63 protein-coding genes, 2 tRNA genes and 1 other annotated feature (1 of these 66 only partly in view) are annotated in these 50,092 nt (G+C 34.2%); of the genes, 64 read left to right on the top strand and 1 reads right to left on the bottom strand.

Annotated elements, in window-relative coordinates; all coding sequences use genetic code 11:
• The first annotated feature begins 220 nt into the window (after positions 1 to 220).
• The 8 genes from fusA (N4T77_RS08040) (at position 221) to disA (ending at position 10,168) form a co-directional block, all read left to right on the top strand.
• Entirely contained in the window at positions 221 to 2,314 is a 2,094-nt protein-coding gene (gene fusA, locus N4T77_RS08040) for an elongation factor G (RefSeq protein WP_261671241.1), read from the top strand.
• Positions 2,315 to 2,439: 125 nt separating this feature from the next.
• Positions 2,440 to 2,682, top strand: coding sequence for a hypothetical protein (locus tag N4T77_RS08035; RefSeq protein ID WP_261671240.1), 243 nt, complete (start codon positions 2,440 to 2,442; stop codon positions 2,680 to 2,682).
• Positions 2,683 to 2,977: 295 nt separating this feature from the next.
• Entirely contained in the window at positions 2,978 to 3,442 is a 465-nt protein-coding gene (locus N4T77_RS08030) for a CtsR family transcriptional regulator (protein WP_261671239.1), read from the top strand.
• Between the two features lie 111 nt (positions 3,443 to 3,553).
• Positions 3,554 to 4,072 carry a UvrB/UvrC motif-containing protein gene (locus N4T77_RS08025; RefSeq protein ID WP_261671238.1) on the top strand — a complete coding sequence of 173 codons (519 nt, stop codon included), beginning with the start codon at positions 3,554 to 3,556 and terminating at the stop codon, positions 4,070 to 4,072.
• Between the two features lie 10 nt (positions 4,073 to 4,082).
• Complete coding sequence (locus N4T77_RS08020) at positions 4,083 to 5,111, top strand: protein arginine kinase (protein WP_261671237.1); 1,029 nt, start codon at positions 4,083 to 4,085, stop codon at positions 5,109 to 5,111.
• Positions 5,112 to 5,140: 29 nt separating this feature from the next.
• Entirely contained in the window at positions 5,141 to 7,579 is a 2,439-nt protein-coding gene (locus tag N4T77_RS08015) for an ATP-dependent Clp protease ATP-binding subunit (RefSeq protein ID WP_261671235.1), read from the top strand.
• Positions 7,580 to 7,723: 144 nt separating this feature from the next.
• Entirely contained in the window at positions 7,724 to 9,079 is a 1,356-nt protein-coding gene (gene radA, locus N4T77_RS08010; RefSeq protein WP_261671234.1) for a DNA repair protein RadA, read from the top strand.
• A gap of 15 nt (positions 9,080 to 9,094) precedes the next feature.
• Complete coding sequence (disA, locus tag N4T77_RS08005; protein WP_261671233.1) at positions 9,095 to 10,168, top strand: DNA integrity scanning diadenylate cyclase DisA; 1,074 nt, start codon at positions 9,095 to 9,097, stop codon at positions 10,166 to 10,168.
• A gap of 25 nt (positions 10,169 to 10,193) precedes the next feature.
• On the opposite strand, the gene N4T77_RS08000 is transcribed toward disA, so the two are convergent.
• The gene (locus N4T77_RS08000) at positions 10,194 to 10,598 is read right to left on the bottom strand and encodes a DUF1573 domain-containing protein (protein ID WP_261671232.1); all 405 of its coding nucleotides are present in this window, start codon (positions 10,596 to 10,598) and stop codon (positions 10,194 to 10,196) included.
• A gap of 146 nt (positions 10,599 to 10,744) precedes the next feature.
• Here N4T77_RS08000 and N4T77_RS07995 point away from each other — a divergent pair, with 146 nt between their 5' ends.
• The 56 genes from N4T77_RS07995 to rpsD all read left to right on the top strand — a co-directional run.
• Positions 10,745 to 11,215 carry a CarD family transcriptional regulator gene (locus N4T77_RS07995; protein ID WP_261671231.1) on the top strand — a complete coding sequence of 157 codons (471 nt, stop codon included), beginning with the start codon at positions 10,745 to 10,747 and terminating at the stop codon, positions 11,213 to 11,215.
• A gap of 116 nt (positions 11,216 to 11,331) precedes the next feature.
• On the top strand, positions 11,332 to 12,435 hold the full coding sequence (locus N4T77_RS07990; protein ID WP_261671230.1) for a PIN/TRAM domain-containing protein: 1,104 nt from the start codon (positions 11,332 to 11,334) through the stop codon (positions 12,433 to 12,435).
• A gap of 1 nt (position 12,436) precedes the next feature.
• Positions 12,437 to 13,123, top strand: a complete 687-nt coding sequence (gene ispD, locus N4T77_RS07985) for a 2-C-methyl-D-erythritol 4-phosphate cytidylyltransferase (protein WP_261671229.1) — start codon at positions 12,437 to 12,439, stop codon at positions 13,121 to 13,123.
• A gap of 279 nt (positions 13,124 to 13,402) precedes the next feature.
• Positions 13,403 to 14,800: a cysteine--tRNA ligase gene (gene cysS / locus N4T77_RS07980; protein WP_261671228.1), complete on the top strand. Its 1,398-nt coding sequence runs from the start codon at positions 13,403 to 13,405 to the stop codon at positions 14,798 to 14,800.
• A 30-nt stretch (positions 14,801 to 14,830) separates the two neighbouring features.
• A complete protein-coding gene (locus tag N4T77_RS07975) occupies positions 14,831 to 15,256 on the top strand; it encodes a Mini-ribonuclease 3 (RefSeq protein ID WP_261671227.1) in 426 nt (141 codons plus the stop codon).
• Complete coding sequence (gene thyX, locus N4T77_RS07970; RefSeq protein WP_261671226.1) at positions 15,257 to 15,991, top strand: FAD-dependent thymidylate synthase; 735 nt, start codon at positions 15,257 to 15,259, stop codon at positions 15,989 to 15,991. It begins immediately after the preceding gene.
• Positions 15,992 to 16,106: 115 nt separating this feature from the next.
• Complete coding sequence (gene rlmB / locus N4T77_RS07965) at positions 16,107 to 16,907, top strand: 23S rRNA (guanosine(2251)-2'-O)-methyltransferase RlmB (protein WP_261671250.1); 801 nt, start codon at positions 16,107 to 16,109, stop codon at positions 16,905 to 16,907.
• Positions 16,904 to 17,416 (top strand): NYN domain-containing protein, encoded by a 513-nt coding sequence (locus N4T77_RS07960; RefSeq protein WP_261671225.1) that lies wholly within the window; start codon positions 16,904 to 16,906, stop codon positions 17,414 to 17,416. The genes rlmB and N4T77_RS07960 overlap by 4 nt, the downstream gene beginning before the upstream one ends.
• A 73-nt stretch (positions 17,417 to 17,489) precedes the next feature.
• The gene (sigH, locus tag N4T77_RS07955) at positions 17,490 to 18,128 is read left to right on the top strand and encodes an RNA polymerase sporulation sigma factor SigH (RefSeq protein ID WP_261671224.1); all 639 of its coding nucleotides are present in this window, start codon (positions 17,490 to 17,492) and stop codon (positions 18,126 to 18,128) included.
• Positions 18,129 to 18,210: 82 nt separating this feature from the next.
• Positions 18,211 to 18,285 (top strand) — tRNA-Gly (locus N4T77_RS07950).
• An 11-nt stretch (positions 18,286 to 18,296) separates the two neighbouring features.
• A tRNA-Thr gene (locus N4T77_RS07945) sits at positions 18,297 to 18,372 on the top strand.
• 77 nt (positions 18,373 to 18,449) lie between these two features.
• Positions 18,450 to 19,643, top strand: a complete 1,194-nt coding sequence (gene tuf, locus N4T77_RS07940) for an elongation factor Tu (RefSeq protein ID WP_261671211.1) — start codon at positions 18,450 to 18,452, stop codon at positions 19,641 to 19,643.
• A 202-nt stretch (positions 19,644 to 19,845) separates the two neighbouring features.
• Complete coding sequence (gene rpmG, locus N4T77_RS07935) at positions 19,846 to 19,995, top strand: 50S ribosomal protein L33 (protein WP_261671249.1); 150 nt, start codon at positions 19,846 to 19,848, stop codon at positions 19,993 to 19,995.
• Positions 19,996 to 20,039: 44 nt separating this feature from the next.
• Positions 20,040 to 20,270 carry a preprotein translocase subunit SecE gene (gene secE, locus N4T77_RS07930; protein WP_261671223.1) on the top strand — a complete coding sequence of 77 codons (231 nt, stop codon included), beginning with the start codon at positions 20,040 to 20,042 and terminating at the stop codon, positions 20,268 to 20,270.
• Between the two features lie 47 nt (positions 20,271 to 20,317).
• Positions 20,318 to 20,839: a transcription termination/antitermination protein NusG gene (nusG, locus tag N4T77_RS07925; RefSeq protein WP_261671222.1), complete on the top strand. Its 522-nt coding sequence runs from the start codon at positions 20,318 to 20,320 to the stop codon at positions 20,837 to 20,839.
• 72 nt (positions 20,840 to 20,911) lie between these two features.
• The gene (rplK, locus tag N4T77_RS07920) at positions 20,912 to 21,337 is read left to right on the top strand and encodes a 50S ribosomal protein L11 (protein WP_261671221.1); all 426 of its coding nucleotides are present in this window, start codon (positions 20,912 to 20,914) and stop codon (positions 21,335 to 21,337) included.
• Positions 21,338 to 21,391: 54 nt separating this feature from the next.
• Positions 21,392 to 22,081 carry a 50S ribosomal protein L1 gene (gene rplA, locus N4T77_RS07915; protein ID WP_261671220.1) on the top strand — a complete coding sequence of 230 codons (690 nt, stop codon included), beginning with the start codon at positions 21,392 to 21,394 and terminating at the stop codon, positions 22,079 to 22,081.
• 37 nt (positions 22,082 to 22,118) lie between these two features.
• Positions 22,119 to 22,250: a sequence feature (ribosomal protein L10 leader region), on the top strand.
• A 34-nt stretch (positions 22,251 to 22,284) separates the two neighbouring features.
• Positions 22,285 to 22,785: a 50S ribosomal protein L10 gene (gene rplJ / locus N4T77_RS07910; protein WP_261671219.1), complete on the top strand. Its 501-nt coding sequence runs from the start codon at positions 22,285 to 22,287 to the stop codon at positions 22,783 to 22,785.
• 49 nt (positions 22,786 to 22,834) lie between these two features.
• Positions 22,835 to 23,200, top strand: coding sequence for a 50S ribosomal protein L7/L12 (gene rplL / locus N4T77_RS07905; protein ID WP_261671218.1), 366 nt, complete (start codon positions 22,835 to 22,837; stop codon positions 23,198 to 23,200).
• A 271-nt stretch (positions 23,201 to 23,471) separates the two neighbouring features.
• Entirely contained in the window at positions 23,472 to 27,170 is a 3,699-nt protein-coding gene (gene rpoB, locus N4T77_RS07900) for a DNA-directed RNA polymerase subunit beta (protein WP_261671217.1), read from the top strand.
• Between the two features lie 17 nt (positions 27,171 to 27,187).
• Complete coding sequence (gene rpoC, locus N4T77_RS07895; protein ID WP_261671216.1) at positions 27,188 to 30,718, top strand: DNA-directed RNA polymerase subunit beta'; 3,531 nt, start codon at positions 27,188 to 27,190, stop codon at positions 30,716 to 30,718.
• 118 nt (positions 30,719 to 30,836) lie between these two features.
• Positions 30,837 to 31,079, top strand: a complete 243-nt coding sequence (locus tag N4T77_RS07890) for a ribosomal L7Ae/L30e/S12e/Gadd45 family protein (protein WP_261671215.1) — start codon at positions 30,837 to 30,839, stop codon at positions 31,077 to 31,079.
• A 113-nt stretch (positions 31,080 to 31,192) separates the two neighbouring features.
• A complete protein-coding gene (rpsL, locus tag N4T77_RS07885; RefSeq protein WP_261671214.1) occupies positions 31,193 to 31,570 on the top strand; it encodes a 30S ribosomal protein S12 in 378 nt (125 codons plus the stop codon).
• A 175-nt stretch (positions 31,571 to 31,745) separates the two neighbouring features.
• Positions 31,746 to 32,216 carry a 30S ribosomal protein S7 gene (gene rpsG, locus N4T77_RS07880; RefSeq protein WP_261671213.1) on the top strand — a complete coding sequence of 157 codons (471 nt, stop codon included), beginning with the start codon at positions 31,746 to 31,748 and terminating at the stop codon, positions 32,214 to 32,216.
• A gap of 76 nt (positions 32,217 to 32,292) precedes the next feature.
• Positions 32,293 to 34,362: an elongation factor G gene (fusA, locus tag N4T77_RS07875; RefSeq protein WP_261671212.1), complete on the top strand. Its 2,070-nt coding sequence runs from the start codon at positions 32,293 to 32,295 to the stop codon at positions 34,360 to 34,362.
• Between the two features lie 40 nt (positions 34,363 to 34,402).
• Complete coding sequence (gene tuf / locus N4T77_RS07870) at positions 34,403 to 35,596, top strand: elongation factor Tu (protein WP_261671211.1); 1,194 nt, start codon at positions 34,403 to 34,405, stop codon at positions 35,594 to 35,596.
• A gap of 372 nt (positions 35,597 to 35,968) precedes the next feature.
• Entirely contained in the window at positions 35,969 to 36,277 is a 309-nt protein-coding gene (gene rpsJ, locus N4T77_RS07865; RefSeq protein WP_261671210.1) for a 30S ribosomal protein S10, read from the top strand.
• A gap of 74 nt (positions 36,278 to 36,351) precedes the next feature.
• Positions 36,352 to 36,981 carry a 50S ribosomal protein L3 gene (rplC, locus tag N4T77_RS07860; RefSeq protein ID WP_261671209.1) on the top strand — a complete coding sequence of 210 codons (630 nt, stop codon included), beginning with the start codon at positions 36,352 to 36,354 and terminating at the stop codon, positions 36,979 to 36,981.
• 25 nt (positions 36,982 to 37,006) lie between these two features.
• Positions 37,007 to 37,627: a 50S ribosomal protein L4 gene (gene rplD / locus N4T77_RS07855; protein WP_261671208.1), complete on the top strand. Its 621-nt coding sequence runs from the start codon at positions 37,007 to 37,009 to the stop codon at positions 37,625 to 37,627.
• Positions 37,627 to 37,920, top strand: coding sequence for a 50S ribosomal protein L23 (rplW, locus tag N4T77_RS07850; protein ID WP_261671207.1), 294 nt, complete (start codon positions 37,627 to 37,629; stop codon positions 37,918 to 37,920). The genes rplD and rplW overlap by 1 nt, the downstream gene beginning before the upstream one ends.
• A gap of 61 nt (positions 37,921 to 37,981) precedes the next feature.
• Positions 37,982 to 38,812 (top strand): 50S ribosomal protein L2, encoded by an 831-nt coding sequence (rplB, locus tag N4T77_RS07845; RefSeq protein WP_261671206.1) that lies wholly within the window; start codon positions 37,982 to 37,984, stop codon positions 38,810 to 38,812.
• Positions 38,813 to 38,879: 67 nt separating this feature from the next.
• Positions 38,880 to 39,164, top strand: a complete 285-nt coding sequence (rpsS, locus tag N4T77_RS07840; protein WP_261671205.1) for a 30S ribosomal protein S19 — start codon at positions 38,880 to 38,882, stop codon at positions 39,162 to 39,164.
• 22 nt (positions 39,165 to 39,186) lie between these two features.
• On the top strand, positions 39,187 to 39,522 hold the full coding sequence (gene rplV, locus N4T77_RS07835; RefSeq protein WP_261671204.1) for a 50S ribosomal protein L22: 336 nt from the start codon (positions 39,187 to 39,189) through the stop codon (positions 39,520 to 39,522).
• A 15-nt stretch (positions 39,523 to 39,537) separates the two neighbouring features.
• Positions 39,538 to 40,209 (top strand): 30S ribosomal protein S3, encoded by a 672-nt coding sequence (gene rpsC / locus N4T77_RS07830; RefSeq protein WP_261671203.1) that lies wholly within the window; start codon positions 39,538 to 39,540, stop codon positions 40,207 to 40,209.
• Positions 40,210 to 40,226: 17 nt separating this feature from the next.
• Complete coding sequence (rplP, locus tag N4T77_RS07825) at positions 40,227 to 40,670, top strand: 50S ribosomal protein L16 (protein WP_261671202.1); 444 nt, start codon at positions 40,227 to 40,229, stop codon at positions 40,668 to 40,670.
• Positions 40,660 to 40,872: a 50S ribosomal protein L29 gene (gene rpmC / locus N4T77_RS07820; protein WP_261671201.1), complete on the top strand. Its 213-nt coding sequence runs from the start codon at positions 40,660 to 40,662 to the stop codon at positions 40,870 to 40,872. Before rplP ends, rpmC begins: the two co-directional genes overlap by 11 nt.
• 20 nt (positions 40,873 to 40,892) lie before the next feature.
• Positions 40,893 to 41,147 (top strand): 30S ribosomal protein S17, encoded by a 255-nt coding sequence (gene rpsQ, locus N4T77_RS07815; RefSeq protein ID WP_261671200.1) that lies wholly within the window; start codon positions 40,893 to 40,895, stop codon positions 41,145 to 41,147.
• A 29-nt stretch (positions 41,148 to 41,176) separates the two neighbouring features.
• Entirely contained in the window at positions 41,177 to 41,545 is a 369-nt protein-coding gene (rplN, locus tag N4T77_RS07810; RefSeq protein ID WP_261671199.1) for a 50S ribosomal protein L14, read from the top strand.
• An 18-nt stretch (positions 41,546 to 41,563) separates the two neighbouring features.
• On the top strand, positions 41,564 to 41,887 hold the full coding sequence (rplX, locus tag N4T77_RS07805; protein WP_261671198.1) for a 50S ribosomal protein L24: 324 nt from the start codon (positions 41,564 to 41,566) through the stop codon (positions 41,885 to 41,887).
• Between the two features lie 21 nt (positions 41,888 to 41,908).
• Positions 41,909 to 42,454, top strand: a complete 546-nt coding sequence (gene rplE / locus N4T77_RS07800) for a 50S ribosomal protein L5 (protein WP_261671197.1) — start codon at positions 41,909 to 41,911, stop codon at positions 42,452 to 42,454.
• A 12-nt stretch (positions 42,455 to 42,466) separates the two neighbouring features.
• A complete protein-coding gene (locus N4T77_RS07795; RefSeq protein WP_261671196.1) occupies positions 42,467 to 42,652 on the top strand; it encodes a type Z 30S ribosomal protein S14 in 186 nt (61 codons plus the stop codon).
• 30 nt (positions 42,653 to 42,682) lie between these two features.
• Entirely contained in the window at positions 42,683 to 43,081 is a 399-nt protein-coding gene (gene rpsH / locus N4T77_RS07790) for a 30S ribosomal protein S8 (protein ID WP_261671195.1), read from the top strand.
• 69 nt (positions 43,082 to 43,150) lie between these two features.
• Complete coding sequence (gene rplF / locus N4T77_RS07785; RefSeq protein WP_261671194.1) at positions 43,151 to 43,693, top strand: 50S ribosomal protein L6; 543 nt, start codon at positions 43,151 to 43,153, stop codon at positions 43,691 to 43,693.
• 18 nt (positions 43,694 to 43,711) lie between these two features.
• Positions 43,712 to 44,071 (top strand): 50S ribosomal protein L18, encoded by a 360-nt coding sequence (rplR, locus tag N4T77_RS07780; RefSeq protein WP_261671193.1) that lies wholly within the window; start codon positions 43,712 to 43,714, stop codon positions 44,069 to 44,071.
• Positions 44,072 to 44,087: 16 nt separating this feature from the next.
• Positions 44,088 to 44,585 (top strand): 30S ribosomal protein S5, encoded by a 498-nt coding sequence (gene rpsE, locus N4T77_RS07775; protein WP_261671192.1) that lies wholly within the window; start codon positions 44,088 to 44,090, stop codon positions 44,583 to 44,585.
• A gap of 15 nt (positions 44,586 to 44,600) precedes the next feature.
• Positions 44,601 to 44,780: a 50S ribosomal protein L30 gene (gene rpmD, locus N4T77_RS07770; RefSeq protein WP_261671191.1), complete on the top strand. Its 180-nt coding sequence runs from the start codon at positions 44,601 to 44,603 to the stop codon at positions 44,778 to 44,780.
• 21 nt (positions 44,781 to 44,801) lie between these two features.
• Positions 44,802 to 45,242, top strand: a complete 441-nt coding sequence (rplO, locus tag N4T77_RS07765; protein WP_261671190.1) for a 50S ribosomal protein L15 — start codon at positions 44,802 to 44,804, stop codon at positions 45,240 to 45,242.
• Positions 45,243 to 46,523, top strand: a complete 1,281-nt coding sequence (gene secY, locus N4T77_RS07760) for a preprotein translocase subunit SecY (RefSeq protein WP_261671189.1) — start codon at positions 45,243 to 45,245, stop codon at positions 46,521 to 46,523.
• 24 nt (positions 46,524 to 46,547) lie between these two features.
• On the top strand, positions 46,548 to 47,195 hold the full coding sequence (locus tag N4T77_RS07755) for an adenylate kinase (protein ID WP_261671188.1): 648 nt from the start codon (positions 46,548 to 46,550) through the stop codon (positions 47,193 to 47,195).
• Position 47,196: 1 nt separating this feature from the next.
• Positions 47,197 to 47,946, top strand: coding sequence for a type I methionyl aminopeptidase (gene map, locus N4T77_RS07750; protein ID WP_261671248.1), 750 nt, complete (start codon positions 47,197 to 47,199; stop codon positions 47,944 to 47,946).
• Between the two features lie 5 nt (positions 47,947 to 47,951).
• Positions 47,952 to 48,245 (top strand): KOW domain-containing RNA-binding protein, encoded by a 294-nt coding sequence (locus N4T77_RS07745; RefSeq protein WP_261671187.1) that lies wholly within the window; start codon positions 47,952 to 47,954, stop codon positions 48,243 to 48,245.
• A 7-nt stretch (positions 48,246 to 48,252) separates the two neighbouring features.
• A complete protein-coding gene (gene infA, locus N4T77_RS07740; protein WP_261671186.1) occupies positions 48,253 to 48,471 on the top strand; it encodes a translation initiation factor IF-1 in 219 nt (72 codons plus the stop codon).
• Between the two features lie 15 nt (positions 48,472 to 48,486).
• Positions 48,487 to 48,600, top strand: coding sequence for a 50S ribosomal protein L36 (gene rpmJ / locus N4T77_RS07735; protein WP_003448032.1), 114 nt, complete (start codon positions 48,487 to 48,489; stop codon positions 48,598 to 48,600).
• A 166-nt stretch (positions 48,601 to 48,766) separates the two neighbouring features.
• Positions 48,767 to 49,138, top strand: a complete 372-nt coding sequence (gene rpsM, locus N4T77_RS07730; protein ID WP_261671185.1) for a 30S ribosomal protein S13 — start codon at positions 48,767 to 48,769, stop codon at positions 49,136 to 49,138.
• A gap of 20 nt (positions 49,139 to 49,158) precedes the next feature.
• Positions 49,159 to 49,557: a 30S ribosomal protein S11 gene (gene rpsK, locus N4T77_RS07725; RefSeq protein WP_261671184.1), complete on the top strand. Its 399-nt coding sequence runs from the start codon at positions 49,159 to 49,161 to the stop codon at positions 49,555 to 49,557.
• A 20-nt stretch (positions 49,558 to 49,577) separates the two neighbouring features.
• Positions 49,578 to 50,092 carry the 5' portion of a 30S ribosomal protein S4 gene (gene rpsD, locus N4T77_RS07720; RefSeq protein WP_261671183.1) on the top strand. 106 nt of this gene lie beyond the right edge of the window, so the window shows 515 of its 621 coding nt (coding positions 1-515); its start codon is at positions 49,578 to 49,580; its stop codon lies off the right edge, out of view.

Raw genomic sequence — 50,092 nt, 5'->3', positions numbered from 1 at the left:
TTAGTATATAGACACTAACTATTTTATAGTTAGTGTTTTTTTATTATGCAAAAACTCTGTAGAAAAAATTTTTAATAATTTCTATTATTACGAGCATAAAATATGGAATAAGTGGTAAATATATAATCGAACTATTTTGAAAATTTATTTAATTCTGAAAGGAATTTTTAAATTAAAGTAGAACTATATAATTAAGCCTAAAAGTAAGGGGGAATTGCTTATGAAAAACTACACAACTAAAAATCTAAGGAATGTAGGTATAATTGGACATAGCGGTTCAGGTAAAACCACTTTAGCAGAAGCAATACTTTATTATACCAAAACTACAGATAGGTTTGGAAAAGTCGAAGAAGGAAACACAGTTAGTGATTATGATTCTGAGGAAAAGAGAAGAAGAATATCTATATCAACTGCTATAACTCCATGTGAATGGGAAAATGTTAAAATAAATTTAGTTGATATGCCTGGATATTTTGATTTTGTTGGAGAGGTTTTTGAAGGTTTAAGAGCTTCGGATATAGCAATGATAGTTGTTTCTGGAGTATCTGGTATACAAGTAGGGACAGAAAAGTCCTGGGAATACGTAAATAAATATAAACTACCAAGATCACTCTACATTAACAAATTAGACAGAGAAAATTCCAGCTTTGACAAGGTTTTGACAGGATTAAAAGATAGCTTTGGTATATCAGTAGTTCCAGTACAATATCCTATAGGGACTGAAGAAAATTTTAAAGGTGTTATAAATGTAATTTCAAGAAAAGCTAGAATTTTTGATGCTAAAAGCAACAGTATGAAGGAAGCAGATATACCAGAAGAGCTTATAGATAAAGTTGATGAATGTAAAAATATGATTATTGAGGCTGTAGCTGAAACAGATGAAGCTTTACTAGATAAATATTTCAGTGACGGTACATTAACTGATGAAGAGATATATAATGGATTGATAAATGGGTGTGCTAGAGGCGAAATAACGCCTGTTATGTGTGGCTCAGCATTAAATGGCGTTGGAATTGAAACATTACTTGAAGACATAATCGAGTGTTTTCCATCACCTGAAGATTCAGAATTACTTAAAGCTAAAGACTTAAAAGGCGATTTAGAAACAAATATTAAAATTGATGAAAAGCTACCTTTCTCTGCTTTTGTATTTAAAACGATAGCGGATCCTTTTGTAGGAAAACTATCAATGTTCAAGGTTGTAACAGGAAAGATTAAGTCAGATTCATCTGTTTATAATGCAAACAAAGACAAGAATGAAAAAATAGGAACTATGTATTTCTTAAGAGGAAAACAGCAGATTCCTACAGCTGAAATTATTGCCGGCGATATAGGAGCAGTTGCTAAACTTCAATTTACCACTACAGGAGATACACTATGTGATGTATCAAATCCAGTAATTTTTGAAAAAATAGATTTTCCTAATCCAGTAATATCTATGGCTGTGTTGCCAAAGTCTAAGAATGATGAAGATAAAATATCTAATGGATTAAACAAATTGTTAGAAGAAGATCCTACCTTTAAGGTTTCTAGAGACGTAGAAAATGCTGAAACAATAGTCTCAGGATTAGGAGAAACTCATCTTGATGTAATAGCAAGTAAGTTAAAAAGTAAATTTGGAGCGGATGTTATACTTCAAACACCGAAGGTACCTTATAGAGAGACTATTAAAAAGGTGTCAGATATACAAGGTAAGCATAAAAAACAATCTGGTGGACATGGTCAGTATGGGGATGTAAAGATAAAATTTGAACCTAGAAATGATGGAGAAGATGATCTTCAGTTTGTAGATCAGGTTGTTGGAGGAGTTGTACCTAGACAGTATATTCCAGCAGTAGAGAAAGGACTTAAAGAGTGTATACAACATGGAGTATTAGCTGGATACCCTGTTATAAGATTAAAAGCAACCCTTCATGATGGATCATATCACCCTGTAGATTCATCAGAAATGGCTTTTAAAATAGCTGCATCTTTAGCGTATAAAAAGGGATTAATGGAAGCTCAGCCTATATTATTAGAACCAATTGTTCATGTAGAGGTAACAGTACCGGAGTACTATATGGGAGATATAATTGGCGATATAAATAAGAAAAGAGGTAGGGTTTTAGGTATGGAACCTTATGGAGATAAACAAATGATAATAGCTGAAGTACCACAGTCTGAAATGTTTAAGTATGCTACTGATTTAAGGTCTATGACCCAAGCAAGAGGAAACTTTACAATGAATTTTGAAAGATACGAGGAAGTTCCTTCTACTGAAGTAAATAAAATAATAGAAGAGGCTAAGAAATTAAAAATTAAAGAGGAAGTATAAGGTTAAAAACCCAATAGCTAATTGCTATTGGGTTTTTATTGGAATAATATCTTGCATATTTTAATAAAATATAAGAGAAAATAATGTAGTAGTATCTTTGTATTAATTCAATAAGGGGAGATTTTATGTCAGAATACCGTATGGATATAGTTGGAACAATAGAATTAGCTGATTATAGTAGTATTTATGATTATATAGCTATAGTTAATAATACTGATAATCTTACGATCTCTATAGAGGATGTAGAAAATGAGAGCATTAATATAATATGTAACATGTTAGAAAAAAGTAACTTTAAGATTGACTTAAATAAAGATTACGACACTAAAAAGTGTTTTATTAAAGCTTCTAGGGATATTAACACTTAGTAATAGCTGCCTTTAGCAAGATTATAAGGCAGTCATTTTTATTATGGATAAATATAAAAATAAAGAGGTTTTAAATTTATATATTAAGTTTAAAACCTCTGCTATTAGTAGATAAAAAATAATAAGTAACTATCGATTTGATAAAAAACATTTGAAATTAGGAGATAGAACTATGTAATTTTATCTTTTACTCATAAATGTTTATATTTCAAGTATTATTAAGATTGAATAAATAAAAAAATAATATTAATATTAAGTAAAGGTCAAAGAAAGTCAAAGTCGAGGGAGTATTATAATGACAAGATTATCGGATGTTATAGAAGAATTTATAAAAGAAATGTTAAAAAATAGTGATGGAAACCAGCTTCAAATTGTCAGAAACGAATTAGCTAATTATTTTAAATGTGCCCCATCACAGATAAACTATGTTTTAACAACAAGATTTACAGTAGATAGGGGATACTATATAGAAAGCAGAAGAGGCGGCGGTGGATGTATTTTAATAAAGCAGATTCAATTTTATAAAAATAAGTCTTTAGTTGAGATTTTAAATGAGAAGATTGGAGATAGTATAACCTATAGTACTGGCGTCAAGTTAATAGAAGGATTATTAGAATCGGGAATTATTAGTGAAGGTGAATTTAATATTTCAAAGGCAGCTATAAACGATAGAACATTAAGTAGCTCCTTAGAGAATAGAAATAAATTAAGAGCTGATATTTTGAAGTCTATTGTAATGGTAGTCCTGAATAAAGCTTAAATTATTGAGCAAATTGAAAGTTATGTTATAATATTATATGTAAAATATTTACATTAAAACCGGACGATTTAAATTCAAACATATTATTTTATATTTTATGGGAGTGATAAAATGTTGTGCGAGGTTTGCAAGAAAAATGATGCTAATGTTCACATAACTAAAATAGTGAATGGTACTAAGCATGAATTTAGTTTATGCGAGAAATGTGCAAAGGAAAAAGGTGAATTTAATTTCAGTAGTCAAATAGACTTATCATCACCTTTTACATTTCAAAATATATTGAGTGGAATAATGGATTATATAGGTCCTAATAACCAAACTGAAAATACCTTTGATATCTCATGTAGTAATTGTGGCAATACTTACAGTGAGTTTAAAAGGACAGGGTTATTAGGATGTAGTGAATGCTACAAAAGCTTTGCATCAACTTTAAAGCCTATTATTAGAAGAGTACAGGGAAACTGGGAGCATACAGGAAAACTTCCTAGAAAGGCTGGAGAAAGTATAATTAAGAGAAAAAAATTAATAGAGTTAAAGGAAAACCTCCAAAATGCAATAACCAATGAAGAATATGAAAAAGCGGCACAAATTAGAGATGAGATAAGGTCAATGCAAGAGAAAGAAAAATAGGAGGTTAAGTATGGAAAATTGGATAAAATCACAGGGAAGAAATGATGATTTAGTATTAAGTAGCAGAATAAGGTTAGCAAGAAATTTAAATAAAATACCATTTCCTCACAAGATGGATGAGGAAGGTGGAAAAAAACTAATAAAGGATGTAGAAAATGCTTTCTACACTTCTTCTCACACAGAGGATAAGTTTAAAACCATTCGCTTATGGGAAAATGATTTTATTGACAATGAAGTGTTTTTTGACAAACATCTTATAAGCAAAAATCTTTTAGATAATACTAGTAAAGCGGCATTTATTGTAGATGAAAATGAAACTGTAAGTATTATGATAAATGAAGAGGATCATATCAGAATTCAAGGTATAACATCAGGACTGGATTTAGAGGAAGTACAAGACTTATGCGGAAAGATAGATAACCTTTTAGAAGAAAAATTAGACTATGCCTTCGATGAGAACCTTGGATACTTAACAACTTGTCCTACTAATATAGGTACAGGACTTAGGGCATCGGTAATGATTCATTTACCATCCCTTACTATAACTAACAAGATGAATGGAGTGTTAAACGCAGTTACTCAAGTTGGTATGACTGTACGAGGGTTATACGGAGAAGGTTCAAAGGCAAGGGGTAATATTTATCAGGTATCCAATCAGATAACTTTAGGATTAAGTGAAGAAGAAATCATAAGTAATTTGAAAGCAGTTGTAAGTCAAATTATTAATGAGGAGAATTTATCAAGAGAAAACCTTATAAGAAAATATAAATATGAAACAGAGGATAGGATCTATAGAGCATTAGGAATATTAAAGTCAGCGGTGCTTTTAAATCCGGATGAATGTTTAAAACTTTTATCAGATGTAAGATTAGGTGTAGAAATGGGAATAATTAAAGATGTAAGTAAAGTAGTGCTAAACAATCTTTTAGTAGATACTCAAAATGCAGTTATACAGCAGCTCTATGATAAAAAGCTATCTAGTAAAGAAAGAGATCTTAGTAGAGCTAAATTGATTAGAGAAAGATTAGTAGAAAAGTAATATAATAAGGTGAGGTTGGTGAATTATTTATGATGTTTGGAAGATTTACAGAAAGAGCACAAAAAGTTCTTTTTTACGCTCAGGAGGAGGCACAATCTCTTAAGCATGGATATGTAGGAACCGAGCATATTCTGCTTGGGGTTTTAAGAGAAGATGGAATAGCTAAGAAATTGTTAAATAGCATGACTATTACTGTTGAAAATGTTAGGAATTTAGTAGAGGAATATGAGGGAAAGGGAGATATGGAACTTTATAAAAAGGAAATTCCCCTCACTCCAAGAACAAAAAGACTTTTAGAAATGAGCCTGCTTGAGGCAAGAACTTTAAATCATAATTATATAAGTCCTGAGCATATACTATTGGCCCTAATTAGAGAAGCAGAGGGAGTAGCTTTTACTATTCTTAACAACTTAGGAGCAGACTTTAACAAGCTCCGAAAAGAATTAGTAGATGCATTATCAGGAGAACAATCAACAAATTCTGTTGATACCAATAAGGGTAATGGAGAACCAACACCTACCTTAGACCAATTTGGCAGGGACTTGACTGAAATGGCTAGGGAAGGAAAATTAGATCCAGTTATAGGAAGAGATAAAGAAACCCAAAGGGTTCTTGAAATTCTATCAAGAAGAACAAAAAATAATCCATGTTTAATCGGAGATCCTGGTGTTGGTAAGACTGCTATAGCTGAGGGACTTGCGCAAAAAATAGTTTCTGCTAGCATACCTGAACTACTAAAAGATAAAAGAGTAGTTACATTAGATTTATCATCAATGATAGCGGGGTCTAAGTATAGAGGCGAATTTGAAGATAGATTAAAAAAGGTTATGGAAGAGCTACGAAAGGCTGGAAATGTAATTTTATTTATAGATGAAATTCATACTCTTATAGGTGCTGGAGCTGCAGAAGGAGCTATAGATGCCTCAAATATTTTAAAACCAGCCCTAGCAAGGGGAGAGATACAGTGTATAGGAGCTACTACTGTAGATGAGTATAGGAAACATATTGAAAAGGATGCAGCTCTAGAAAGAAGATTTCAGCCTATAATGGTAGGAGAACCTACTAAAGAGGAAGCTGTTCTTATACTGAAAGGATTGAGAGATAAATATGAAGCTCATCATAGAGTAAAAATTACTGATGATGCCATTGAAGCTGCAGTGGTTTTATCTGATAGATATATAACTGACAGGCATCTTCCAGATAAAGCAATAGACTTAATTGATGAGGCAGCTGCAAAGGTTAGAATCGAGAGCTTAACTACTCCACCAGATTTAAAGGAGTTAGAAGGAGAACTTGAAAAGATTACTAAGGAAAAAGAAGATTCTATAAGAGTTCAAGATTTCGAAAAGGCTGCAAGGCTAAGGGATAGAGAAAAAGAAATAAAGGATAGATTAGAGGGATTGAAAAATAACTGGAAGACTCAAAAGGAAGTTTCAACCCTTACTGTATCAGAACCTCAGATAGCTGCAGTTGTATCAAAGTGGACTAATATACCTATAGAAAAGCTAACTGAAAAAGAATCTGAAAGATTATTGAAACTTGAAGAAATACTTCATAAAAGAGTAATAGGACAGGGCGAAGCTGTAAAGTCTATATCACGAGCTGTAAGGAGAGCAAGGGTAGGACTTAAGGATCCTAAAAGACCAATTGGTTCATTTATATTCCTAGGACCAACAGGTGTAGGAAAGACTGAGTTATCGAAGGCATTAGCTGAAGCAATGTTTGGTGACGAAAGTAATATGATAAGAATTGATATGTCAGAGTACATGGAAAAACACACAGTATCAAGACTCATAGGTTCACCTCCAGGATATGTAGGGTATGATGAGGGAGGACAGCTAACAGAAAAAGTTAGAAGAAATCCTTATTCTGTTGTACTGTTTGATGAAATAGAAAAAGCACATCCAGAGGTTTTTAATATTTTACTTCAAATTCTTGAAGATGGAAGACTTACTGATGGTAAAGGTAAAACTGTAGACTTTAGAAACACTATAATAATAATGACGTCTAATGTAGGTGCTTCCACTATTAGAAAGCAAAAGTCTATGGGCTTTGCTTTAGACAGCGATGATGAAAAGCAGAATGAATATGAAAAAATGAAGGACAATGTAATGGATGAGTTAAAGCGTTCATTTAGACCAGAATTTTTAAATAGAATAGATGATATAATTGTATTCCACCAGCTTCAACAAGAGGACTTGAGACATATAGTTAGATTAATGTTAGGTTCTGTGTCAGAGAGGTTAAAAGATCAGAATATAGAAATTGAGTTTACCGATGAAGCAGAAGAATTGCTTGCCAAGGAAGGCTATGATATAACCTATGGTGCAAGACCTTTAAGAAGAGCGATTACAAAGGTAGTAGAAGATAAACTCTCAGAGGAAATGTTAAGAGGAAATGTTAAGAAGGGGAATAAAGTAACAGTCAGTGTAGAGAATAATGAGCTGGTATTTAATAAGGCTCATTAGAATGAAATTATTTATTTTGATAAAGCAATGTATAAATTGTATATGTTTATACATTGTTTTATTTTTAAAAATTTTTAATTATTATTAACACCATATTACTATAATACTGTATAATTATATTTTGTATAGAGGGAGGTGGTTTTAATGGCGAAGAATAAAACCACTTTTGTATGTCAAGAGTGTGGATATGAATCGTTAAAGTGGCTTGGAAAATGCCCCAGCTGTAATACATGGAATAGTTTAGTTGAAGAAGTGAAAGTTGAAAGTAATTCATCAAGAATATCTATAAGTTCAAATAGTGAACCGAAAAGTATAGTAAATATAAAATCTAGTGAATATGATAGATTTGATACAGGAATAATTGAGTTAAATAGAGTATTGGGAGGAGGAATAGTAAAGGGATCACTTACGCTAATATCTGGAGCACCAGGTATAGGAAAATCCACGTTGCTTCTGCAAACTGCTAATAATATTGCTAAAAGATATGGAAAGATATTATATATTTCTGGAGAAGAATCAGAAGAACAAATAAAAATGAGAGGGGATAGGCTAGAGGTTATATCTGAAAATTTGTATATAGTTTCCGAGACTAATTTGGATAAAATAGAAGAACATATTGAGAGTATTCAACCGGTATTTGTAATAATTGACTCTATACAAACACTTTTCAAACAATCTATCTCTTCGGCACCAGGAAGTGTGTCTCAAGTTCGTGAAAGTGCTAACGATATTATGCGTATGGGGAAAAGTAAAAATGTATCATTCTTTATAGTAGCACATGTTACTAAGCAGGGTGAACTTGCGGGGCCTAGGGTACTTGAGCACATGGTAGATACCGTACTATCCTTTGAAGGTGAAAGAACTGAAGAATTTAGAGTTCTAAGAACTATAAAAAATCGTTTTGGTACAACGAGTGAGATTGGTGTTTTTGAGATGAGGGAGAGTGGATTGGAGGAAGTACCAAACCCATCCGCTGTTTTTTTAGAGGAAGCAGGATTTCAAAAAGAGGGGTCTTTAGTTATAGGAATAATGGAAGGAACTAGACCAATTTTAGTGGAAATACAAGCCCTAGTTAGTGAAACTAAGGCTGTTATGCCAAGGCGTACTACTATTGGAGTAGAGAGTTCAAGGCTAAATCTAATTTTAGCAGTGTTGGAAAAAAAGTTAAGAGTTCCTTTTTATAATTGTGATGTATACGTAAATGTAGTAGGTGGGCTTAATATTGGAGGGACTTTTGGGGACTTAGGGGTTGCTTTAGCACTTGTTTCTAGTATAAAATCTAAAGAGATAAGTTTAGAAAAACTATTGGTAGTGGGAGAAATTGGACTTACTGGAGAGGTAAGACCTGTAGCTTTTTGTGATAGGCTTGTAAATGAAGCAGAAAAAATGGGATTTAAAAATATAATAATACCTTTCAGAAATAAGGAAAAAATAAAAAATAAAGATATAAACATAATTGCGGTATCTTCGCTAAAGGAAGCGGTAAACAAAGTTTTTTAGTATAGGGTGATTATTTTGAGATTAGAAAAAGATAAAGAACTTATGAATATACTTAAGTTGATGGCTCCAGGCACTCAGCTTAGAGATGGACTCGAAAATATATTAAGAGCCAAAACAGGAGGTCTACTTGTATTAGGGGACAATGAACAGATATTAAAGATAGTTGATGGAGGATTTACTATTAATTCTGAATATAGTCCTTCCTATGTTTACGAACTTGCTAAGATGGATGGCTCAATAGTACTAAGTAGCGATTTAAAGAGGATTATTTATGCTAATGCCCAGCTGATCCCGGACTCTAGCATTCCTACTTTTGAAACTGGCACTAGACATAGAACAGCAGATAGGGTAGCCAAACAGACAGGGGCGATAGTGGTAGCTATTTCTCAAAGAAGACATATAATAACGGTATATAAAGGCAGTATAAAATACGTATTAAGAGATAGTAGTGTAATACTTGGAAGAGCAAATCAGGCACTACAAACTTTAGAGAAGTATGTAGCGGTATTAGATAGAGTAGTAAGCAACTTAAACATACTAGAATTTCAGGATCTAGTAACTTTATTTGATGTTGTAACTGGAATCCAAAGAACCGAGATGGTAATGAGAATAGTATCAGAAATTGAAAGATATACATGTGAATTAGGTAATGAAGGTAGACTTATCTCTATGCAGCTTAATGAACTGGTAAAAAGTGTTGAGCAGGATGGAATATTGCTAATAAGAGATTATTGTCAGAATGATATGGATTATAATGATATATACAAACAAATGCAGACTATGGGATCTGAAGAGTTGCTAAACTTAGATTTCATTTCAAAGTTTTTGGGGTATGCGGGAGTACCATTAGTTGATACGCTTATATCGCCAAGAGGATATAGGATGCTAAATAAAATCCCAAGAATACCTACAAATGTAATAGAAAATTTAGTTAGAAACTTTAAAGAACTTAAGGGCGTAATGGAAGCATCTTACGAACAGTTAGATAAAGTTGAAGGCATAGGTGAAGCGAGAGCTAGGGCTATAAAAAATGGACTTAGAAGATTAAGGGAACAGATTATGATAGATAATAATTTTAGCACAAAATAATGTAACCATTATTTTGTGCTAATTTTTATCTAAAGGAATATTTACCTAATGTATTTATTTTGTCATATTCTTTAAGGAGTACATCATATAGATTTAAATCTAAAGTGTTACAAAGAGAAGCTAAATAGAAAAGATTATTTCCAAGTTCTCTTTCAATCACATCTCTACAATTATCACATAGTTTACCATCAATGTGGGTTGTAAAGGAATCCTTTAATGACTCTATATTTATAGCATCATCATCCTCTGGGAAATGTTGTTTTTTACCATTTACTTGGACACAGCCACAGTTTGTAATTGACTTTGCAACTGCCCTATTTACTCTCCCATTTGACTCCTGAAGTTTTGTCATTATATCTAAAATACTTTTATGTCTAATTAGAGAGTCATCTACTGCATTTTGAAAATCATCAAAAATTACATCTTTCATCAGGTTCAACTCCTTACATAGATTAAGTTAACATCTACAGATTAATTATAGTTTTTTTCAGACAATTTTGTCAATAAATATAGTACGAATTTTACTTTCCTTCTATATAATAAATCAAGAACGATTATATGAATAGGGGGATTAGCATGCCAAATAATGGACCAAAAGTCTTTGTACCAAAATATGGTGCTGGCATTATGTCAGAAGTAGAAGATAATGAATATGATAAAAGTAGAAAGTATATAAGCATTTGCTTATTACTTAATAATATAAATCTATATATGCCTGAAGATAATATACGAGAATATGAAGTAAGATCTGTTATTACTAAGGAAGAAATGGAAGAAGCATTAAATATAATAAAAAACAATCCAAATGAAATTGAAAAAAAGTGGGGTAAGAGATATCGAAACAATAATGATAAAATAAAAAGTGGCAATACTATAAAAATATGTGAGGTTATAAGAGATTTATATTATCTGAAACTTATGGGGAACTTGCCTCCAGGAGAAAGAAAAATACTATACAAGGCTGAAATTATGCTAGCTAGTGAAATTATGTTAATATTTGATATTTCTATGGAAGATGCTTTGAGTAAAATAAGAAATGTAAGGTGAACAATTTATTAAATAAACTAAGTTTTATTGAAAAAAATAGATTATTAATATATATTAGATATTAACAGGATTTAAAAATGCAAAATTTGTTAACAATTAAAGAGGAGGTGATACTATTGTTAAAAAAAATATTGAGGGGGCTTTTTACAATAATAGGCCTATTATTAGGCTATTTAGTAGGTGATGAAATAATTCATACTAAATATTTTACAAACTTAGGATATATCAGTACTAGTCCTATAAAAACGGTATTATTTTTAATTTTATCAACTGTATTTTTTGGAATTATATTATTTTTAATCTCGCCCTGGATTAATGCAGTTATTATGAAAATTATGGACTATATCGAAAAGAATATCCAAAAGCTATCTGCAACTGAAATTTTGTTTGGTACTTTAGGAAGTATCATTGGACTTGCAATCGCAGCACTATTTGTTGATTTACTAGCTCGAATACCTATAATAGGGGCTGTTTTGGCCGTAGTTGTAGCAGTAGTAATGGCAGCATTAGGTGGAAACATAGCTATAAGAAAGAGAGAAGAACTAATAGCTTTATTTTCTAATATAAGCATTAAAAAGGCGGGTTCCAGTAAGGATAAGAAAGCTAAAGCAGAGTATAAGGGGTATCCAAAGATATTAGATACATCTGTAATAATAGATGGAAGAATATTTGACATATGCCAAACTGGATTTGTAGAAGGAACTTTAATAATACCTAACTTTGTATTAGAAGAATTACGACACATAGCAGATTCTTCTGATGGATTAAAAAGAAATAGAGGTAGAAGAGGTTTAGATATTTTAAACAAGATACAGAACGAATTAAATGTAGAAGTTCAGATATATGAGAAGGACTTTCCAGAAATATCAGAAGTGGACAGCAAACTATTAAAACTTGCTCAAGTCTTAAATGGTAAAGTTGTGACTAATGATTACAATTTAAATAAGGTTGCAGAATTTCAAAGAGTACCTGTTCTAAATATAAATGAACTTGCTAATGCAGTTAAACCTGTAGTGCTTCCAGGTGAAGAGATGAGAATACAGATAATTAAGGATGGTAAAGAGTCAGGCCAAGGAGTTGCATACCTTGATGATGGAACTATGATAGTTGTAGAAGGCGGCAGAAAGCATATTGGAGAGATTAAGGATGTTATTGTTACGTCAGTACTTCAAACAGCAGCCGGCAGGATGATTTTTGCAAAGCAGAAAGAGGAAGTTTAATATGGGAAAAAATTATGCAATTATCGTAGCAGCGGGTAAAGGAAAAAGAATGGGGGCTAATGTAAATAAACAGTTCCTAAACATAAATAATAATCCTGTTTTATACTACTCGCTAAATACATTTTCTAAGAGTAAACTTATAGACGGAATAGTTGTTGTATGTGCAAAAGATGAGATAGAATATTGTAGAAAAGAAATAGTGGAAAGATATAAAATAGAGAAGGTATTAAAGGTTGTTGCCGGTGGAGAGGAAAGATATAACTCGGTATATAATGGCTTAAAGGAATTGCAGGATTGTGAAATTGTATTAATTCATGATGGGGCAAGACCTTTTGTAACTGAAAGGATTATAAGAGATGGCATAGAAAATGCTAAATTGTACGGTGCCTGTGCTTGTGGTGTAGTTCCTAAAGATACAATAAAAATTAGAGATGAAAATGGATTTTCATATAAAACTCCTGATAGGAACAAGTTGTTCTCTGTACAAACACCGCAATGTTTCAAGTATAGTCTAATTTTTGATTGCCATAGCAAATTGTCACAGAGTAATATTAATGTTACAGATGATACATCAGTAGCTGAGTTATATGGTAATAAGGCATACCTATACGAAGGAAGTTATGATAATATAAAAATCACCACACCAGGGGATATTTATATAGCTGAGAAGATAATTGAAAATTTTTAGATTAGTAACTAAGTCTCTTATTGCTTATGCGGTAAGAGACTTAGTTAAATATTTAGGTTTATTAATTACCTCAACATGGTTATACAAGGTTGTTTATACTATATTTTTAGATACTAATGGAAATACTAAAATAAGGGTTAAATAAGTTTTGATTATATGTTAAAATGTTTAGGTAATTAAATTTTTACTTTTGATGAAGTATTTAGACTATTTTGTTATTTTAAGGATAATATTAAAGATAAATGAAAAAATAAGCCTAATTAGGGGGTATAGATTAGTATGAAAGTATTTAATACAATGACAAGAAAAAAAGAAGAATTCGTTCCTCTAAAAGAGGGAGAAGTTAAGATGTATGTATGTGGGCCTACGGTCTATAATTTCTTTCATATAGGTAATGCAAGAACTTTTGTAGTTTTTGATACTGTAAGAAGATATTTCGAGTATAGAGGATATAAAGTTAGATTTATACAGAACTTTACAGACATTGATGATAAGATGATCAAGAGAGCTAATGAAGAAAGTATTACTGTTAAGGAATTAGGTGATAGATTTATAGAAGAGTACTATAAAGATGCAGATGCTTTAAATATAGAGAGAGCTACTGTAAATCCAAGAGCAACTCATTATATAGATCAAATAGTTGATTTTATAAAAGAATTAATAAATAGAGGCTACGCTTATGAGGTAAACGGAGACGTATACTTTAATACTAAAAAGTTTGAAGGATACGGAAAGTTGTCAGGTCAAAATCTTGAGGAGTTGCAATTAGGATCAAGAATAGATGTGGATGAAAGAAAAAAGGATCCAATGGATTTCGCAGTATGGAAAAGTCAAAAGCCAGGAGAGCCTGCTTGGGAAAGTCCATGGGGAATGGGAAGACCAGGTTGGCACATAGAGTGCTCATGTATGGCCCATGATTTGTTAGGAGAAACTATAGATATACATGCAGGAGGCTCAGACCTATCATTCCCACACCATGAAAATGAAATAGCACAAAGTGAAGGTAGAACAGGAAAAACTTTTGCAAGATACTGGATGCATTCTGCATTCGTAAATGTAAATAATCAAAAGATGTCAAAATCACTTAACAACTTCTTTACCGCAAGGGAAATACTAGAGAAATATGATTCAGATGTTGTAAGAATGTTTATGTTATCAGGGCATTATAGGACTCAGATAAACTTCAGCTTAGAGTTATTAGACTCTACTAAAGCAGCAGTAGATAGATTATATAATTCAATTGCAAATTTAGAAAATTTATTAGGTGAAGTTTCCTTAGATAATATGACTTCTACTGAGGAAGAGTATATTAAGAAGCTTAACTCATATAAAGAAAAATATATAGAAAAGATGGATGATGATTTTAATACTGCAGATGCTATATCTGTTATCTTTGATTTAGCAAGAGAGATTAATACAAATGTTGGAACAAGTTCATCAAAGGAATTAGTTGAGTATTCACTAGACTTGATAAGAGAACTTGGTGAACCTTTAGGAATATTACAAGTTTCAAAAAGAGGTAATTTAGAAGAGGAAATAGAGAGACTTATAGAGCAGAGACAGCAAGCAAGAAAAAATAAAGACTGGGCACTTTCAGATAAAATAAGAGATGATTTAAAGGCTCAAGGAATTATTCTCGAAGACACCCCACAAGGTGTGAGATGGAAAAGAATTTAGCATGATACAAATTTAGAATGGAGAATTCAAATGAATTTTAACTTAATAAAAGGTAAATTTACTATAGAGGATGCTAGACAAATAAATCCTTTAGTGCTGGCCTATGTAGGCGATTCTGTTTATGAAGTTTTTGTAAGAGCATATTTAGTAGAAAAGAATAGAGATATGTCCGTACATAAACTTCATAAAAAGGCTATAGAATTTGTTAAAGCACATGCACAGAGTGAGTTTATAAAGAAGCTAGAGGATAAACTGAATGAGGAAGAAATATATTTCTTCAAGAGAGGAAGAAATTCCAAATCAGCTACAACTCCTAAAAATGCAGATATTCAAGAATATAGATTTGCTACTGGTTTTGAATCCTTGATAGGATTTCTGTACATAACAGAACAATCTGAAAGACTAGAATATCTGCTTAACACTATTGTAGATTTACATGCAAATGGGGGAATATAGATGAAACTTAAAGTGAAGCTAATGGAATATACGCCTAATCCTGAGAAAGTTATAGCATCAGCGGCAAAGCTGTGTTACAGTGCTTCAGGAATAGATCAGATACAGGAGAATTTACAAGACGAACGAGCTGAAAAATTTCTTAATATGCTTATGTCATATGGGCATGAATCTCCAGTAGAGCATGTATCATTTACATTTGCTGTTGAGGGTGTATCAAGAAGTTTAACTCATCAGCTAGTAAGGCATAGAATAGCTTCATATTCACAACAGAGTCAAAGATATGTGAAGCTTGAGCAGTTCGAGTATATCATTCCTCCTGAAATTGAAAAAGATGGCGAGACAAAAGAGATTTTTATTAGTGCGATGCAAAATAGTCAGCAGGCTTATAGTCAGTTAACGGATAAATTAAAGGATAAATACCTGAAAAATGGCATAGAGCCTTTGGCGGCAGAAAAAATGGCAATTGAAGATGCCAGATATGTTTTTCCAAACGCATGTGAAACTAAAATTATTTTCACAATGAATGCTAGAAGTTTAATGAATTTCTTTAGGCACAGATGTTGTAACAGAGCTCAGTGGGAAATTAGAGAGTTAGCTAATGAAATGCTAATTCAAGTTAAGAAAGTTGCACCTGTTCTATTTAGTAAGTGTGGCCCTTCCTGTGTCACTGGGATGTGTCCAGAAGGAAAAATGACTTGTGGAAAAGCGGAAGAAGTAAGAAAAAGATATGTTTAATAGATGTGGTTAGAAGAAGTTATTAGGAGACTTTAATTTTGTCTACGTACTAAATCTATAAAGTGAAAGAGGTAATAGTGTGAAAGAAACTAGAAGAGGTTCAAAAGAAAAAACTATAAAATCAAAGGGAAAAGATAATAACTTCAACAAAGCCATAACTGTAGAAGCTAGAGAAGATATAATTGAAGGTAGAAATGCAGTTATTGAGGCTTTGCGTTCTGATAGAACTATTGAGCAGATATTAATTGCTAACGGTGATATCTCTGGATCAGTAAATGTAATATTAGGACTTGCAAAAGAAAAGAATGTTGTAGTTAAATATGTTGATAGAAGAAAATTAGACCAGATGTCTGAAACTGGAGCTCACCAAGGAGTAGTAGCTCAAGTTACACCTTACAAGTATTTTGAGGTAGAAGATATATTAAAATATGCGGAAGACAAAGGGGAAAATCCTTTTATAGTTATTCTTGATGAGATAGAAGATCCACATAACTTTGGTTCAATAATTAGAACTGCAGAAACCTGTGGAGCACATGGTATCATTATACCTAAAAGAAGAAATGTTGGCGTTACTCCTACTGTATATAAGACTTCAGCTGGAGCTATTGAATATATGAAAATAGCAAAGGTTACCAACTTAAATTCTACTATAGATAAGCTTAAGGAAAAAGGAATATGGGTGTATGGAGCAGACATGGCTGGAGAAGACTTCTGTTTTGAAGCTAATCTTTCTGGACCTGTAGCTCTCATTATAGGAAGTGAAGGAAAGGGTATTCTAAAGCTTACAAAGGAAAAATGTGACGCTCTTATAAAAATACCTATGGTAGGGAAAATATCATCTTTAAATGCTTCTGTGGCGGGAGGTATATTAATGTATGAAATTTTAAAACAAAAAATAAAATGTGATAAAAAGTGAAAAATATTTTTGTAGATGGATATAATGTAATAAATAGCTGGCCAGGATTGAAAGATGTGAAGGGATACAGCTTCGAATCGGCTAGACAGGAATTGATAGAGACTTTAAGTAACTATGCAGCATATAAAGGCCATAAGATCTTTATAGTTTTTGACGCTCATATGGTAAGCGGCAGTATAGAGAAAAGAGAAAAGATTAGTGATTATATTATAGTTATATTTACAAGAGAAGGAGAAACTGCAGATAATTTCATTGAGAGAGAAGTTAACAGAATAGGTCGAAAATCAGAGGTATGTGTCGTGACTTCAGACTCATTAGAACAGCAGATTGTCTTTCAAAGAGGGGCTGTCAGGATGTCATCTATAGAGTTTTATCATGAAATAAAATCTGTAGAATTAAAAATAAAAAGCAGAATAAGAAAAAAGTATTCTGAAAAGAGACATACATTACAAGACAGGGTTTCTGAGAATATATTGGAAGAACTTGAAAAAATTCGAAGAAGCAAGTGAAATCTATTGACTGTAAATTTAGGTTTAATGTATAATCAATTGTGTGGCCTATATTTGTTGTGGAGGGGATACCTTGGAGAAAAGGGGTTATATTGCTAAAAATTCCTCCTTTGAAGGTAAGTTAGATGAGGAAATTGTTATAGAAGCAAAAAAAGGGGATATTAGAGCTCAAGAGTACCTTATTAACAAATATGAAAACTTTGTTAAATCTAAAGCTAAGTCGTATTTTTTAATTGGTGCAGATAAAGAAGATATATACCAAGAGGGAATGATAGGTTTATATAAGGCCATTAGAGATTTTAAATCCGATAAGTTATCTTCTTTTAAGGCTTTTGCAGAATTGTGTGTTACAAGACAGATAATAACTGCCATAAAAACTGCTACTCGGCAAAAGCATATACCGTTAAATACGTATGTTTCCCTAAACAAACCTATATATGACGAAGAGTCAGATAGAACTTTGTTAGATGTGTTATCTGAGGCCAGAGTTGCAGACCCTGAGGAGCTTATTATAAGTAGGGAAGAGTTAAATCACATACAAAATGAAATTGGTGAAGTATTATCAAGCCTAGAGATGGAAGTATTAATGTCATATCTTGATGGTAAATCCTACCAGGAGATTGCATGTGACTTAGATAGGCACGCTAAATCAATAGATAATGCACTGCAGAGAGTTAAAAGAAAGTTAGAAAAATGTTTAAACGATAAATAGAAATACATATTGACAAAATCACTTAATTGTATTAAAATTGATAATCGGTATATAACTTTTACGATGATTTTGAAATAAGTGAGCGAGAGTAGTTCAGCGGTAGAACACCAGCTTCCCAAGCTGGCTGTCGCGGGTTCAATCCCCGTTTCTCGCTCCAGTGATAAAATTGCCCATGTAGCTCAGTCGGCAGAGCGTCACCTTGGTAAGGTGGAGGTCACCGGTTCAATCCCGGTCATGGGCTCCAATAATATTTAAAGTTCACAACACACCAGGGTGAGTTTACCTAAATAAAATGTTTATGAAACAAGGAGGAACAATAAAATGTCAAAAGCAAAATTTGAAAGAAACAAACCACACGTAAACATAGGAACAATAGGACACGTAGACCACGGTAAAACAACATTAACAGCAGCAATAACAACAGTATTATCAAAAAAGGGATTTGCAGAAGCATTTGATTATGCAGCAATAGATAAAGCACCAGAAGAAAGAGAAAGAGGAATCACAATCAACACAGCACACGTTGAATATGAAACAGAAAACAGACACTATGCACACGTTGATTGTCCAGGACACGCTGACTATGTTAAGAACATGATAACAGGAGCAGCACAGATGGATGGAGCTATCTTAGTTGTAAGTGCAGCAGATGGTCCAATGCCACAAACAAGAGAGCACATACTACTAGCATCAAGAGTTGGTGTTGACTACATAGTAGTATTCTTAAATAAAGCTGACATGGTAGACGATGCAGAATTATTAGAATTAGTAGAAATGGAAGTTAGAGAATTATTAAGCGAGTACAACTTCCCAGGAGATGATACTCCAATCGTAGCTGGATCAGCATTAAAAGCATTAGAAAACCCAACAGATGAAGAAGCAATAAAACCAATAATGGACTTAATGGCTGCAGTAGACAGCTACATTCCAACTCCAGAAAGAGCAACTGACAAAGCATTCTTAATGCCTGTAGAAGATGTATTCACAATAACAGGAAGAGGAACAGTTGCAACTGGAAGAGTTGAAAGTGGAATATTAAAAGTTGGAGACGAAGTAGAAATCGTAGGAATAAAAGAAGAAAAGGGCAAAACTGTATGTACAGGAGTAGAAATGTTCAGAAAGCTTCTTGATCAAGCGATGGCAGGAGATAACATCGGAGCATTATTAAGAGGTGTTCAAAGAGATGATATCGAAAGAGGTCAAGTATTAGCAAAACCAGGTTCAGTACATCCACATAAGAAGTTCGTAGGTCAAGTATACGTACTAAAAAAAGAAGAAGGTGGAAGACACACTCCATTCTTCGATGGATATAGACCACAGTTCTACTTCAGAACAACAGACGTTACAGGATCAATCAAATTACCAGAAGGAATGGAAATGGTTATGCCTGGAGACCACATAGACATGAAAGTTGAATTAATCACTCCAGTAGCAATGGATGAAGGATTAAGATTTGCTATAAGAGAAGGCGGAAGAACTGTAGGTTCAGGAGTTGTTTCTAAAATAGAAGAGTAATTATAAGTTGTAGGACTGGGTTTCTATACCTAGTCCTTTTAAAAGTATAGAAGGTTAATGTAAATTAGTGCTAATATATACTTTTAATTTCAATTGACATAATAACTAAGTTGTGATAAATTATCTAAGTAATGCACATTTATAAATAGCAACAAACAATGTTTTGACATTATAGATAAGCATGTTTCAGGAGGTGGAAGCAATGAGAATAAAAATAACATTAGCATGTACAGATTGTAAACAAAGAAATTACAACACAATGAAGAACAAAAAGAATGATCCTGACAGATTAGAAATGAGAAAGTACTGCCCATTTTGCCATAAACATACAGCTCACAAAGAAACAAAATAACATTACATAGAGGCGTTGAATTAAAATAATGAGGATGTGAAAAAATGGCTGCACAGGACAATGTAAAAAAAGTAAACAAATCAGCAGCATCCGGAAACGGAGTTATTAGTTTTTTTAAAGAGTTAAAAGCAGAAACTAAGAGAATAACTTGGGCCTCTAAAGAAAATGTAAAAAAAGCAACAGCAACAGTTATGACATTTTGTGTTATATATGTAATAATAGTTGGATTACTTGATTTTGGATTTAAGAATCTTATTGGAGTAATCTTTAAATAACATAAAAAGGAGGTAGGGGTCGAGAGAAGATTCCCGTCCCTTGAATTATGGCAGATAAAGCTAGATGGTATGTAGTACACACATATTCTGGTTATGAGAATAAGGTTAAAGCAAACCTTGAAAAAACCATCGAAAATAGAAATTTATATCATTGGATAGATGATGTTCAAGTTCCTATAGAAGAACAAGTTGAAATTAAAGATGGTAAGAAGAAAATAACACAAAGAAAGATTTTTCCGGGATATGTCTTAGTGCATATGATAATGACAGATGATTCTTGGTATATAGTTAGAAATACTAGGGGAGTAACAGGATTTGTAGGTCCAGGATCAAAACCAGTACCGTTAACTGATGAAGAAGTTAAGGCAATGGGTATATCTGAAAAACCTGTTAATGTAGATATTGAAGTCGGAGAAAACATTAAAGTTAAATCTGGCCCATTAGAAAACTTCCCGGCTATTATTCAAGAAATCAATACTGAAAAGAGAAAAATCAAAGCATTAGTTAACATGTTTGGCAGGGAAACCCCTGTTGAACTTGATTTTAATCAAATAGAAAAATTAGATTAGTTTGTAAGACGTAAGTCTTAACAAGTGGGAGGACAAAAGTCCGTATAACCACATTTTAGGAGGTGTAAATTCATGGCTAAAAAAGTAGTAGGAATGATTAAACTTCAACTTCCTGCAGGAAAAGCAACTCCAGCACCACCTGTTGGACCAGCACTTGGACAGCATGGGGTAAACATTATGGGATTCTGTAAAGAATTTAACGCTAAGACTGCTAACCAAGCAGGACTAATAATTCCTGTAGTAATCACTGTATATCAGGACAGATCTTTTAGTTTTATACTAAAAACTCCACCTGCAGCAGTATTATTAAAGAAAGCAGCAGGAATTGAAAGTGGATCTGGCGTACCAAACAGAACTAAAGTTGCTAAAGTAACTAAAGAACAAGTTAGACAAATAGCTGAAACAAAGATGCCAGACTTAAATGCAGGAACTATTGAAGCTGCTATGAGCATGGTAGCAGGAACAGCAAGAAGCATGGGAATAGTTGTAGAAGAATAGTTAACCAAAATAGTGGGAGGTAATAACCGTTAAAACCACGAAGGAGGATACAAAATGGGAAAGAATTACAATGAAAGCGTTAAGCTTGTTGATAGAAGTGTTCTATATACATCATCAGAAGCTATAGAGCTTGCTGTAAAAACATCAAAAGCTAAATTTGATGAAACTATTGAGCTAGCATTAAGACTTGGAGTTGATCCAAGACATGCAGATCAACAGGTTAGAGGAGCTGTAGTACTTCCTCACGGAACTGGTAAAAAAGTTAGAGTTTTAGTTTTTGCAAAAGGTGATAAGGCTAAGGAAGCTGAAGCTGCAGGCGCTGAGTTTGTAGGAGCAGAAGAGTTAGTTGATAAAATACAAAAAGAAAACTGGTTTGATTTTGACGTAGTTGTTGCAACTCCAGATATGATGGGTGTTGTTGGTAGACTAGGTAGAGTATTAGGACCTAAGGGTTTAATGCCGAATCCAAAGTCAGGTACAGTTACTTTTGATGTAGCAAAAGCTGTAGCAGACATTAAAGCTGGTAAGGTTGAATATAGAGTTGATAAAACTGCTATAGTTCACGTTCCAATTGGTAAAAGATCATTTGGAGAGCAAAAATTACTTGAAAACTTCCGTGTATTGATGGAAGCTGTTATAAAGGCAAAACCAGCAGCTGCTAAAGGTCAATACTTAAAATCTGTAGTAGTTTCAGCTACTATGGGACCTGGAATAAAAATAAATCCAGTAAAAGCATTAGATTAATATTGACATAGATTAAAAGTTAATGTACAATATTAGAGGTTAATAAGTAAATATTCCGTAGACAGTAGGTGCGAATGCATAACGGTTATACCAACCTACCGAGGGTTCCGATATAAGTGATTATAACTGGTCTCTCTACGTCTACGGGGAGACCTTTAAATTTGTATAACATTAATTTTAAACTGTGAGGAGGTGGACACACAGTGGGAAAAAATAGAGAAATAAAAGAAGCTAAAGTGTTAGAAATAAAGGAAAAAATGGAAAAAGCTCAAGGTATAATCTTCGCTAAGTATCAAGGATTAACTGTTGAAGAAGATACAGAGCTTAGAAAGCAATTAAGAGAAGCTGGTGTAGAGTATAAAGTTTACAAAAATACTTTAACTACATTAGCAGCAAGAGAACTAGGATTTGATGGTGTTGAAAGCATCCTTGAAGGACCAGTTTCAGTAGCATTCGGATATGAAGATCCAACAGCTCCTGCAAGAATCTTAAATGATTTTGCAAAAAATCATAAGAAGATGGAGTTAAAAGGTGGAGTTGTTCAAGGAGAAATATTTGATACTGATAAAGTTCAACAACTTGCTAAAATACCACCAAGAGAAGTTTTACTTGCTCAATTACTTGGAAGCTTCAAAGCTCCAATGTCAAACCTAGCATACTTATTAAATGCTGTTAAAGAAAAGAAAGAATCAGAAGAAGCTTAATTTGAATAAATAATAATTTGTTGAAGAGAAATTTTGGAGGTGTCTAATAATGACTAGAGAAGAAATAATTCAAGCTATAAAAGAAATGAGCGTTTTAGAATTAAACGAGTTAGTAAAAGCATGTGAAGAGGAATTCGGAGTAAGCGCAGCTGCTCCAGTAGCAGTTGCAGGTGTTGCAGCACCAGGTGCAGCAGCAGAAGAAAAGACTGAATTCGACGTAGTATTAGCTAACGCTGGATCAGAAAAGATAAAGGTTATAAAAGCAGTTAGAGAATTAACTGGTTTAGGATTAAAGGAAGCTAAAGAAGTAGTTGACGGAGCTCCTAAGACATTAAAAGAAGGCGTAAGCAAAGAAGATGCTGAAGCTATAAAGGCAAAACTTGCAGAAGTTGGTGCTACTGTAGAAATAAAATAGTATCTTATAAAAAAGAGGCACTTTTTATATAAAAAGTGCCTCTTTTAAAATTTAATGACATTATTTATTGACAAATGTTTATTATTATGGTAATATAATAAATTGCATTGATTAGTTAAATATAATGCAAATATTTTAGTTTTATATCAAAGATTGAATTAATTATAAAAAAAAGGTTATACTAAAAAGATGGTAATGTAATCAATCCAAAATCACATTTAAAGAGGTTGTGTTTTTGGTTATTTTTAGTTTATGCAAGGGGTGAAAGTCAATGGTACATCCTGTCCAGGTTGGTAAGAGAACGAGAATGAGCTTTTCCAAACTTAAAGAAGTTGGCGATATGCCTAATTTGATTGAGGTGCAGTTAGATTCCTATAATTGGTTTCTAAGAGAAGGCTTGCAAGAAGTGTTTGATGATATTAATCCTATTCAGGATTATACTGCTAATCTTAATCTTGAGTTTGTAGGCTACAAGTTAGATATGGATAATATCAAATACTCAGTTGAAGAATGTAAAGAAAGAGATGCTACATATGCAGCGCCTTTAAAAGTAAAAGTAAGATTACTGAACAAGGAAACTGGTGAAGTAAAGGAACAAGAAGTGTTCATGGGAGACTTTCCTCTTATGACAGAACAAGGAACCTTCATCATTAATGGTGCGGAGAGAGTTATTGTAAGTCAGTTAGTAAGATCACCAGGTGTATATTACGATATGGCAGTTGATAAAACAGGTAAAAAGCTTTTTTCATCAACTGTAATACCAAACAGAGGTGCTTGGCTAGAATATGAAACAGACTCAAATGACATAATATATGTGAGAATAGACAAGACAAGAAAATTACCTATAACCATACTTATAAGATCTATGGGATATGGTACAGATGCTGAAATAACAGAGTTTTTCGGCGAGGATGAAAGATTGAAAGCTTCCATAGAGAAAGATAATACAAAGACTCGTGAAGAAGCATTACTTGAAATATACAAGAGATTAAGACCAGGAGAACCACCTACAGTTGACAGTGCACAATCACTTATTGAATCCTTGTTCTTCGATCCTAAGAGATATGATTTATCAAGAGTTGGAAGATACAAGTTTAATAAAAAATTAGCTCTTCATTTGAGAATTGCAAATCAAATATCAAATGAAGATATTGTAAACCCACAAACAGGTGAGATTCTCGTACAAAAAGGCGAAAAGATTGATAGAGAGAAAGCAATTGAAATACAAAATTGTGGTATAAGGGCAGTAGATATTCAAGTTGAAGATAAAGTTCTTAAAGTAATAGGAAACAATTTTGTAAACATACATAGCTTTATTGATTTTAATATAGACGATTTAAATATAAAGGAACTTGTACATTATCCTACATTAAAGGAAATTTTGGATAACTACAGTGATGAAAGTAGTATAAAAGAGCAACTAAGAAAGAATATCCACGTGTTAATACCAAAACACATAATAAGAGATGATATATATGCTACTGTAAGCTATGAATTAGGATTAGCTTATAATATTGGTCATACAGATGATATTGATCACCTTGGTAATAGAAGAATTAGATCTGTAGGAGAACTTCTTCAGAATCAATTTAGAATAGGTCTTTCAAGAATGGAAAGAGTAGTTAAAGAAAGAATGACTATTCAAGATCAAGAAGTTATAACTCCGCAAGCGTTAATAAATATAAGACCAGTAGCAGCATCCATAAAAGAATTCTTTGGAAGCTCTCAGCTTTCACAGTTCATGGATCAGACAAATCCATTATCAGAGTTAACAAATAAGAGAAGACTTTCAGCCCTAGGTCCAGGAGGTCTTTCAAGAGAAAGAGCAGGATTTGAAGTAAGAGACGTTCACCACTCACACTATGGTAGAATGTGTCCTATAGAAACACCTGAAGGTCCCAATATAGGACTTATTAACTCATTAGCAACTTATGCTAGGGTAAATTACTATGGATTTATAGAAACTCCTTATAGAAAAGTTGATAAAAAGTCAGGTGTAGTTACTGAGAAACTAATATATATAACAGCAGATGAAGAAGATGAGTACCTAGTAGCACAGGCTAACGAACCTATTGACGAAAACGGACATTTTGTTGATAGTAAGGTAACAGTAAGAAACAAGGAAGATATAATGGTTGTTCCTCGTGAAGATGTTGATTTTATGGACGTATCACCAAGACAATTAGTTTCAGTAGCTACAGCTATGATACCGTTCCTTGAAAATGATGATGCCAGCCGTGCTCTTATGGGATCAAACATGCAGCGTCAGGCAGTGCCATTATTAAAGCCTCAAGCCCCTGTTGTAGGAACTGGAATAGAGTATAAGGCAGCTGTTGACTCAGGAGTACTACCTAAGGCTAAAAATGCTGGAACAGTTGTATATGTAAGTGCTAACGAAGTTAGAGTTAAGAGAGACTCTGACGGAGGAATAGATGTATACAGACTTCTTAAGTTTAAAAGATCAAACCAAGGTACTTGTATAAATCAAAGACCAATAGTTAATAAAGATGAACGTGTAGAGAAGGGTACAGTATTATCAGATGGTCCTTCTACTGACTTAGGAGAAATAGCATTAGGTAAAAATATAAGAATGGGCTTCATAACTTGGGAAGGATACAATTATGAAGATGCTATGCTTATATCTGAAGAATTGGTAAAGAATGATGTATTTACATCAATTCATATAGAAGAATATGAAGCTGAAGCAAGAGATACAAAATTAGGACCAGAAGAAATAACAAGAGATATACCGAACGTTGGAGAAGATGCATTAAAAGACATAGATGAAAGAGGAATAATAAGAATAGGTGCTGAGGTAAGATCTGGAGATATACTTGTAGGAAAGGTTACACCAAAAGGAGAAACTGAACTTACAGCTGAAGAGAGATTACTTAGAGCAATCTTTGGAGAAAAGGCTAGGGAAGTTAGAGATACTTCACTTAGAGTTCCTCACGGTGAAGCAGGTATAATTGTTGATGTTAAAGTATTTACTAGGGAAAATGGAGATGAGCTTCCACCTGGAGTTAATAAACTAGTAAGATGCTATATAGCTCAAAAAAGAAAAATATCTGTTGGAGATAAGATGGCAGGAAGACACGGTAATAAAGGGGTTATCTCTAGAGTATTACCAGAAGAAGATATGCCATTCTTACCGGATGGAAGACCACTTCAAATATGTCTAAATCCACTAGGGGTTCCTTCACGTATGAATATCGGTCAGGTACTTGAGGTTCACCTAGGATGGGCTGCAAGTGAATTAGGTTGGCATATAGCTACCCCTGTATTTGACGGTGCAACTGAAAGGGAAATAATAGAGTGCCTAGTAAAGGCTGGATATAGAGAAGATGGAAAGACTGTTCTTTATGATGGAAGAACAGGTGAACCATTTGACAACCCAGTAACCGTTGGATATATGTATATATTAAAGCTTGCACACTTAGTTGATGATAAGATTCATGCTAGATCTACAGGACCATACTCACTAGTTACCCAACAGCCATTAGGTGGTAAAGCGCAGTTTGGCGGACAGAGATTTGGAGAAATGGAAGTTTGGGCACTTGAGGCATATGGAGCAGCTCATACACTTCAAGAAATACTAACTGTGAAGTCCGACGATGTAGTTGGAAGGGTTAAAACTTATGAGGCAATTGTAAAAGGTGAAAACATACCTGAACCAGGAGTGCCAGAGTCATTTAAGGTACTTATAAAGGAATTACAAGCATTGTGCCTTGACGTAAAAGTCCTAAATGATGACAATGAAGAGATAAAATTAAGAGAGTCAGTAGATGAAGAGGCAGAAGATTTAGGTGTTAATATTGAAGGAAATGAAGAATTGGTTCCACCAGTTCCTACTGATGATTATATCGAGAATGAAGATAGTGATGAAGAGTTAGAAATTGATTATGAAGATTTATCTTTAGATGATCTTCAAGGTGAATTGGAAATAGATGATTTTGGTGATGAACACTAGGAAGGGAGGATGTACCCTTGTTTGAATTAAATAATTTTGATGCACTGCAAATAGGATTAGCTTCTCCAGAGAAGATTAGAGAATGGTCTAGAGGTGAAGTTAAAAAACCAGAAACTATAAACTATAGAACTCTAAAGCCAGAAAGAGATGGATTGTTCTGTGAAAGAATATTTGGACCGATAAAAGACTGGGAATGTCACTGTGGAAAGTATAAAAGAATAAGATACAAAGGTATAGTTTGTGACAGATGTGGAGTAGAGGTTACAAAGGCTAAAGTAAGACGTGAGAGAATGGGGCATATAGAACTTGCTGCCCCTGTATCTCATATATGGTATTTCAAAGGAATACCATCACGTATGGGACTTATATTAGATATGTCTCCTAGAGCACTTGAAAAAATATTGTATTTTGCATCTTATGTAGTATTAGATCCAAAAGAAACACCATTATTAAAGAAGCAGCTACTAAATGAAAAGGAATATAGAGAAGCAGCTGATAAATATGGTGAAGAGAACTTTGTTGCTGGTATGGGAGCAGAATCAGTTAAAAAACTTTTAGAGGAAATAGATCTTGAACAACTTTCAGCAGAGTTAAAAGAAGATTTAAAGAGCAGTACTGGGCAAAAGAAGGTAAGAATAATCAGAAGGTTAGAAGTTGTAGAATCCTTTAGAAAGTCTAGCAATAGACCAGAGTGGATGATTATTGATGTAATACCTGTAATACCTCCAGATTTGAGACCTATGGTTCAGCTGGATGGTGGCAGATTTGCAACGTCTGACTTAAATGATCTTTATAGAAGAGTAATTAATAGAAACAATAGACTTAAAAAACTTTTAGATTTAGGTGCTCCAGACATCATAGTAAGAAACGAAAAGAGAATGCTTCAGGAAGCTGTAGATGCACTTATTGATAACGGCAGAAGAGGAAGACCTGTAACAGGACCAGGAAATAGGCCGTTAAAATCATTATCAGATATGTTAAAGGGTAAGCAGGGAAGATTTAGACAAAACTTACTTGGAAAACGTGTTGACTATTCAGGACGTTCCGTTATAGTTGTAGGACCTGAACTGAAAATGTACCAATGTGGTCTTCCAAAAGAAATGGCGCTTGAATTATTTAAACCTTTTGTCATGAAGAAATTGGTAGAAAGCGGAGTAGCTCATAATATTAAAAGTGCAAAAAGAATGGTAGAGAGAGTTCAAACTCAGGTATGGGATGTACTTGAAGAAGTTATTGCAGACCATCCAGTTCTTTTAAACCGTGCTCCGACGCTTCATAGATTGGGAATTCAGGCATTCCAACCTGTACTTGTTGAGGGTAGAGCAATAAAGCTTCATCCATTATCATGTACAGCATATAATGCGGACTTTGATGGAGACCAAATGGCTGTCCATGTTCCATTATCTGTTGAAGCTCAAGCAGAAGCAAGATTTTTAATGCTTGCAGCACACAATATAATGAAGCCATCTGATGGTAAACCAGTTGTAGTTCCTACACAGGACATGGTGCTTGGTTCATACTACTTAACTATAGATAAAGATGGCGAAAAGGGAGAAGGAAGAAGTTTCTCATCACCAGATGAGGTAATCATGGCTTACCAGCTTAGCGAAATAAGTATTCACGCAAAAATAAGAGTGAAGATGGTTAAGATTAAGGATGGCAAGGAGATTACTGGAATAATAGAAACTACTCCTGGAAAAATCATATTCAACGAAGCTATACCACAGGACTTAGGTTTTATAGATAGAAGTAAACCAGAAAATGAATTTAAGTTAGAGGTTGATTTCCTTGTTACTAAGAAAAACCTTGGAAAGGTTATAGATAAGTGCTACATGAAACATGGAGCAACTAAGACGTCTATAATGCTTGATAACATAAAAGCTAAAGGATATCACTACTCAAGTATAGGGGCTATTACTGTATCTACATCAGATATGGTTGTTCCAGAGAATAAAAAGAAGTTGCTTGAAGAAGCAGATGCTGCAGTTGATAAAATTGAAAAAATGTACAGAAGAGGATTTATATCAGAAGATGAAAGATATGAAAGAGTTATAGAAAAATGGACTAAGACCACTGAAGATGTAGCTGATGCACTTATGAATAACTTGGATAAGTTTAATCCTATATTCATGATGGCTGATTCAGGAGCCAGAGGTTCTAAGAGTCAGATAAAACAGCTTGCTGGTATGAGAGGTCTTATGGCTAACCCATCTGGTAAGATTATAGAATTACCTATAAGATCATCCTTTAGAGAAGGTCTCGATGTACTTGAATACTTTATATCAACACACGGAGCAAGAAAAGGTAATGCCGATACAGCTCTTAAAACAGCGGACTCTGGATATTTGACAAGAAGACTTGTTGATGTAAGCCAAGATGTTATAGTTAGAGTAGAAGATTGTGGAACTCGTGATGGCTACGAGGTTTCTGAAATAAAAGAAGGAAATGAGACTATAGAAAGTTTAGCAGAAAGACTTACAGGAAGATACTCCAGTGAAGATATTCTAGATCCTAAGACAGGAGAAGTAATTGTTGCAAGAGATGCTTATATGGATTCAACAGTTGCTGACAAAGTAGAAGATGCTGGAGTTAAGAAAGTAAAAATTAGATCTGTATTCACTTGTAAATCTAAGCATGGCGTATGTTCAAAATGTTATGGAATGAATATGGCCACTGCGCAAAAGATAAATATAGGTGAGGCAGTTGGTATAGTTGCAGCACAAAGTATAGGAGAGCCAGGTACTCAGCTTACAATGAGAACCTTCCATACTGGTGGAGTTGCTGGAGCTGATATAACTCAAGGTCTTCCTAGAGTTGAAGAATTATTCGAGGCTAGAAAACCGAAGGGTCTTGCTATAGTAAGTGAAGTTTCTGGTACTGTAAAAATGGAAGAAACAAAGAAAAAGAGAATAGTATCTGTTATTACAGCAGGTGGAGAAGAAGTTACCTATGATATACCATTTGGATCAAGACTTAAGGTATCTAACGGTGACGTTATAGAAGCCGGAGATGAAATTACAGAGGGATCTATTAATCCACATGATGTTTTAAGAATCAAAGGAGTTCTTGGAGTTAAGAACTACCTTTTATCTGAAGTTCAAAAGGTATATAGATTACAGGGTGTTGATATCAATGATAAACACCTTGAGGTAGTAGTAAGACAAATGACAAGAAAAGTTAAAATAGAGGAATCAGGAGATACTGAATTACTTCCTGGAACTATGATAGATATATTTGATTTTGAGGAAGAAAATGCAAGAGTAGAAGCTCAAGGAGGAGTTCCAGCTGAGGGAAGAGTTGCGTTGCTTGGTATAACTAAAGCTGCGTTAGCAACAGAATCATTCTTATCAGCAGCTTCCTTCCAAGAAACTACAAGAGTCTTAACTGATGCCGCTATAAAAGGAAAAGTTGATCCGTTATTAGGATTAAAGGAAAATGTAATTATTGGTAAGCTTATACCTGCAGGTACAGGAATGACAAGGTATAGATCAATAAGAATAAACACTGAAAAGGAAAATGAAGAGAATTTATTAAGTAATGAAGCATAAGCTTAACATTTAATTTGTTGACATACTGGTATTAAAGTGATAAAATACATCTGTGTGTTTTTGATGGAGGCAAAGTTTCAGCTTTGTCTCTATAACACTGTAAGGGGGAGCGGAGATTATGATTTGCAGACTTGAGGGAAACAAAGTTGTTGGTGTTAAACAAACAGTAAAAGCTATTAAAAATAATGCTGCTAAAACTGTTTATATAGCTAAGGATGCTGATGATAAGTTGATACAGTCGGTAAAAGTATTAGTTGATGAGAATTCCCAAAGTGTACTATATATAGACACGATGAAAGAATTAGGAAAACTTTGCGGGATAGATGTTGGTGCGGCTACAGCCGCAGTGCTAAACGACTAGTTTTCTTAATAAAGAAGCTTACAGATATTATTTAACATAAATAAAGTGTTACAATTTAGTTATTAAATTAGTTTAATACTAATTTAATTCATATCTTTAAAGGAGGTGTAGATATGCCAACTATAAGCCAATTAGTAAGAAAAGGCAGAAAGACAATAGGTACAAAATCAACAGCACCAGCATTAAAGGAATGTCCTCAAAAGAGAGGAGTTTGTACAGTAGTAAAAACTACAACGCCTAAGAAGCCAAACTCAGCGTTAAGAAAAATCGCTAGAGTTAGACTAACAAATGGATTTGAAGTAACTGCGTACATTCCAGGTGTAGGTCACAACTTACAAGAGCACAGCGTTGTTCTTATAAGAGGAGGAAGAGTTAAAGACCTTCCAGGTGTTAGATACCACATAGTTAGAGGAGCATTAGACTCAGCTGGAGTAGCTAACAGATTACAATCAAGATCAAAATATGGTGCTAAGAGACCAAAACAAAAATAAGATTTGGTCAAATTAAGTTGAAAAGTAGTGCTGCGTCTTCAGCATTTATATATAGATTTATAGATAATTTGCAGAAGTACAAAGCACTTTGCGGTTAAATGTACTATAAGTTATAGAAAATTTTAACCGAGTACCGATGAACTTAAAAGTTAAAATTGTTAAGGAGGGAAGAAAAGTGCCAAGAAAAGGACATATAGCTAAAAGAGATGTGTTACCAGATCCAATGTACAACAGCAAAGTTGTTACAAAGTTAATAAACAGTGTAATGGAAGATGGTAAAAAGGGAGTAGCTCAAAAAATATGCTACGACGCTTTTGAAATAATTCGTACAAAAACTGATAGAGAACCAATAGAAGTTTTTGAAGATGCAATGAATAATGTAATGCCACTTCTTGAAGTAAAAGCAAGAAGAATAGGTGGTGCTACATATCAAGTACCTATGGAAGTTAGACCAGAGAGAAGACAGACATTAGGTATTAGATGGATGCTTATCGCTGCAAGAAAAAGAGGCGAGAAGTACATGAGAGAAAGACTTGCTAACGAATTAATGGATGCAGCTAACAATACAGGTGCAGCTGTTAAGAAAAGAGAAGATACTCATAAAATGGCTGAAGCAAATAAGGCTTTTGCACATTATAGATATTAATATCACAAAACTGTTTTGGAGTTACCAAAACAGTTTTGTCAAATTTAAAATTCATACGTAAAAGGAGGAAATTTAAGTGGGAAGAGAATATCCATTAGAGAAATTCCGTAACATCGGTATTATGGCTCACATCGATGCTGGAAAAACTACGACAACTGAACGTATACTTTTCTACACAGGAAAGACTCACAAAATAGGTGAGGTTCACGAAGGTGCTGCAACAATGGACTGGATGGTTCAAGAGCAAGAAAGAGGAATAACTATAACTTCAGCAGCAACTTTCTGTCAATGGAAAGGTTATGCGATAAACATAATAGATACACCAGGACACGTGGATTTTACAGTAGAGGTTGAAAGATCATTAAGAGTTCTTGACGGATCAGTTACTGTATTAGACGCAAAGAGCGGAGTTGAACCGCAAACTGAAACTGTATGGAGACAGGCAGACAATTACAAAGTACCAAGAATGGTATATGTAAATAAAATGGACTCTACAGGTGCTGACTTCTACATGTGTGTTAACACATTAAGAGATAGATTACACTGTAATGCAATTCCAATTCAGATTCCAGTAGGAGCTGAAGACCAATTTAAAGGAATTATAGATCTTGTTAAAAATGAAGCCATAATATACGAAGATGATTTAGGAACAGTTATGGACTCAGTTGAAATACCAGCTGAATTAAAAGATAAGGCTGCAGAATACAGAACAGCTTTACTTGAAGCAGTAGCTGAACAAGATGAAGAGTTAATGATGAAATATCTTGAAGGCGAAGAGTTCACAGAAGAAGAAATAGTATTAGGACTTAGAAAAGGTGTTATAGCTAATGCTATAGTACCAGTAGTATGTGGATCATCATATAAGAACAAGGGTGTTCAACCAATGATCGATGCTGTAGTTGCATACATGCCATCACCATTAGATATCCCAGCTATACAAGGAACTAACCCAGATACTGGTGCAGAAGACGAAAGACCAGCAGATGATAATGCTCCAATGTCAGCATTAGCATTTAAGATTGCAACTGACCCATTCGTTGGTAAGTTAGCATTCGCGAGAATATACTCAGGTGTAGTTAAGAGCGGTACTTATGTACTTAACTCAACAAAAGGTAAAAAAGAGAGAATAGGAAGAATTGTTAAAATGCACGCTAATCACAGACAAGAGGTTGAAGAACTTCGTGCAGGTGATTTAGGAGCTATAATCGGATTAAAGGAAACAACTACTGGTAATACACTTTGTGATGAATCAGCTCCGATTATACTTGAGAGCATGGAATTCCCAGATCCAGTTATAGATGTTGCTATAGAGCCAAAAACTAAAGCTGGTCAAGAAAAGATGGGTATTGCTTTAGCAAAACTTGCTGAAGAGGATCCAACATTTAAAACATTTACTAACCAAGAAACTGGTCAAACAATTATATCTGGTATGGGTGAGCTTCACCTTGAAATAATTGTTGACAGACTTCAAAGAGAATTTAAAGTTGAGTGTAACGTTGGTAAGCCACAGGTTGCTTACAAAGAAACAATCAGAAAAGCTATTAAAGCTGAAGGTAAGTTTGTTAGACAGTCTGGTGGACGTGGTCAATACGGTCACTGTTGGATAGAAATGATTCCAACAGAAGGAGAATATTCATTTGAAAATGCTATCGTTGGAGGAGCTATTCCTAAGGAATACATTTCACCAATTGATAATGGAATACAAGAGGCTGCGGACAGCGGTATAATCGCAGGATATCCTGTTATCAACTTTAAGATTAAATTAGTTGATGGATCATACCACGATGTTGACTCATCAGAAATGGCATTTAAAATTGCTGGATCTATGGCATTTAAGAATGCAATGGCAAAAGCAGAGCCAGTATTACTAGAGCCTATGATGAAGGTTGAGGTTATAGTGCCTGAAGAGTATATGGGTGATGTAATGGGTGACATTAACTCAAGAAGAGGTAGAATTGAAGGAATGGAAGCTAGAGCTGGTGCTCAAGTTATTAGATCATTCGTACCACTTTCAGAGATGTTTGGTTATGCTACAACATTAAGATCAAGAACTCAAGGTAGAGGTGTTTACTCAATGGTATTTGATCACTATGAAGAAGTGCCAAAGAGTATACAAGAGCAAGTAGCAGGAAGCAGAAATGCTTAATTAATAAAATAGATTACTACATTTAAGGAGGAATAATAAAATGTCAAAAGCAAAATTTGAAAGAAACAAACCACACGTAAACATAGGAACAATAGGACACGTAGACCACGGTAAAACAACATTAACAGCAGCAATAACAACAGTATTATCAAAAAAGGGATTTGCAGAAGCATTTGATTATGCAGCAATAGATAAAGCACCAGAAGAAAGAGAAAGAGGAATCACAATCAACACAGCACACGTTGAATATGAAACAGAAAACAGACACTATGCACACGTTGATTGTCCAGGACACGCTGACTATGTTAAGAACATGATAACAGGAGCAGCACAGATGGATGGAGCTATCTTAGTTGTAAGTGCAGCAGATGGTCCAATGCCACAAACAAGAGAGCACATACTACTAGCATCAAGAGTTGGTGTTGACTACATAGTAGTATTCTTAAATAAAGCTGACATGGTAGACGATGCAGAATTATTAGAATTAGTAGAAATGGAAGTTAGAGAATTATTAAGCGAGTACAACTTCCCAGGAGATGATACTCCAATCGTAGCTGGATCAGCATTAAAAGCATTAGAAAACCCAACAGATGAAGAAGCAATAAAACCAATAATGGACTTAATGGCTGCAGTAGACAGCTACATTCCAACTCCAGAAAGAGCAACTGACAAAGCATTCTTAATGCCTGTAGAAGATGTATTCACAATAACAGGAAGAGGAACAGTTGCAACTGGAAGAGTTGAAAGTGGAATATTAAAAGTTGGAGACGAAGTAGAAATCGTAGGAATAAAAGAAGAAAAGGGCAAAACTGTATGTACAGGAGTAGAAATGTTCAGAAAGCTTCTTGATCAAGCGATGGCAGGAGATAACATCGGAGCATTATTAAGAGGTGTTCAAAGAGATGATATCGAAAGAGGTCAAGTATTAGCAAAACCAGGTTCAGTACATCCACATAAGAAGTTCGTAGGTCAAGTATACGTACTAAAAAAAGAAGAAGGTGGAAGACACACTCCATTCTTCGATGGATATAGACCACAGTTCTACTTCAGAACAACAGACGTTACAGGATCAATCAAATTACCAGAAGGAATGGAAATGGTTATGCCTGGAGACCACATAGACATGAAAGTTGAATTAATCACTCCAGTAGCAATGGATGAAGGATTAAGATTTGCTATAAGAGAAGGCGGAAGAACTGTAGGTTCAGGAGTTGTTTCTAAAATAGAAGAGTAATTATAAGTTGTTTTTAATTTTTAAAGGCCTTTAAAATATAAAAGGAAAGAGGACGCTCTTTCCTTTTTATAAAATTAATTAATAAATAATTGGCAATTAATTAATTATTTATTAATTAAAATTTATGCTTGTCAAAAATAAAAATATATTGTATAATTAAGAAGTTGTAAAATGGTAACAGCGATGAGGCAAGAGGTTGCCGGGCTTCCGGGTAATTCTTAGCTGAGTATGCTAGGGTCTTGAACCAGGCGACGGTGGTTTTGTTTATTGGGGTGCTTTAAAAAAAATTACGCAACACCCGGAACAGTTTACAGAATACATCCGCTGTTGTACGTAGGAAGTAAAGCGTGCATGAAAAGGAGGGAAATAGTAATGGCAAAACAAAAAATCAGAATTAGATTAAAAGCTTTTGATCACAATATATTAGATCAATCAGCTGAGAAAATTGTTGAGACTGCAAAATCAACTGGAGCAAAGGTGGCAGGTCCAGTACCTCTACCAACAGAGAAAGATGTTATAACAGTCTTAAGAGCTGTACACAAGTACAAAGATTCAAGAGAGCAGTTCGAAATAAGAACTCACAAGAGACTTATAGATATAATAAGCCCATCACCAAAGACTGTTGATGCGCTAATGAGATTAGATTTACCAGCAGGTGTTGATATTGAAATAAAACTATAATTGTAATAGATAACTATTACTAACTATTATGATCGTTAAGTCGATCCGCTAATATGTTGAGGAGGTGCAAGATAATGAAAAAAGCTATACTAGGTAGAAAACTTGGTATGACTCAAATATTCGATGAAAATGGAAAAATAATTCCTGTTACAGTAATCGAAGCAGGCCCATGTGTAGTTGTTCAAAAGAAAACTGTTGAAAAAGATGGTTATGATGCTATACAGGTAGGATTTGATGATATAAGAGAAAAGCTTGTTAACAAGCCAAGAAAGGGACATTTTGCTAAAGCAGGTGTTTCACTAAAGAGATTTGTAAGAGAATTTAGACTTGAAGACATAACTTCATATGAAGTTGGTCAAGAAATAAAAGCAGATGTATTTGCAGCTGGAGAAAAAATTGATGTTTCTGGAATATCTAAAGGTAAGGGATTCCAAGGTACAATCAAGAGATGGAATGGTCACAGAGGACCTATGTCCCACGGATCTAAATTCCATAGAGCAGTTGGTTCTATGGGAGCGTCATCAAGTCCATCAAGAACATTTAAAAACAAAAAGTTACCAGGACATATGGGTAATGTGAATACAACAGTATTAAACCTACAAGTTGCTAAGGTAATGCCTGAGAAAAACATCATATTAATAAAAGGTGGAGTACCAGGACCTAACAAAGGATTTGTAGTGATAAGAAATACAGTTAAGGCTTAAGTTTTGGTAGAAAGGAGGATGCAGAATGCCTACAGTAGGATTATTTAACAAAGAAGGTCAAAAAGTTGGAGATGTTCAACTATCAGATAACGTGTTCGGAGCTGAAGTAAATCAATATGCTTTACATCAAGTAGTTGTTGCTTTACTTGCAAATAAAAGACAAGGAACTCAATCAGCTAAAACTAGAGCTGAAGTTTCTGGAGGCGGAATTAAGCCTTGGAGACAAAAAGGAACTGGTAGAGCAAGACAGGGTTCAATAAGAGCACCACAATGGATACATGGTGGTATGGTTTTCGCAGTAAAACCAAGAAGCTATAGAATGTCAGTTCCAAAATCAATGAGAAGAGTAGCTATGAAATCTGCTTTAACTAGCAAGGTTAATGATAACGAAATTTTTGTATTAGAAAATCTTGAATTAGATGCTCCTAAGACAAAAGAAATAGTTAAAATGTTAAGCGCTCTTAACACTAAAAAGACATTAATAGTAACTGCTGAGTCAAATGAAAATGTATATAAATCAGCAAGAAACATTGAGGGAGTTGCAGTTTTACCTGTAAACAACTTAAATGTATATGATTTATTAAAATACGAAAATCTTGTAATAACTAAGGATGCTGTATCAAAAATTGAGGAGGTGTATGTATAATGAAGCTAACTAATTATGATATCATAAGAAGACCTATTATAACAGAAAAAAGTATGGCTTCTATGAGTGATAAGAAATACACCTTTATAGTTGATATACATGCTAATAAGTCTATGATAAAAAGAGCAGTAGAAGAAGTTTTCGGAGTAAAAGTTGAAGATGTAAAAACTGCAAGATACTTAGGTAAGACTAAGAGAGTTGGAGTACATGTTGGAAAAAGACCAGATTACAAAAAAGCAATAATTAAACTTTCAGATGAAAGTAAAGCTATTGAGTTCTTTGAAGGCATGTAATTTAAATAAAGCATTTATTGGTTGAGTACCAGATAAGCTATAAAAAGGAGGGAATACCGAAATGGCAGTTAAAGGTTTTAACCCTACCACACCTTCAAGAAGACAAATGACAATGAGTACTTTTGAAGAAATAACTACAAATGTACCTGAGAAATCTCTTCTTGTTTCAAAGAAAAGAACAGGTGGTAGAAACGCAAACGGTAAGATAACAGTTCGTCACATCGGTGGCGGTGCAAAGCAAAAATATAGAATAATAGACTTCAAGAGAAACAAAGATAGCATACCTGCAAAGGTGTCTACAATAGAGTATGATCCAAACAGATCAGCTTATATCGCTCTTGTAGTTTATGCTGATGGTGAAAAGAGATACATAATAGCTCCAGTTGGATTAAAAGTAGGAGATGTTATAGTATCAGGTGCAGATGCTGATATAAAAGTTGGTAACTGTCTTCCTATAAAGAATATACCTGTTGGTACAATAATTCATAACGTTGAATTATCAGCAGGAAAGGGAGGTCAGCTTGTAAGAGCAGCTGGAAGTTCAGCTCAACTTATGGCTAAAGATGGCAACTATGCAACATTAAGACTTCCAAGTGGAGAAATGAGATACGTTAGAATAGAGTGCAGAGCAACTATAGGAACAGTATCAAATTTAACACACGAAATCATAAACATAGGTAAAGCTGGAAGAAAGAGACATATGGGCGTAAGACCAACAGTTAGAGGATCTGTAATGAACCCTAACGATCACCCACACGGTGGTGGAGAAGGTAAATCTCCTATAGGACACCCAGGTCCACTTACTCCATGGGGTAAACCAGCACTTGGATACAAAACAAGAAAACATAAAAAATATTCAGATAGATTCATTATTAAGAGAAGAAATAAGTAGTTTAGAAGAGAATTTTATATTCTCTTCACTAACTATTAATCACATTGTATGAAGGGAGGCCAATTAAGTGAGCAGATCAGTTAAAAAAGGACCTTTTGTCCATGAAGGACTATTAAATAAAATCAATGAAATGAATAAAGCAGGGGAAAAGAAAGTTATAAAGACTTGGTCAAGAAGTTCAACTATATTCCCTCAAATGATAGGTCACACTATTGCGGTACATGACGGAAGAAAACATGTTCCTGTATATATATCAGAGGATATGGTGGGACATAAGTTAGGTGAGTTCGCACTAACTAGAACATATAAAGGACACGTTGATAAAAACGAAAAATCATCTCGTGTAAGATAATGCGGAAAGGAGGTAACATACGATGGAAGCTAAAGCTATAGCTAAATATATAAGAATGTCCTCAATGAAAATAGGTATTGTTCTTGATTTAATAAGAGGTAAGAATGTAAACGAGGCTTTTGCCATACTACAATATACTCCAAAGGATGCAGCAGAGGTTATTAATAAGGTTTTAAAATCAGCTGTTGCAAATGCGGAAAATAATTTAAATTTAGATATAAACAACTTATATGTTGCGGAAGCATATGTAGGTCAAGGTCCAACATTAAAGAGATTTAGACCACATGCTCAAGGTAGAGCGTTTAGAATAAAGAAAAGAACTAGCCACATAACTCTAGTAGTTAGAGAAAGAGCTTAAAAAGGAGGGAAACAGATGGGACAGAAAGTACATCCACACGGCTTAAGAGTTGGCGTAATCAAAGATTGGGATGCTAAGTGGTATGCAGGTAGTAAGGATTTTGCTAATAATTTAGTAGAAGACAATAAAGTTAGAGAATTTGTTAAACAAAGAACTGCTTCAGCTGGTGTTTCAAGAATTCAAATCGAAAGAGCAGCAAAAAGAATTAAATTAAACATACATACTGCTAAGCCAGGTATGATTATAGGAAAAGGCGGCCAAGGAATTGATGCTTTAAAAGCTGAAATTAAGAAAATGGTTGGCGATAAAAATGTTCTAATAAATATAGTTGAAATAAAGTCTGCTGAGGGAGACGCTCAACTTATGGCTGAGAACATAGCTCAACAACTTGAAAAGAGAATTTCATTCAGAAGAGCTATGAAACAAACAATACAAAGAGCAATGAAAACAGGTGTAAAGGGAGTTAAGACTGCATGTTCAGGAAGACTTGGCGGAGCAGAAATTGCAAGAACTGAGTCATATCATGAAGGCACAATTCCACTACAAACACTTAGAGCTGATATAGACTATGGATTTGCAGAAGCAGATACAACATACGGAAAAATAGGCGTAAAGGTTTGGGTATATAAAGGAGAAGTACTTCCTACTAAAAAGGTTGCTGAAAGTAAGGAAGAAGCTAACGCATAAGGAAGGAGGAATATGACATGTTAATGCCTAAAAGAGTAAAACATCGTAAGGTACAGCGTGGTAGAATGAAAGGCAAAGCTACAAGAGGTAACTTTATAGCATATGGAGATTACGCTATACAGGCTACTGAATGTGGATGGATTACAAGTAATCAAATAGAATCTGCCAGAATAGCTATTAATAGATATATCAAAAGAGGAGGAAAGCTTTGGATAAAGATTTTCCCGGATAAACCAGTTACAGAAAAGCCAGCTGAAACTCGTATGGGTTCCGGTAAAGGTTCACCAGAGTACTGGGTAGCAGTTATTAAGCCTGGTAGAGTATTATTTGAATTATCAGGAGTTAATGAAACAGTTGCAAGAGAAGCTATGAGACTTGCTTCACATAAGTTACCAGTTAAGACTAAATTTGTAACTAGAAGAGATTTTGAAGAAGTGGGTGGTGAAATAAATGAAGGCTAAAGAATTAAGAGAACTTAGACAAAATGGCCCTCAAGATTTGCATGCAAAACTTGATGATCTTAAGGCTGAGTTATTTAACTTAAGATTTCAGTTAGCTACAGGTCAGTTAGAAAACCCAATGAGAATAAGAGAAGTAAAAAAATCTATAGCCCAAATTAAAACCATCCTTAGAGAAGAAGAACTAAGGGCGTTTGAACAGTAGGCTGAAAGGAGGTTTGTCCTGTGGAAAGAGGAAATAGAAAGACAAGAATCGGAAGAGTAGTTTCTGATAAGATGGAAAAGACTATAGTGGTTGCTGTAGAAACTAAAGTTCGTCATCCTTTATATGGTAAAACAGTTAACAGAACTACTAAATTCAAAGCTCATGATGAAAATAACAATGCAAAGATTAATGATAGAGTTTTAATAATGGAAACAAGACCATTGTCAAAAGACAAGAGATGGAGACTTGTAGAAATAGTAGAAAAAGCTAAATAGTTTATGATGCTGAAAGGAGGGTATTTTCAATGATTCAGCAACAAACATTGTTGAAAGTTGCAGATAATTCCGGTGCTAAGGAAATTATGTGTATAAGAGTATTAGGTGGTTCCAGAAGAAAATGGGGAAATATTGGAGATATAATAGTTGCTAGCGTTAAAAGTGCAACACCAGGCGGTGTTGTTAAAAAAGGAGACGTTGTTAAGGCAGTTATCGTAAGATCTGTTAAAGGATTAAGAAGAGCAGATGGATCATATATAAGATTTGATGAGAATGCTGCTGTTATAATAAAAGATGATAAACAGCCAAAAGGAACTCGTATCTTTGGACCAGTTGCAAGAGAGCTAAGAGATAAGGATTTCACAAAAATATTATCATTAGCACCTGAAGTTCTATAGAATAAGGAGGTGGCTATAATGGCAACAAGCAAGATACATGTTAGAAAAAAAGACACAGTTATGGTTATATCTGGAAAAGATAAAGGTAAAATTGGTGAGGTTTTAGCTGTAATGCCTAAGACTGGAAAAGTACTTGTTAAAGGTGTAAACCTAGTAACAAAACACCAAAAACCTAATAGAGCAAATATGCAGGGCGGTATAATACAAAAAGAAGCTGCAGTTTATAGTTCAAAAGTTATGTTATATTGTGACAAGTGCAAATCAGTTACAAGAATAAGTCATAAGTTACTAGAAGACGGAACTAAAGTTAGAGTTTGCAAAAAGTGCGGAGAAACATTCTAATCTTTGAAAGGAGGGCTAAAAATGAGCGTAAGATTACAGGAAAAGTACGAAAAAGAAGTAATTCCAGCTTTAATGAATAAATTTGAATATAAGAACATTATGGAAGTACCAAAACTTGAGAAAGTTGTTGTAAACATGGGTGTTGGAGAAGCTAAAGATAATCCAAAGGTTCTAGAAGCAGCAGTAAGTGATTTAACAATCATTACAGGCCAAAAGCCAATACTTACTAGAGCTAAAAAATCTATAGCTAACTTTAAAATAAGAGAAAACATGCCAATAGGATGTAAAGTTACATTAAGAAAGCAAAAGATGTATGAGTTTGCTGATAAATTAATGAACGTTGCACTTCCAAGAGTAAGAGATTTCTCTGGAGTTTCAGATAAGGCTTTCGATGGAAGAGGAAACTATTCATTAGGAGTTAAAGAACAGTTAATGTTCCCTGAAATAGAATATGATAAAATAGACAAAGTAAGAGGTATGGATATAATCTTCGTTACAACTGCTAAGACTGACGAAGAAGCAAGAGAATTACTAAGATTCCTTGGAATGCCATTTGCTCAAAAATAAGGAGGGAAAAACGTGGCACGTAAAGCTTTAATAGAAAAGTGGAAGAAAGAGCCTAAATATTCAACTAGAGCTTACACAAGATGCAGAATATGTGGAAGACCACATTCTGTATTAAGAAAGTTTGGTATATGCCGTATTTGTTTTAGAGAACTTGCTTATAAAGGTGAAATACCTGGATGCAGAAAAGCAAGTTGGTAACTTAGTTATTGATGAAAGGAGGCACAATAAATGGTAATGACTGATCCTATCGCAGATTTACTTACTCGTATAAGAAACGCAAACATAGTTAGACATGAAATAGTGGAAGTACCTTCTTCAACTATAAAGAAGGCTGTTTTAGATATAATGCTTCAAGAAGGATATATAAAAAATGTAGAGGAATATACTGATGGTTCTGTAAACATGTTAAGACTTCAAATGAAGTATGGTCAAAACAAAGAAAGAGTTATAACTGGACTTAAGAGAATATCAAAGCCAGGATTAAGAGTTTATTGTAGAAAAGAAGAAATTCCTAAGGTTCTTAACGGACTTGGAGTTGCAGTTGTTTCAACTTCAAAAGGAATTGTTACAGATAGAGAAGCAAGAAAACTTGGTGTAGGCGGAGAAGTTCTTTGCTACATTTGGTAATCGAATAATACGGAAGGTGCAATGAGAGATATTTATTGCAGACTTACGAGGAATACAGGAGGTGTAATCATGTCAAGAATAGGAAAACTTCCTATAGCTATACCAGGTGGCGTAACTGTTACTGTAACACCAGACAACGTTGTTACAGTAAAAGGACCAAAAGGCCAGCTTGTTAAAGCTATGAGTGAGAAGATTAATATAGCTATTGAAGATAACTCTGTAGTAGTTACAAGAGACAATGATCAAAAGGAAAAAAGAGCTCTTCATGGATTAACAAGAGCATTAATAAATAACATGGTTATCGGAGTAACTGAAGGATTTGTAAAAACATTAGATTTAGTTGGTGTTGGTTACAGAGCTCAGTTACAAGGAAAGAAATTAGTTATGAACCTTGGATATTCACATCCAGTTGAAATAGATCAAGTTGAAGGAATAACATTTGAAACACCTGCTGCTACTAAGGTTGTTGTTAGAGGTATTGACAAGGAACTAGTTGGTGCAGTTGCAGCAGATATAAGAACTTGGAGAAAGCCTGAGCCTTACAAAGGAAAAGGAATTAAGTATGATAACGAAGTTATAAGACGTAAGGAAGGTAAGACTGGTAAGAAGTAATAGAAAGGAGTGAGCTTTATGTTTAATAAGGACGACAGAAAAAAATCAAGAGTAAGACGTCATTTAAGAGTTCGTAAAAAGATTTTTGGAACAACTGAAAGACCAAGACTTGCGGTTTATAGAAGTGAAAAGAACATATATGCACAAATTATAGATGATATAAACGGAATCACTTTAGTATCTGCTTCTACTCTAGATAAAGATTTCAACGGTGTTGGAAGCAATAAAGAGGCAGCTAAAGTTGTTGGTGAAATAGTAGCTAAAAGAGCTCTTGAAAAAGGAATTACAGAGGTAGTTTTTGATAGAGGTGGATACGTATATCACGGTAGAGTACAGAACCTTGCAGAAGGAGCAAGAGAAGCTGGCTTACAGTTCTAGAGAAGGAGGGAAATAAATGAGAATCGATCCTAGCACTTTAAATCTTAAAGAAAAAGTTGTATTCATAAACAGAGTTGCTAAGGTTGTTAAAGGTGGTAGAAACTTTAGATTCAGCGCGCTTGTTGTTGTTGGTGATGAGAACGGACACGTAGGCGTAGGTACTGGTAAGTCTATAGAAATACCAGAAGCAATCAGAAAAGCAATTGAAGATGCTAAAAAGAATTTAATTGAAGTTCCAATAGTTGGTACAACAGTACCTCACAACATATCAGGTGAATTCGGAACTGGTAAAGTACTTATAATGACAGCTTCAGAAGGTACAGGAGTTATAGCGGGTGGTCCTGCTAGAGCGGTACTTGAACTTGCTGGCTTAAAGGATGTTAGAGCTAAGTCATTAGGATCTAACAACCCAAGAAACATGGTTAACGCAACACTAAACGGTTTATCAAGACTAAGAACAGCTGAACATATAGCTAAACTTAGAGGTAAAACTGTTGAAGAGATTTTAGGTTAAGGGGGGGGAATGGCCTTGGCTAAACTTAAAATAACTTTAAAAAAGAGTTTAATAGGTAGAAGAGATGATCATATTGCTACTGTCAATGCTCTTGGATTAAAGAAAATCGGCAAGACTGTAGAACATGAGGAGACTCCTCAAATTAGAGGTATGATAAATAAAGTTAGCTATCTTTTATGCGTAGAAGAGGTATAATACAGAGGAGGTGTAGATAGAATGAAACTTCATGAATTAAAACCAGCTGCTGGTTCAAGAAAAGCTCCTAAGAGAGTAGGTAGAGGTACTGGATCAGGATTAGGAAGAAACGCTGGTAAAGGTGAAAAAGGACAGAAGGCTAGAAGTGGTGGTGGAGTAAGACCAGGATTTGAAGGAGGTCAGATGCCACTATACAGAAGACTTCCAAAGAGAGGTTTCACTAATATATTTGCAAAAGAATATTCTGAAATCAATATCGATAGATTAAATATATTTGAAGATGGCACAGAAATTACACCTGAACTATTACTAGAAAAAGGAATAGTTAAAAAAGCTAAAAATGGAGTAAAAGTATTAGGAAACGGTGAATTACAGAAGAAGCTAACAGTTAGAGCAGCAAAATTCACAAAAGCTGCTGCTGAGAAAATAGAAGCAGCAGGAGGAAAAGTTGAGGTGATATAGGTGCTATCAACCTTACGTAACGCCTGGAAAGTTCCTGAACTTCGAAAGAGACTATTATTCACATTATTTATGGTAGCAATTTTCAGGATGGGAAACTTCATTCCTGTTCCTGGAATTGACACTGCAAAGCTTGCAGATTTAACTAAGAGTGGATCGCTGTTTGGTTTTTACGATTTGATATCCGGTGGTGCATTTAGTAGATTTAGCATATTTGCCATGGGAGTAGTTCCATTTATCAACTCTTCCATCATAATGCAGTTGTTGACAATTGCAGTCCCTCGCTTAGAACAACTTTCTAAGGAAGGCGAAGATGGAAGAAAGAAGATACAACAGTATACTAGATATGCTGCAGTACCGTTGGGAATAGTTCAGGCATTTAGTACGTATGCTATCATAACTAGGGCTAATGCACTTCAAGATCCTTCAAATAAGTTTAATGTATTTTTAATAATACTTACGTTAACCACGGCTTCTACTTTTCTAATGTGGTTTGGTGACAAAATTACAGAAAAAGGAATCGGAAATGGTATTTCTCTTTTAATATTTGTAAATATTATTTCAAGATTTCCTACTACTATATATCAAGTTGTTGGACTTCAGAAAGCAGAAACTGTTAACTTTATTGAAGTTATAATATTTGTTATAGCAGTAGCTCTATTATTTATAGCAGTTGTAATTATGAGTTTAGCAGAACGAAGAATTCCCGTACAGTATGCCGGAAAAACTGCTGGTGGTAGACTCTACAAGGGTCAATCAACTCATATTCCTATTAATGTAAACGGAGCTTCAGTTATTGGAATAATATTTGCAATATCTGTAATGCAGTTTCCGATGACTATAGGACAGTTTTGGCCAGATTCTGCCTTTTATAAGTTTATAACAATGAGTAAGTTTAGTTTATTTAAAGAAAGCAGCTGGCAATATGCCTTAACTTACTTTATTTTAACTATTTTCTTTACTTGGTTTTACACTGAGGTTACATTTAAACCAGAAGAAATGGCTGAAAACATGCATAAGTCTTCTGGATTTATACCAGGAATCAGGCCGGGAGAACCAACAGCTAATTATATCGGAAAAGTTCTTACCAGGATAGCAATACTTGGAGGAGCTTTTGCAGGAATAATAGCTATAACTCCAATAGTAGCTGAATCTTATACAAACTTTAAAGGAATATACTTTGGTGGTACGGGTCTATTAATCATAGTGGGCGCTGCCCTAGATACTTTAAGACAAATTGAGTCGCAATTAGTAATGCGTCATTATCAAGGATTCTTGAAGTAATAAAGATATTTGGAGATGATGTAGGTGAAAATAATTTTACTAGGTCCTCCAGGAGCTGGAAAAGGAACACAGGCTAAATTGATTAGTGATCAATACTCAATACCTCACATATCAACAGGAGATATTTTCAGAAAAAACATTTCAGAAAAAACTCCTCTTGGAATTGAGGCTAAAGGTTATATGGATAACGGACAATTGGTGCCTGATGATGTTACTATACGTATAGTTGAAGATAGATTGAGTATGGATGATTGTAAGATTGGATTCTTATTAGATGGCTTTCCAAGAACAACAAAACAGGCTGAAGCCCTAGACTCATTCTTAAATTCCAATGGACAAAAAATTGACACTGCTCTTCTAATAGACGTTCCTAGAGAATTTATATTAGAAAGAATGACAGGAAGAAGAGTTTGTCCTACTTGTGGAGCTAGTTATCATATTAAGTTTAATCCTTCAAAAAATGAAGGCAAGTGTGATGCTTGTGGTAGCAGCTTGATACAGAGAAAGGATGATACTGAAGAAACAGTTAAGGAAAGATTAGATGTTTACGATAATCAAACTCAACCGCTAATTCAGTATTTTGATAATCAGAATAAACTCTCTCGTGTAGATGGAACAGGAGATATTAAGGAAGTTTTCCAAGATATTTCTAATGTTTTGGGAGCGGTTTAAAATGATTATAATTAAGAATGATAAAGAAATTGAGTATATGAGGGAAGCTGGAAAAATTGTTGCTAATACCCTGTTAAGACTTGAAGAGGTAATAAGACCTGGAATAACGACTGCAGAATTGGATATAATTGCAGAGGAGTATATTACAAAGCAAGGAGCAAAACCGTCCTTCAAGGGATATTACGGTTTTCCCGCTTCGATATGTGCTTCTGTTAACAAAGAAGTAGTTCATGGAATTCCATCTAATAAAGTAATTTTACAAGAAGGCGATATAATTAGTATTGATTGTGGAGCCGTACTCAATGGTTATCACGGAGATGCAGCACGAACTTTTGCAGTTGGAAAGATTTCTGACAAGGCTCAGCAATTAATTGATGTAACTAAAGAAAGTTTCTTTAGAGGTGTGAAAAAAGCAGTTATTGGTAATAAGCTAACTGATATTTCTGCCGAGATTCAAAAATACGCTGAGAGTTTTGGATACTCTCTTGTCAGAGATTATGTAGGCCATGGTATAGGAAAGGATATGCACGAAGATCCTGAAGTACCTAATTTTGGAAGACCCGGAAGAGGTCCGAAATTATGTAGGGGCATGGTTTTAGCAATAGAGCCTATGGTTAACATAGGAAATTATCATGTAAGAGTGGAATCTAATGATTGGACAGTTGTAACTGAAGACGGAAGTTTGTCAGCTCATTATGAAAATACTGTCGCTATCTTGGATGATGGTCCCGAAATACTTACCTTAGTTTAGCAGAGGTGAATATATTGTTAGACAGTAATAACTATTTAGGAAGAATAGTTTACTCAAAAGCAGGAAGAGATAAAGATAAGTTTTTTATAATACTAGGTGTATTAGATAAGGAGTATGTCCATGTTGCTGATGGAGTACTCAGGACTGTAAATAGACAGAAGAAGAAAAAAGTAAAGCATCTAGGTTTCACTAGCGTAATGGCTGATGAAATAAAAAACTTATTATTATCAGGCGAACAAGTTACTGATGCAATGATAAGGGAAATTTTGCAGTCTTACGACAATAATAAGGAGGTTTGATTACCTTATGTCAAAAGATGACGTTATTGAAATGCAGGGTACTGTTCTTGAAGCATTACCTAACGCAATGTTTGAAGTAGAGTTGGAAAGCGGACATAAAATACTAGCACATATATCAGGTAAATTAAGAATGAATTTCATAAAAATTCTACCAGGTGATAAAGTTACAGTAGAACTTTCTCCATACGATTTAACTCGTGGAAGAATAACCTGGAGAGCAAAGTAATAAGGAGGGTTAGCTATGAAAGTGAGACCATCAGTTAAGCCTATTTGTGAAAAATGCAAGATCATTAGAAGAAAAGGAAGAGTAATGGTTATCTGTGAAAATCCTAAGCATAAGCAAAAACAAGGCTAATTAACTAGTTAAATAAAATGATTATTGTTTAGTTTAAGTTAGTAACGTTTTAGGTGCGGCTGTAATAGATAAATAATGTCTATTAACCTAAAACTTTATATAAATTTAAAATTAATACATGTAATTTATTCCATACCAATTAGATACTCAGGAGGTGTAAATTTTAATGGCAAGAATAGCAGGTATTGACCTACCAAAAGAAAAAAGAGTTGAAATAGGTCTAACTTATATATATGGAATAGGATTACCAACTTCTCAAAAGATTCTTAAAGAGACTGGAGTTAATCCTGAAACAAGAGTTAGAGATTTAACTGAAGATGAAGTAAATACATTAAGAGATTATGTTAACAAGAATATAAAGGTTGAGGGTGACTTAAGAAGAGAAATCGCTCTTAACATAAAGAGATTAATAGAAATTGGTTGTTATAGAGGAATTAGACACAGAAGAGGTCTACCAGTAAGAGGACAAAAGACTAAAACTAATGCTAGAACGAGAAAAGGTCCTAAGAAGACAATAGCAGGTAAGAAGAAGAAATAATAGTATAAGGAGGGAAAATGATGGCAGCTGGAGCAAGAGGTAAAAAGACAAGAAGAAAAAAAGAGAGAAAAAATATTGAGCACGGTTGTGCACATATAAAATCAACTTTCAACAACTCAATAGTTACAATTACTGATGCTGTTGGAAATGCTTTATCATGGGCTAGCGCAGGCGGTTTAGGATTTAGAGGTTCAAGAAAGAGCACTCCATTTGCAGCACAGATGGCAGCTGAAACTGCATCAAAAGCAGCAATGGAACATGGATTAAAGAGTGTTGAAGTTTACGTAAAAGGACCAGGAGCTGGTAGAGAAGCAGCAATAAGATCATTACAAGCTGCTGGTTTAGAGGTTACTTTAATAAAGGACGTTACTCCAATACCACACAATGGATGTAGACCACCAAAAAGAAGAAGAGTTTAGTAGTAGGAGGTGTAATTTATATGGCAAGATATACTGGACCTGCATGTAGAATTTGCAGAAGAGAAGGTTTAAAACTATTCCTTAAGGGAGATAGATGTTATACAGATAAGTGCTCATTCTCAAGAAGAGGTTATGCGCCAGGACAGCACGGACAGGGTAGAAAGAAGTTATCCAACTATGGATTACAATTAAGAGAAAAGCAAAAGGCTAAGAAGATGTACGGATTGTTAGAAGGACAATTTAGAAAAACTTATGAAAGAGCTGAAAGAATGAGAGGAATAGCAGGTGAAAACCTACTAAAGCTTCTTGAATTAAGACTTGATAATGTAGTTTACAGATTAGGTTTTGGTGGATCTAGAAGTGAATCAAGACAGCTAGTAACACATGGACATTTCTTAGTTAACGGAAAGAAAGTAGATATTCCTTCATATCAAGTATCAGCTAATGATGTTATAACTGTTCGTGAAAAGAGTAGAGCATCAGAGAAGTTCAAGGTTTTCGCTGAGAATCCAAAGACTGTACCAGCTTGGTTAGA

It is taken from the genome of Clostridium sp. CX1 (assembly GCF_025398335.1).
GTDB classification, from domain to species: domain Bacteria; phylum Bacillota; class Clostridia; order Clostridiales; family Clostridiaceae; genus Clostridium_AM; species Clostridium_AM tanneri.
This window is presented reverse-complemented; position numbering and strand designations above follow the sequence as displayed.

Excerpts from the sequence above, each read along its gene's own strand:
- fusA (WP_261671241.1), top strand. The coding sequence starts at position 221 with ATGAAAAACTACACAACTAAAAATCTAAGGAATGTAGGTATAATTGGA.
- N4T77_RS08035 (WP_261671240.1), top strand. The coding sequence starts at position 2,440 with ATGTCAGAATACCGTATGGATATAGTTGGAACAATAGAATTAGCTGAT.
- N4T77_RS08030 (WP_261671239.1), top strand. The coding sequence starts at position 2,978 with ATGACAAGATTATCGGATGTTATAGAAGAATTTATAAAAGAAATGTTA.
- N4T77_RS08025 (WP_261671238.1), top strand. The coding sequence starts at position 3,554 with ATGTTGTGCGAGGTTTGCAAGAAAAATGATGCTAATGTTCACATAACT.
- N4T77_RS08020 (WP_261671237.1), top strand. The coding sequence starts at position 4,083 with ATGGAAAATTGGATAAAATCACAGGGAAGAAATGATGATTTAGTATTA.
- N4T77_RS08015 (WP_261671235.1), top strand. The coding sequence starts at position 5,141 with ATGATGTTTGGAAGATTTACAGAAAGAGCACAAAAAGTTCTTTTTTAC.
- radA (WP_261671234.1), top strand. The coding sequence starts at position 7,724 with ATGGCGAAGAATAAAACCACTTTTGTATGTCAAGAGTGTGGATATGAA.
- N4T77_RS08000 (WP_261671232.1), bottom strand. The coding sequence starts at position 10,598 with ATGAAAGATGTAATTTTTGATGATTTTCAAAATGCAGTAGATGACTCT.
- N4T77_RS07995 (WP_261671231.1), top strand. The coding sequence starts at position 10,745 with ATGCCAAATAATGGACCAAAAGTCTTTGTACCAAAATATGGTGCTGGC.
- ispD (WP_261671229.1), top strand. The coding sequence starts at position 12,437 with ATGGGAAAAAATTATGCAATTATCGTAGCAGCGGGTAAAGGAAAAAGA.
- cysS (WP_261671228.1), top strand. The coding sequence starts at position 13,403 with ATGAAAGTATTTAATACAATGACAAGAAAAAAAGAAGAATTCGTTCCT.
- N4T77_RS07975 (WP_261671227.1), top strand. The coding sequence starts at position 14,831 with ATGAATTTTAACTTAATAAAAGGTAAATTTACTATAGAGGATGCTAGA.
- thyX (WP_261671226.1), top strand. The coding sequence starts at position 15,257 with ATGAAACTTAAAGTGAAGCTAATGGAATATACGCCTAATCCTGAGAAA.
- tuf (WP_261671211.1), top strand. The coding sequence starts at position 18,450 with ATGTCAAAAGCAAAATTTGAAAGAAACAAACCACACGTAAACATAGGA.
- rpmG (WP_261671249.1), top strand. The coding sequence starts at position 19,846 with ATGAGAATAAAAATAACATTAGCATGTACAGATTGTAAACAAAGAAAT.
- secE (WP_261671223.1), top strand. The coding sequence starts at position 20,040 with ATGGCTGCACAGGACAATGTAAAAAAAGTAAACAAATCAGCAGCATCC.
- nusG (WP_261671222.1), top strand. The coding sequence starts at position 20,318 with ATGGCAGATAAAGCTAGATGGTATGTAGTACACACATATTCTGGTTAT.
- rplK (WP_261671221.1), top strand. The coding sequence starts at position 20,912 with ATGGCTAAAAAAGTAGTAGGAATGATTAAACTTCAACTTCCTGCAGGA.
- rplA (WP_261671220.1), top strand. The coding sequence starts at position 21,392 with ATGGGAAAGAATTACAATGAAAGCGTTAAGCTTGTTGATAGAAGTGTT.
- rplL (WP_261671218.1), top strand. The coding sequence starts at position 22,835 with ATGACTAGAGAAGAAATAATTCAAGCTATAAAAGAAATGAGCGTTTTA.
- rpoB (WP_261671217.1), top strand. The coding sequence starts at position 23,472 with ATGGTACATCCTGTCCAGGTTGGTAAGAGAACGAGAATGAGCTTTTCC.
- N4T77_RS07890 (WP_261671215.1), top strand. The coding sequence starts at position 30,837 with ATGATTTGCAGACTTGAGGGAAACAAAGTTGTTGGTGTTAAACAAACA.
- rpsL (WP_261671214.1), top strand. The coding sequence starts at position 31,193 with ATGCCAACTATAAGCCAATTAGTAAGAAAAGGCAGAAAGACAATAGGT.
- tuf (WP_261671211.1), top strand. The coding sequence starts at position 34,403 with ATGTCAAAAGCAAAATTTGAAAGAAACAAACCACACGTAAACATAGGA.
- rpsJ (WP_261671210.1), top strand. The coding sequence starts at position 35,969 with ATGGCAAAACAAAAAATCAGAATTAGATTAAAAGCTTTTGATCACAAT.
- rplC (WP_261671209.1), top strand. The coding sequence starts at position 36,352 with ATGAAAAAAGCTATACTAGGTAGAAAACTTGGTATGACTCAAATATTC.
- rplD (WP_261671208.1), top strand. The coding sequence starts at position 37,007 with ATGCCTACAGTAGGATTATTTAACAAAGAAGGTCAAAAAGTTGGAGAT.
- rplW (WP_261671207.1), top strand. The coding sequence starts at position 37,627 with ATGAAGCTAACTAATTATGATATCATAAGAAGACCTATTATAACAGAA.
- rplB (WP_261671206.1), top strand. The coding sequence starts at position 37,982 with ATGGCAGTTAAAGGTTTTAACCCTACCACACCTTCAAGAAGACAAATG.
- rplV (WP_261671204.1), top strand. The coding sequence starts at position 39,187 with ATGGAAGCTAAAGCTATAGCTAAATATATAAGAATGTCCTCAATGAAA.
- rpsC (WP_261671203.1), top strand. The coding sequence starts at position 39,538 with ATGGGACAGAAAGTACATCCACACGGCTTAAGAGTTGGCGTAATCAAA.
- rplP (WP_261671202.1), top strand. The coding sequence starts at position 40,227 with ATGTTAATGCCTAAAAGAGTAAAACATCGTAAGGTACAGCGTGGTAGA.
- rpmC (WP_261671201.1), top strand. The coding sequence starts at position 40,660 with ATGAAGGCTAAAGAATTAAGAGAACTTAGACAAAATGGCCCTCAAGAT.
- rplN (WP_261671199.1), top strand. The coding sequence starts at position 41,177 with ATGATTCAGCAACAAACATTGTTGAAAGTTGCAGATAATTCCGGTGCT.
- rplX (WP_261671198.1), top strand. The coding sequence starts at position 41,564 with ATGGCAACAAGCAAGATACATGTTAGAAAAAAAGACACAGTTATGGTT.
- rplE (WP_261671197.1), top strand. The coding sequence starts at position 41,909 with ATGAGCGTAAGATTACAGGAAAAGTACGAAAAAGAAGTAATTCCAGCT.
- rpsH (WP_261671195.1), top strand. The coding sequence starts at position 42,683 with ATGGTAATGACTGATCCTATCGCAGATTTACTTACTCGTATAAGAAAC.
- rplF (WP_261671194.1), top strand. The coding sequence starts at position 43,151 with ATGTCAAGAATAGGAAAACTTCCTATAGCTATACCAGGTGGCGTAACT.
- rplR (WP_261671193.1), top strand. The coding sequence starts at position 43,712 with ATGTTTAATAAGGACGACAGAAAAAAATCAAGAGTAAGACGTCATTTA.
- rpsE (WP_261671192.1), top strand. The coding sequence starts at position 44,088 with ATGAGAATCGATCCTAGCACTTTAAATCTTAAAGAAAAAGTTGTATTC.
- rplO (WP_261671190.1), top strand. The coding sequence starts at position 44,802 with ATGAAACTTCATGAATTAAAACCAGCTGCTGGTTCAAGAAAAGCTCCT.
- map (WP_261671248.1), top strand. The coding sequence starts at position 47,197 with ATGATTATAATTAAGAATGATAAAGAAATTGAGTATATGAGGGAAGCT.
- infA (WP_261671186.1), top strand. The coding sequence starts at position 48,253 with ATGTCAAAAGATGACGTTATTGAAATGCAGGGTACTGTTCTTGAAGCA.
- rpmJ (WP_003448032.1), top strand. The coding sequence starts at position 48,487 with ATGAAAGTGAGACCATCAGTTAAGCCTATTTGTGAAAAATGCAAGATC.
- rpsM (WP_261671185.1), top strand. The coding sequence starts at position 48,767 with ATGGCAAGAATAGCAGGTATTGACCTACCAAAAGAAAAAAGAGTTGAA.
- rpsK (WP_261671184.1), top strand. The coding sequence starts at position 49,159 with ATGGCAGCTGGAGCAAGAGGTAAAAAGACAAGAAGAAAAAAAGAGAGA.